We start from the raw sequence: 55690 nt of genomic DNA, 5'->3' as shown, positions 1-55690 counted from the left end.
GGACGCTGATCCGCGGGGCGTAGCCGATGATCCGCTCGTCCACGGTGTTGCCGAGCGCCCGGATCTTCCGGAGCCCGCTGCGTGCCTGATCCGACATGGAGCTCTCGCTCCACACGCTGCCGGCGAGGTTGAGCAGGGCGATCTCCGCCGCCGTGAACCGGATGTCGGCGGGCAGCGCGTACTCGGCCGTCGGCACCCGGTAGCGCGCCTCGCGCAGATCATCCGGGTCGGCATAGTCGCCGAGGGTCTCGATGGGAACGCCGAGACCGCGCAGGTTCTCCTTGTCGCGCTCGAACATCTTCTCCAGCGCGTCCTTGGAGGCGCCGGATTCGGACTGTTCCCGGTAGCCCGAGACCGACGACAGGATGGTCTCCTTGGTGAGTCCCTGTTCGGTGGCCATGAGGGCCACGACCAGGTTCACCAGACGCTCCTCGGGTGCGCTGCGCACGGCGTCGTTCTTGGGCACCTGCCCATCCTAGGCCGCGGTGCGCGAGGCGGTATCAGCCCGCGGGAGAGTCGACGCCGAGGATGTCGATCACGTAGACATCGGCGCCGGCATCGGCCCCTTCGCCGTTGGGGACGATGATCATCAGCTGGGACCCGACCGGCTGACCGATCAGCGCGTTGACGATGACGTCGTCGCCCTCGGTGATCGGCAGCGGCTGCGGCGAGTCGTCCCAGGTGGTCTGCGAGACCCGCTCCGTCACCCAGTCGACCGAGAGGTAGTTCAGCCGCGCGACGTCGCCGGGAGCGAGGACGGGACCCTCACCCTTCTTGAGCACCTGCACGACCGGCTCGGTGGGAGCGGCCGCATCCGGGATGGTGATGCCGGGGCGTCCCGCGGGATCCCGCACCACCGACGGGAGCCCGTGGCTCTCGTTGAACTGGTCCGCGCCGTTCGCTGCGGACAGGTACACCTTCTGGAGATCCACGACGGCCACGACGGATCCGCCGCCGGCCTTGGCGACCGGCACGGCATCGGCGAGCTGCTCCGGGGAGAAGGACACCGCGATGCGGGAGCCCTCACCCGCGCACAGGAGCGCATCCGCCAGACCGGGGACCGACGAGTCCCACAGCGCCACCGTGCCGACGGCGGCCTCGCCGTCGTACCCCTGGGTGACGAGGGTGCGACCGGTCTCACCGTCCACGAGGGTGATGCCGATGTCGACGAGCTGGTTCGCATCGACCACCTGGGTCCCCTCGCCCGTGACGATGTCCGCGTAGCGGAGCCCGGCCGAGGTGAAGGGGGTCGGCACGGACACGTCCGGGACGCTCTCCCCCTCTCCGCTGACCGAGATCAGGTTCGCGAGGTTGCCGGGAACGGTCTGCCGGTCGCACGTGGGGGTCTGGACCGAGGAGCAGCCCACGAGGGCGACCGAGACGAGTCCGAGGGCAGCGACGGCGGCGGGGAGTCTACGCACCGGATCAGTCTATGCGCTCGGCTCGGGCTGCCCGATCTCTCCGGCGGTCCCCGCTGCGGCCTTCGCCGCCTCCGCCGCCCGCTGTGCTTCGCGCACCCGCTTGCGGAGGTTCTTGTCCGTGATCTGCCGGTCCCCGACCGCCCCGGGTGTCCAGAGCTCGACGTCCTCGTCGCCGTAACTCGTCTTCGAGGCGCGTCGCTTCTGCTCCGGCGCGACCGCTCCCGGGGCCAGGCGCCGTGCGGTGAGCAGGAAACCCGTGTGGGCGACCATCCGGTGATCCGGTCGCACCGCGAGCCCCTCCACGTGCCAGCCGCGGACCATCGTCTCGTTGGCCTCGGGCTCGGTGAACAGACCCGTCGCCCGCAGGTACTCGGCGACCCGGCTCAGCTGCGTCGCGGTCGCGATGTAGCAGATCACGACACCACCGGGCGCGAGCGCCTCGGCGACCACGTCGATGCACTCCCACGGGGCGAGCATGTCCAGGACGACGCGATCGACGCTGCCGGGAGCCATCGTCTCGGGCAGTGCCGAGACGAGGTCCCCGACGATGAGGTCCCAGTTCTCCGGACGCTCGCCCAGGAAGGTCTCCACGTTCGCGCGCGCCACCTCCGCGAAGTCCTCGCGCCGCTCGAACGAGACGAGGCGGCCGGTGCCGCCGATCCCTCGGAGGAGCCATAGCGCGAGGGCGCCGGAGCCGACACCCGCCTCCACGACCACGGCCCCCGGGAAGACGTCCGCCTGCGCGAGGATCTGCGCGGCGTCCTTGGGGTAGACGATCGCCGCACCACGCGGCATCGACATCACGAAGTCGCGGAGGAGCGGACGCAGCGCGAGGTACTCGTGCCCTCCGCTGTTGGCGACGACCGAACCGTCCGGCAGACCCACCAGGTCGGCGTGGCGCAGCACCCCGTGGTGCGTGTGGAGTTCGCCGTCCTCACGCAACGTGACGGTGTGCAGCCGGCCCTTGGGGCCGGTCAGCTGCACCCGGTCGCCGATTCGGAAGGGGCCGCGCGGCGCGGCGATGGTTCCGCTCACTGGGCGGGGTCCTCTCTCGGATGCCGGGTGTGCCCGGCGTGGAATTCCGCGATGTCCGCGGCGCTGCGACCGCTGAGGGTGGGCCAGAGGCCCGCCGCTCCCGATCCGGTCAGCGAGACCATGTGCGGGACGCCGAGGGCGACGGTCCCGGCCGCGACGGCCGAGCGCAGGCCGTTCGGGGAGTCCTCGATGGCGACCGTGTCCGCGGGTGCGACGCCGAGCGCCGCACAGGCCTGCAGGTAGGGGTCGGGGAAGGGCTTCGGCCGGGCGACGTCGTCGCCCGCGATGATGAGGTCGAACGCGTCGAAATCGATCAAGTCGACCACCGTGCGGGCCATCCGGCGCATCGACATCGTCACGATCGCGGTCTTGACCCCCGCGGCACGCAACTGCGCGAGCAGTTCCCGGGCGCCGGGGCGGAAGGGGACGCCCTGTTCGCGGAGTGAGGTCATCACGCGTTCGGTGAGCAGATCGACGATCTCCGCCACCGGGAGTCGCACCCCCGCCTCCTGCAGGATCCTCGCCGCGTCCTCCAGACCGAGCCCGACCAGTCCGAGCGCCTGCTCGTGGGACCAGGTGCCGCCGTAGGACTCCACCAGCGGGCGCTCCGCTGCCATCCAGTACGGTTCCGTGTCGACGAGGGTGCCGTCCATGTCCCAGAGGACGGCGGCGGGAAGGGGGGCTGTCACTGTCCCATGCTAACGAGGCGCGGATCGGAGCCCGTGCACCGGCGCCGCGGGACCGCCCCTCGCCTATCCTGGAGTGGACCGCTTCGCGGGCAGGAGGAGGATCACGTGGAAGGACTGGGGCGCCGGGTACTGGTGGCCGCCTTCGACGGCTGGAACGACGCCGGCGAAGCCGCGTCCTCCGCCCTCGCACTCCTGCGCGAGCAGGGCGAGTACGAGACCGTCTTCTCCGTCGACCCCGAGCTGTACTTCGACTACCAGTACACCCGGCCGCACGTCGCGCTCGACGCGGACGGCCAGCGGTTCATGAAGTGGCCGGAGACGACGCTGATGCGGCCGGTGACGCCCACCCGCGGCACCCAGTTGTGGCTGCTGAGCGGTGTCGAGCCCGCACGCGCCTGGCAGGCTTTCGCCGCCGAGATCGTCGACGTCGCCCTGCGTGAGGACATCACCGGGATCGTCGCGCTCGGCTCGATGATGTCGGATGTGCCGCACACCCGCCCGATCTCGGTGTTCGCCGGCAGTGACAGCGAGGTACTGCGCACGTCGCTGGACCTCGAGCGCAGCACCTATGAGGGTCCGGTCGGCATCATGAGCGTGCTCGCGCACGTCGCGGACGCCGCCGGCATCCCCTCCGCGAGCCTCTGGGCGAGCGTGCCGCACTACGTGGCCGGGCACACGCCGTCGCCCAAGGCAACGCTCGCGCTCCTGGACCGGCTGGAGGACATCACCGGCGCCAAGGTGCCCCGCGCCGACCTCGCGGCCGAATCCACCGCGTGGGAGGAATCCATCAACGCGGCGGCCGCCGACGACGAGGAGATGACGGAGTACATCCGTCAGCTCGAGCGCACCCGCGACACCTGGGACTCCCCGGAGGCGTCCGGCGACGCGATCGCCCGCGAGTTCGAGCAGTACCTGAAGCGTCGCGGCGACGGACCGTCCAAGCCCGGGCGGGACGACCCGCGCCGCTGATCCGCCGCGGTCGCGGACCGTGGATCAGGCCGGGATCACGCCGGTCGCGAGCATCACCATGACGAACGCGCCGAGGGCGACGCGGTAGATCACGAAGGGCAGGAAGCTGCGCTTGGAGATCCACGCCATGAAGAACTTGATGACCACGAGTGCGACGAAGAACGCGACGACGGTCGCGGCGCCGGTCTCCCAGAGCGAGAACGGCGGGTCGATCTCGGGCTCCCTGACGACCTTGAACAGCTGATACAGCCCGCTGCCGAAGACGGCGGGGATGGCCAGGAGGAACGCGTAACGGGCGGCGGCGGCCCGCTCGTAGCCGAGGAACAGACCCGCCGTGATGGTCCCGCCCGAGCGGGAGACGCCCGGGATCAGGGCCAGGGATTGCGCCAGGCCGTAGACCACCCCGTCGCCGACCGTGATGTCCTTCAGCTTGCGTCGGCGCGCACCGACCGCATCCGCGATCCCGAGCAGCACGCCGAAGAAGATCAGCATTCCGGCCACCAGCCAGAGCGAGCGGAACACACCCTCGATCTGGTCCTGGAACAGCAGTCCGAGCACCACGATCGGGATCGATCCGATGATGATGAGCCACCCCATCCGCGCATCCGGGTCGTTGCGCGGGATGCGGCCGGACAGTGACTGGAACCAGTGCGAGACGATCCGCACGATGTCGCGCCAGAAGAAGATCACCACGGCCGCCTCCGTGCCGATCTGGGTGATGGCGGTGAAGGCTGCACCCGGATCCTCGGCGCTGGGCAAGAAGGCTCCCAGGATGCGCAGATGCGCACTGGAGGACACCGGGAGGAACTCGGTGAGCCCCTGGACGAAACCGAGCAGGAGCGCCTCGAGGAAGTGCAGCATCAACGGCCCTTCGGGAGATGGTGGGAGGTTCGGGAGGTCAGCAGGTGCGGAGCAGGTCCGTGAGCACCCGCTGACCGAAGACGAGGGAGTCCAGGGGAACGCGTTCGTCGACCCCATGGAACATACCCGTGAAGTCGAGCCCCCGCGGGAGGCGCAGCGGCGCGAAACCGTACCCGGTGATGCCCAGCCGGGACAGCGACTTGTTGTCCGTCCCCGCGCCGAGCAGGTAGGGGATGACCGGCGCGTCCGGATCGTGCCTGCCCAGGGACGCCACCATGGCGTCGACGAGATCCCCGGAGAACGCCGTCTCCAATCCGACGTCGCGCACGACGGTCTCGATCTCGATGTCCTCCCCGACGATCCGGCGGATGTCGGCCAACGCGGCGTCCTCGGTTCCCGGCAGCACCCGCACGTCGATGAGCGCTTCGGCTCGGTCCGGGATCACGTTGTGCTTGTATCCGGCGGTCAGCCCGGTGGGGTTCGTCGTGGTGCGCAGCGTCGCCTTCAGGAAGCCCGCGGCGGGGCCGACCGCGTCAGCCAGGGCGTCGGGGTCCCCGGGGTCCCCATCGGTGAGCGCCGCCAGCGCATCCAGGAACCGCGCAGTCGTCGGGGTGAGCCGGATCGGCCATTCGGTGCGCCCCAGCGCGGCGACCGCCTCGGCGAGCCGGGTGACCGCGTTGTCGGGGTGCACACGGCTGCCGTGCCCGGCGGCGCCGCGGGCGACCAGGCGAAGCCACAGCAGGGCCTTCTCCCCCACCTGGAGCAGGTACGCCCTGCGCTCGCCCACGTCGATGGAGAACCCGCCGACCTCGCTGATCGCCTCCGTCGCCCCGGCGAACCATTCCGGACGGTCGCGCACGACCAGCGCGGATCCCTCCACGCCCCCGTTCTCCTCGTCGGCGAAGAACGTCACGATCAGATCCCGGGGCGGCTGCTCACCACTGCGGAGGATGTCGGCGACCGAGGTGAGGATCATGGCGTCCATGTCCTTCATGTCCACCGCACCGCGGCCCCACAGCATCCCGTCGCGGATCTCACCACCGAAGGGGTCGACGCTCCAGTCCTCTGCGACGGCGGGCACGACGTCGAGGTGCCCGTGCACCACCAGCGCAGGTCGATCGCGGTCACGTCCGGGGATCCGCACGTGCACGTTCGTACGGCGCGCGACGGGTTCGTAATACTCCGGCTCCAGACCCAGCTGTTCCAGGTACGCCCCGACGTACTCCGCCGCCTCCCGCTCCCCCGCGGCGCGGCCCCCGCCGTAGTTCGTGGTGTCCATCCGGATGAGGTCTCGCGCGATGCGGGCGACTTCGGGAAGCGTCTCCGCCCGGTTCGCGGTGCTGTCGGCCATGCGATTCAGGCTACCGGCCGGCAGCGCGCGCCCGCGTTTCCAGAGCCGTCGACACACGCGAGATCCCGCGACGATTCACCGCGTCGTCCGGGACGTGATATCGTCATTTCTCGGTTGCGAAACCAAAAAATACACCCAGATGCGCGGGTGGCGGAATAGGTAGACGCGCTAGCTTGAGGTGCTAGTGCCCGTATAGGGCGTGGGGGTTCAAGTCCCCCCTCGCGCACAGATGAAGAAGGCCCCGGAGACGGGGCCTTCTTCTTTTGGTCGTTGTCCGCGGGCGGCGAAGGGCGGGCTATACCGTCGCGCCGGGTGTCGCCCGGCGGTAGGCATCGGGTGTCAGGCCCGTCGCGGTGCGGAAGTCGCGGGTGAGGTGTGACTGATCCGCGTAGCCCAGGTCGGCGGCGACGGCGGCCAGATCGTCGTGGGGGCGGGTCGCCAGGGCGAGGGCAACCTCCTGGAGACGGATGCGGCGGCTCAGCCACTTCGGGCCGTGCCCCAGGGTCTCCATGCAGGCACGCTGAATCGTCCGCTCACTGCGTCCCAACCGTTCCGCGAGCGGACGGCCGGTTCTGTGATGCACCCGCTCACGCAACGCATCCAGCACGTCATTGGCCAGCAATGCAGACGGGGAAGGCGGGCGCTCATCGAGAGCCTGCATGACCATCAGGTCGGCGAAGCACGCTCGCTCGGCCGGATCTGCACCGGCCGCGATGGCGAGCATCGACGTGTGCAGGCGCGCGTCGAGATCGGGGGTGACCGGGTCGGTCGCGTCGGCGACCCGTGTGGGGGTGAGGTCGCTGAGTACCGCCAGCCCCGCCGGTCGCAGGCGGATGGCGAACACATGACCGCTGCCGTGGAGGGTGCGCCGCCATGCCCGCCCGTGCACTCCGGTGACCATGAGCGGACCAGGAACGTCCCCTTCCTCCACGGTCGCGGTCACTGCAGGCAGGTCGATGATCGGCTGGTCCAACCGCTCATCCTCACCCAGAGCCCAGGAGACATGCCAGTAGTGATCGACGACCGCCGACACGGTGGAGTCCGGCCTGATCCAGCCCGCCGCATACTTCGCGAGTCGATCCGGGTACAGCACCCCGGTCCGTTCCCCCGCGGCGATCGGTCGCTCCCCCGCCCCTGGGACGCTCACGGCATCACCTTCTCCCCCACCGCGCGGCAGACCTGTCGTCTTTTTTCTATCGCGCGCCGCACAGCGCGACAAGACTGGCGCCATGGGAAGCACCAATTACCGGGGCACGTTCATCCAGGTCGCCGAGGACTGCCCGGTCGAGGCCGCGGAGCCGCCGCCGTCGACCGGGAAGGCACCGACCGTGGCCGCACTGCAGTACGCGCTCGTCTCGGAGCACCCCTACGAGTACACGAGCGACGATGTGCTCTTCGAGGTGCACGCGACGAGGCAGTCCATCGACGCGGAGGAACGCGCCGAGGCACGCGAGGCCTTCTTCGCCAAGGACCAGGCGTGCCTGCGCTCATCCCCGCTCGGCAAGCGGTACGGGTGGGGCATCCATCACGACGCGGAGGGTCGCGTCGCCGTCGTGCCCCTCGGCTCCGACGAGTACCGCGCCCTCGCCGCCGACCCCTCGGTGACCCAGGTCAAAGCGATGCGCTCGAAGCGCGCCTGACCGGCTCCCCGGCCGCCCGCGTCGCGGACTCACGCCACGCTGACGCCGAACACCAGTCCGAGGGCGTAGGTGACCGCGGCCGCACCGAACCCGATGAACAACTGGCGCAGAGCGCGTCGCCACGGCGGTCCACCGGAGAGCAGTCCCACCGTCGCCCCGGTCGCGAGCAGCGCGATCCCGACGAGCCCCAGCGCCAGGATGACGGCCGACAGTCCGGCCATCCCGAACATCCAGGGCAGCACCGGGATGACGGCTCCCGACGCGAAGAACAGGAAGCTGGACAGCGCGGCCTGCCATGCGCTGCCGACCGTCTCGTGCACGTCGATCGCCGCTGTCGGCAGGCGGTACGGCACGCCCCGTTCGGCGGCCTGTGCGACCTCGACGACCCTGCGGGCCCTGGCGAGCGCCGCCTCTTCATCCAGTCCCCGTGCACGGTAGACCAGAGCCAGCTCGTTCGCGCCCAGGTCCAGATCGGGCAGGACGCTGTCCGCGTCGTTGCTGGGTTCGGTGGCGACGAGGAGTTCGCGCTGGGAACGCACCGAGACGAACTCTCCCGCCCCCATCGACAGCGCCCCGGCCAGGAGGCCCGCGATGCCGCTGAACAGGACGAACTGCGAGCCCACACCCGTCGCGCCCACCCCCATCACCAGTGCCAGGTTCGACACGAGGCCGTCGTTGGCGCCGAACACGGCAGCCCGGAAGGACCCGGACAGTCGACGTCTGCCGCGAGCCGCGAGCCCTCGCACCACCTCGGCGTGGATCTTCTCATCGGCACGCATGGCGGCGCTGGCGTGTGGGTCGTCATCGTACGGCGACCGGTTCTCGGCGTTCTGAGCGAGGGCGAGCACGAAGATCGATCCGAAACGCTCCGCCAGCCAGCCCAGGAACCGGGTGCGGGTGTTCGGCCGCGGCAGGCGCACCGGCTCGGAACCGAGCAGCGTCAGCCAATGCGCCTCGTGCCGTCCCTCCGCGGCGGCGAGGGCGAGCAGGATGTCCCGCTCCTCCCCCGTGCGCCGCGCGGCCAGACGCCGGTAGACCGTCGCTTCCGCGCGCTCGTTCACGAGGTACTGCGCCCAGCGTTTGCGCTCGCGGGGCGTGGGCGCGGGACTGTTCGTCACGGCTTCCTCTCCGACGTCCGGGCAGGACCGTCCCCTCGAGGCTAACCACCGGCGCTGCTCAGCGGGGTTCGGGGCACCGAACCGGCAGCCGGGTCAGGACCGCACGCGCGAGCGCAGCAGCTCGATGCGCGACTGCAGCTGCGCGACCGTGGCGTGCGAGACGGCGGGTCCGCCGCACAGCCGCCGCAGCTCGGCGTGGACCTGGCCGTGCGGCTCGCCCGATTGCCGGGCGTAGAGCCCGACGAGGCTGTTCAGGAGCTGCCGCTGTTCCTTCAGTGTGCGGTGGAGGGGCGCCGGCAGCGTCGATTCGGGGGCGGTGCCTTCGCCGGCGCTCTCCCGTGCCTCCCGCACCTGACGGTGGCGTCCCTGCCGGGCCTGCCGCTGCATCAGCAGCTCGTGCACGTGCTCGGGTTCGAGCAGTCCCGGGAGCCCGAGGAACTCCTCCTCCTCCGGCGTTCCGGGCACAGCCAGCTGGCCGAACTCCTTGCCGTCGTAGAGCACGCGGTCGAAGTGGGCGTTGGCGTTGAGCGCCTGGTACGACCCCTCCTCGAGCAGGGCGTCGGATGCCTTGTCCTCCCGCTCCGCCGCGTTCATGGCGTCTTCCTCGGCGTCCCACATGTCCTCGGCGTCGCTCTCCCGATCGAGGGCGTGGTCGCGCTCGCGTTCCATGGTGTTGGCGAGCTCGAGCAGCTGGGGGACGTTCGGGAGGAAGACGCTCGCCGTCTCGCCCCGGCGCCGCGCCCGGACGAAGCGGCCGATCGCCTGCGCGAAGAAGAGCGGGGTCGATGCGGACGTCGCGTACACACCGACGGCCAGCCTGGGCACGTCGACGCCCTCCGACACCATGCGCACCGCCACCATCCAGCGCTTGTCGGATGCGGAGAACTGCTCGATGCGCGAGGATGCCTCGGCCTCGTCGGAGAGGACCACCGTGGGGGTCTCGCCGGAGATCTGTTCCAGGAGCGCCGCGTACGCGCGCGCGGCCGTCTGGTCGGTGGCGATCACCAGACCGCCCGCGTCCGGCACCGTGGTGCGCACCTCCGACAACCGGCGGTCGGCCGAACGGAGCACCGCCGACATCCATTCACCGTCCGGGCTCAGCGCGGTGCGCCACGCCTGCGAGGTGATGTCCTTGGTGTTGTCCTGCCCGAGCTGCGCCTCCATCTCGTCGCCGGTCTTGGTGCGCCACCGCATGTGACCGGCGTAGACCATGAACAGGACGGGACGCACGACGCCGTCCTCGAGGGCGCGCCGGTAGCCGTAGGCGTAGTCCGTCCGCGACACCCGGACACCGTGACGGTCGGGGTGGTACTCCACGAACGGGATGGGCGCGGTGTCGGAACGGAACGGCGTCCCCGACAGCAGCAGCCGTCGTGTCGCACGGGAGTACGCCTCCCGCAGCGCGTCACCCCAGCTGAGCGCATCGCCGCCGTGGTGGACCTCGTCCAGGATGACCAGGGTGCGCTTGTCCATGATCAGGTTCTGGTGCACCGAGGCCTTGACCGCCACCTGCGCGTACGTGACCGCGACGCCGTGGTACTGCCGGGAGGGCATCGCGTGCCGGTTGCTGAAGTTCGGATCCAGTCGGATGCCGACGCGTGCCGCGGCGTCCGCCCACTGCGTCTTCAGGTGCTCCGTCGGGGCGACCACGACGATCCGGTCGACCACCCCGCGTCGGATCTGCTCCGTCGCCAAGCGCAGCGCGAACGTCGTCTTACCGGCACCCGGTGTGGCCGCCGCGAGGAAGTCCCGCGGCCCCTTTCCCGCGCCGTCCGGCCCGTCCAGCGAGAAGTAGAGATCCAGCGCCTCGGCCTGCCAGGCACGCAGACGCTGCGCGGTGCCCCAGGGGGCGCGCTGCGGGTACGTGGGCGACAGGTGCTCTGCGGCGAAACTGCCGATCTGGCCGCGCTCCTGCGCGGGGTCGGCGGGGTCGGCGATGACGATCTGGTCGTCCTCGCTCAACGACATCACCTCCGCTTTCGCTCTCGTTCGCGAGAATCCACGATAGGCGACGTGGCCGGGCCCCCGGACCCTGGCGCACCCAGGAGCGGACGTTAGGCTGACCGGGAGGTGAAGCCATGACGACGAGTGATCCGACCGACCGTTCCGACGCACAGGGACCGGCGTCCTCCCTCGAGGATGCGGCCTCATCCGAGAACGGGAGTCTGCGGGTCCAGAACGCGCTTCCGCACCCGTGGCGGCGTTTCGTCGCCATCGGCGACTCCTTCACCGAGGGCATCGGCGATCCCTCGCCCGACTCACCCGGCGGCAACCGCGGGTGGGCGGATCGTGTCGCCGAGGTGCTCGCCGAATCGGTGGACGACTTCGCCTACGCGAACCTCGCCGTCCGCGGCAAACTCATCGCGCAGATCGTCGCGGAACAGGTCGAGCCCGCGCTCGACCTGCATCCCGACCTCATCAGCATCTGCGCCGGCGGCAACGATGTGATCCGCCCGGGGACGGATCCGGACGAGATCTCGCAGCAGTTCGAAGACGCCATCATCCGGCTCAGCGCGAGCGACGCCACGATCCTGATCTTCACCGGCATCGACATGAACTTCTCGCCGGTGTTCCGCGGCTTCCGCGGGAAGATCGCGATCTACAACGAGAACCTCCGCGCGATCGCCGAGAAGTACGAGTGCGTCGTGGCCGATCAGTGGGCGCTCAAGGAGATCCAGGACATGCGGTTCTTCGCCGACGACCGGCTGCACCTGAACACCCTGGGGCACCACGAGGTCGCGCGGATGGCGCTGCGCGCCCTGAACGTCCCGAACGACCTCGCCCCGATGCAACCGGAGCCTCTCCCCCAGGCGAGCTGGCGCGCCGCACGCCGGAGCGATCTGGTCTGGGCGCGCACGCACCTCGCCCCGTGGGTGCTGCGCCGCCTGCGCCACCAGTCATCGGGCGACACGGTGACCGCGAAGCGGCCCGAGCCCGCCCCGATGGCGGTCCGGCGCGCGGCCACGCCGCCCGCCGAAGGCTGAGCTCAGCGCGGCGGGTGGGTCAGCGCCCAGAGCGCCACGGCGCTTGCGGAGGCCACGTTCAGCGAATCGACGCCCCCGGACATCGGGATGGTGACGATCGTGTCCGCCGCCGCCAGCGCGCCGCGGGACAGTCCGTCCCCCTCGGACCCCATCATGAGCGCCACCCGGTCCGGCCGCGCGGCCGCGAATGCGTCCAGGGCGACGGCATCGTCCGCGAGAGCGAGGGCTGCGACATGGATCCCCGCCTCGCGCAGCAGGACGGATGCCTCGGGCCACGCCGGAAGCCTCGTCCAGGGCACCTGGAACACCGTCCCCATGCTCACCCGCACGCTGCGCCGGTAGAGCGGGTCCGCGCATCGCTCGGTCACCAGGACCGCGTCCGCGCCGAGGCCGGCCGCCGCGCGGAAGGCGGCTCCGACGTTGGTGTGATCCACGATGTCCTCGAGCACGACCACGAGACGCGCGTGGCGCAGGACATCGGCGGGATCCGGCAGAGCCGGCCGGTGCATCGCGGCGAGGGCCCCCCGGTGCACGACGTAACCGGTGAGCTGCGCGGCGATCTCGGAGGTGGTCACGTAGACCGGTACGTCCGCATCCACGTCCGCCAGCAGCGCCGAGACCTCGTCGAGCCACTTGTCCTGCACGAGCACAGAACGCGGCACGTGCCCCGCACGCAGCGCGCGCGCGATGACCTTCGCGGACTCGGCGATGTAGAGACCGCCGGCCGGCTCACTCACCCGCCGCAGTGCGACGTCGGTGAGATCGCGGTAGTCGGCCAGCCGCGGGTCGTCCGCATCCGGAACCCGTTCGATGTGCATCGTTCCTCCCGGGTATCCAGCTAACCAGCCCGCGCACCCGGCGATCGCCGGCATCCGCGGAACATCCCGGAAAAGCCCCGGGCGTTAGGCTCGGAGCAGGAGGTAGTGTGCCAGTCCTGATGGATACCGATGCGGCCACGTCCGCCCTGATCGAACGCGCGATCGCCGCGCTCGCCGGGCGCCGTGTCGCCGTGCTGACCGGGGCGGGGGTGTCCACCGACTCCGGGATCCCGGATTACCGGGGCAAGGGCGCGCCCACGCGCACGCCGATGACCGCGCAGGACTTCATCGCGAGCGAGAGGGCCCGACGCCGCTACTGGGTGGGCAGTCATCTCGGCTGGCGCCGCTTCGCGGCAGCGGAGCCCAACGCCGGGCACCGCGCGCTCGCCGACCTGGAACTCGCGGGGGTGACCACCGGCGTGATCACCCAGAACGTCGACGGCCTGCACGTGCGGGCGGGCAGCCGTCGCGTCGTCGAGCTGCACGGCACGATGCGCCGGGTGGGCTGCCTCCAGTGCGGCCAGGTGTTCGACCGGCGGGATCTCGCCGCCCGCGTCGAAGCGGACAACCCCTGGCTGTCGGCCGCCGACGGGGACCTGCCACTGGGGCCGGACGGCGACGTCGCAGCCGAGGTCGCGGACGAGTTCCGTATCCCCGCCTGCAGCGTGTGCGGCGGCGTACTCAAGCCGGACGTCGTGTTCTTCGGCGAGTTCATCCCGGCCGAGAAGTTCCGCGAGGCGGAGCAGCTGGTGCGCGCCAGCGACGCCCTCCTCGTGGCCGGTTCCTCGCTCGTCGTGAACTCCGGGATCAGATTGGTCGAGCGCGCTCGACGTCGTAGGCTTCCCGTCGTCATCGTCAACCGCGGCGAGACCCGTGTGGATGCGCGCGCGACCGTCAAGGTCGATGCGGGGACGAGCGAAGTGCTCGCGGCCCTCGCGACCGCGCTCCCCGCGCTGCGCTGACCCTTCAGACCCGACAACGGGAGAACTGTGTGACCAGACTCATCCTCATCCGGCATGGCCAGACCGACTGGAACCTCACCCGGCGGATCCAAGGCTCCACCGACATCCCGCTCAACGACACGGGACGCGCTCAGGCCGCCGCCGCGGCCGCCCTCCTGCAGGACGGCATCGACCCTGCCACCGCTCGCCTGGCCGCGAGCGATCTGTCCCGCGCCCGCGAGACCGCCGAGATCATCGGGACCCGGCTCGGCCTCGGTGTGCCGCGGCTGTACCCGGAACTGCGGGAGCGAGCGTACGGAGATGCCGAGGGGCTGGACACGACCGAGTTCGCCCGCCGCTGGGGCGACTGGTGGAGCGCCGCGGTACCGAATGCGGAGTCCCGTGCGGACCTGCGTGAACGCGCCGTAGGAGGGCTGTCCCTCGCACTCGCCGACGCATCGCGAGAGGCGGACTTCGCCGACGGCACCCTGGTCGTGGTCTCCCACGGCGCGCTCATCCGCGAGGTGATCGGGCACGCCAGCGCGGACGAGTTCCCCGCTCCGGGGGAACGGCTGGCCAACGGCTCCGCCCACCATCTGCTGTGGGAGGACGGTCGGCTGAGCCTTCTGTCCTACGCCGCGGCCTGAGCAGCGCCGCTCAGCCGCCCAGCCCCATGGCGCGGGAGATGACCAGCAACTGGACCTCCGTCGTCCCCTCACCGATCTCGAGGATCTTCGAATCCCGGTAGTGGCGGGCCACGGGCTGCTCGTTCATGAACCCGTTGCCCCCGAAGATCTGCGTGGCGTCGCGGGCGTTGTCCATGGCCGCCTCACCGGAGACCAGCTTGGCGATCGCCGCCTCGGTCGCGAAGGGCCGGCCCGCGTCCCGCAGCCGGGCCGCGTGGTACCAGGCCAGACGCGCCGTGTGCACGCGCGTCTGCATGCGGGCGAGGGTGAACTGGGCGTTCTGTCGGGTCGAGAGCGCCGCACCGAAGACAGTGCGCGAACGTGCGTAGTCCACCGCCGCCTCGAGGCAGCCCTCCGCGGCTCCGGTCGCCAACGCGGCGATCGCCACACGGCCCTCGTCGAGGATCTGCAGGAACTGCGCGAACCCGCGGCCGCGCTGCCCCAGGACGTTCGCCTCGGGGACGCGCGCTCCGTCGAAGCTCAGCGGATGCGTGTCCGAGGCATGCCAGCCCACCTTGTCGTACGCGGGTCCGACCTCGAAGCCGGGAGTGCCGCGCGGCACGATGATGGTGGAGATCTCCTTGCGGTCCCCGGTCGTTCCGGTGACTGCGGTGACCGTGACGAACCGGGTGATGGGGGTGCCTGAGTTCGTGATGAACTGTTTCGTCCCGTCGATGACCCATTCGCCGCCGTCCAGGCGGGCGGTGGTCCGCGTCGCCCCGGCGTCCGAACCGGCCTCCGACTCGGTCAGACCGAAGCCGGCCAGTGCCCGGCCGCTGAGCAGATCAGGCAGGTACTCCTGCTGCTGCGCCGGCGTGCCGAAGCGGTGGATCGGCATCGCGCCGAGGCCGACGCCGGCTTCCAGCGTGATCGCGATCGACTGGTCGACGCGGGCGAGCGCCTCGATGGCGAGCCCGAGGGCGAAGAGGTCCCCGCCCTGTCCGCCGACGTCCTCGGGGAACGGCAGCCCGAACAGACCGAGGTCCCCCATCTGCGCCACCACGTCCATGGAGAGGGTCTTCGTGCGGTCCGCCTCATAGGCCTGCGGCGCGACGACCTCCTCGGCGAACTCGCGGACCAGCGTCGCCAGCTGTCGTTCCTCGTCGGAGAGTTGCGCGTTCATGGGACTCCGCCTCTGCCTCGTGGCATCGATTCCGGTTACTGCGTCGTAACCCAAATCGACCGTAGTCCTCCCGATCCGCCCCGGCAAGGGCCCCGTGCCGGGATGCCGTAGCCTGTGACGCGATGAGCCCGCGCGACGATCCCGCCCCCGGCGCCGCGGAACGGCCGTCTCCGTCCCGCCGCGACTTCCTCCGCGTCGGCGGATGGGCGCTGGGCGGACTCGCACTCGCCGGCGGGGCAGGGATGGCGGCCACGGCCGTCTCCGACCGCAGTCGTCGCGCCCCGCGCCCCGGGTTCGAGCACATCGTGGTGCTGATGGGCGAGAACCGGTCCTTCGACAATCTCCTGGGCCACCTCTACACGCCGGCCACCCTGTCCGACGGGGAGACGTTCGAGGGTCTCGCGTTCGGCGAGTACCGCAACCTCACGCCGGACGGACGCGCGGTGCCCGCGCACGTGTACTCGGGCTCCACCGACGACATCATGTGCTCCCCGGAGCCCGACCCCGGCGAGACGTACCCGCACGTGAACACGCAGCTGTTCGGCACCGTCGCCCCGGCGTCGAACGAGACGGACTGGCGGGCGCCGGTGCGCGCCCCGTTCAACGCCCCGTCCGGAGACGTCCCGCCCACCATGAGCGGCTTCGTCCGCGACTACATCGCGAACTACCGCCGCACCACGGAAGGCCGGGAGCCCACGGACGCGGAGACGGACGTCATCATGGGGGGCTTCTCCCCCGCCATGCTGCCGGTGCTCTCGACGCTTGCCCGCGAGTTCGCGGTCTTCGACCACTGGCACTGCGCGGTGCCCAGCCAGACCTACTGCAACAGGTCGTTCTTCCACGCCTCCACATCCCACGGCTTCGTCACGAACCGCGGCGACGGCGGGTATGGGAAGTGGCTGGACGCCCCCGCCCACCCCACGATCTTCAACCGCCTGGAAGACGCGGGAATCAGCTGGCGGATCTACTTCGACGAGCAGCAGCTCGTGTCGCTCACCGGCGTGCTGCACGCGCCCATGCTCGAGGAGTACTGGCGCACGGGTCGCTTCGCCTACATGGCGGACTTCTTCCGGGACGCCGCGGACGGAACCCTGCCCGCCTACGCGTTCATCGAGCCCCGGATGGTGTACAACCACAACGACTTCCACCCGCCGTTCGGAGTCCTCCGCGGCGAGGACGTGGACGGGTCGGCCGTCTTCGACTCGGCGGTCTCCGACGTACGCGCGGGTGAGGCGCTCGTGGCGAGCGTCTACGACGCGATCCGCACCGCGGACGCCACGGACGGGTCGAACGCGCTGAACACCCTGCTGCTGATCACCTTCGACGAGCACGGCGGGACGTACGACCACGTCCCCCCGCCGCGGGCGACCACACCCGATGCGGCGCAGCAGCCCGGCGAGATGGGTTTCCGGTTCGACCGCCTCGGCGTCCGCGTCCCCACCATCGCCGTCTCCGCGTACACCAGGGCGGGGACCGTGATCCACGACGAGATGCACCATGCCGCGGTGATCGCGACGCTGAGCGAGCTGCACGGGCTGGAACCCCTGACCGACCGGGACCGCGGCGCGCGCACTCTCTTCTCCGTGACCAACCTCGACGCGCCGCGGGAGCCGTCCACCTGGCCGACCGTGGCGCCCGCCTACGTCCCTCCGCTCCTCGACGAGGACCAGCTCGAAGAACTCGTCTCCTCGACCAAGCCCCTCACCTCACCCGCGAAGGGACTGCTCGGTCTCCTGCTCGCCAGGTACGGTCATCGTGACCACCCGGAGCCGCAGACCTACCAGGACGCCTACGAGATCCTCGCGAAGCACGGGAAGGGCCTGTTCACGGAGCACACCGCGACTCCCCCACCGCCGACGACCTCCGGCTGAGTCCGGCTACCCGGCCAGCAGCGCCCGTCCCGGCTCGCTCAGCACCCCGCCCACGTCCCGGAGGAAGCGTGCGGCCTCGGCTCCGTCCACGATGCGGTGGTCGAAGGACAGGCTCAGCGTGAGAACGTGCCGGAGGGCGATGCGCCCCTCCGATTCCCACGGGATGCGACGCGCGGCTCCCACGGCGAGGATGCCGGACTCCCCGGGATTGAGCAGCGGCGTACCGCCGTCCAGACCCAGCGCGCCCACGTTCGACAGCGAGAAGGTGCTGCCGCTCAGATCCCGCGGCGCCGATCGCCCCGCCCGTGCGGTGTCGGCGAGGTCCCGCAGCGCCGCGGCGAGCTCACCCGTACCCATCAGGTCCGCATCCCGGATGACGGGCACGACCAGTCCCCGCTCGGTCGCAGCCGCGACCCCGAGGTGCACCGCTCCGTGCTCGACGATCTCCTCGGCGTCCGCATCCCAGGAGGCGTTCAGCCCCGGCGTGCGACGCAGCGCGAGGACGCTGGCGCGGGCGACGACAGCGAGCAGCCCGATGCGTGCGGCTCCGAGCTCCGGGTCCTCCCGCCACCGCGCGAGCATCTCCACGGTGGGCGTCGCGTCCACGGTGAGGAAGGCGGTGGCGTGGGGCGCGGTGAAGGCGCTGCGCACCATCGCCTCCGCCGTATGGCGACGCACCCCGCGGATGGGGATCCGACGATCCGTCCGCGGCGCGGCGCTCGGGGCGACCGGTGCCGCCGCCTCGGGCTCCTGCGAGACCACGCCTCCCGAGAGCGACGGCGGAGCGGGGGCTCCGGCTTCCGCCGCCCATACGCGGGGACGGCGGCGGGGTGCCGTCCGTCCCGCCGCAGCGGCGCCGTACCCGACGAGGTTGGGGACGGCGGCGTCGTCGGCGGGTTCCGCCGGCGGGCTCTCGACGGCTTCCTCCTCCCCTGTCTCGATGGATACGAGACGTGCCCCGACGAGGACGACGTCACCGGCCTGCGCATGGAGTCCGCGGATCACGCCGGCATACGGGGAAGGCAACTCGACGACGGCCTTGGCCGTCTCGACCTCGGCGAGGGTCTGGTTCAGGGTGACCGTGTCGCCCTCGGCCACGTGCCACTCCCTGATCTCCGCGTCCCGCAGCCCCTCGCCCAGGTCCGGGAGTGCGAAGTCGCGGGTCACCGGGTCACCGCCGAGAAGCTGCTCGGACGCCCGAGGACGTGGTCGACCCCGTCCAGGATGCGGTCGAGGTCGGGCACGTGGTGTGCTTCCAACCGCGCCGGCGGATACGGGATGTCGTACCCGGTCACGCGGACCGGTCCTGCCCGGAGCGCGTCGAAGCAGGTCTCCACGACCCGCGCGACGATCTCCGCGCCGAGCCCTGCCTCCCCGGCCGCCTCATGCGCGACGACGAGCCGGCCGGTGCGGCGCACGGAGGCCGCGACCGTGTCCAGGTCGAAGGGCGACAGGCTCCGTAGATCGATGACCTCGAGGGATACCCCCTCCGCGTCCGCCGCGGCAGCGGTGTCGAGCGCGACGGGGACGAGTCCGCCGTAGGTGACGACCGTCACGTCGGTGCCCGGCCGGACGACGCGCGCGACGCCGAGCGGCGCCGCATCCGCGAGCGGGGCATCGAGATCCACCTCGCCGGCCACGTGGTAGAGGCGTTTGGGTTCGAAGAACACCACCGGGTCGTCGCTGGCGACGGCCTGACGCATCATCGTGTAGGCGTCCTGGGGTGTGGAGGGGACCACGACGCGCAGACCGGCGGTGTGCGCGAAGTACGCCTCGGGAGACTCGGAGTGGTGCTCCGCGGCGCCGACGCCTCCCGCCCACGGCATCCGGATGGTGAGCGGCATCCGCACCCTCCCGTTCGAGCGGTAGTGCAGCTTGGCGACCTGACACACGATCTGATCGAAGGCGGGGTAGACGAATCCGTCGAACTGGATCTCGACCACCGGCCGGTAGCCGCGGTAGGCGAGTCCGACCGCGGTGCCGACGATGCCCGCCTCGGCGAGCGGAGTGTCCACCACCCGGTCCGCCCCGTACCGCGCCTGCAGACCGTCCGTGATGCGGAAGACGCCGCCGAGACGGCCGATGTCCTCACCCATGAGCAGCGTCTTCGGGTCATCGGCGAGTGCGCGGTCCAAGGCCGCGTTGAGCGCCTTGCCCATCGTCAGGGTGGTCATGCCCTCGCCTCCCCATCATCGGCGAACGACGCCAGGTAGGCGCCGAGTCGCTCGCGCTGCAGATCCAGCGCGGGGTGCGGCTCGGCGTAGACGTCGTCGAGCATCGTCAGCGGCTCCGGCGTGCGGGCGTCCAGGCACGCCGTCCGCACTGCCCCGCACAACTCGTCGGCTGCGGCGGCGACCTCGTCCCGGAAGACGTCGTCGAACTCTCCGATGGCGCGCAGGTGCGCCTCCACGCGTGCCAACGGGTCCCGCTGCTCCCAGAACGCGAGCTCCGCGGCGTCCCGGTAGCGGGTGGGGTCGTCCGAGGTCGTGTGCGGTCCCATCCGGTAGGTCACAGCCTCGATGAAGGCGGGGCCTGCGCCGGTACGGGCACGGTCCAGCGCCCAGCGGGTGGCGGCGAGACATGCCAGCACGTCATTGCCGTCGACCCTGATGCTCGGGATGCCGTACCCGGGCGCACGCCGCGACAGCGGGATCCTCGACTGCAGGGAGACGGGCTCGGAGATCGCCCACTGATTGTTCGTGCAGAGGAAGACCACCGGTGCTGCGAACGTGGCGGCGAACACCATCGCCTCACCCACGTCGCCCTCGCTCATCGCGCCGTCGCCGAAGTACGCCATGGAGGCGGCCTCCGCCCCGTCGCGCTGGATTCCCATGGCATACCCGACGGCGTGCACCGTCTGCGCTCCGATGATGATCTGCGGGATGGCGACCCCCACCTGCGCCGGGTCCATCGAAGAGTGGGTCTCCCCGCGCCAGGTGAGCACCACATCCGCAGGCGTCGCCCCACGGGTGAGGAAGACCCCGAGTTCGCGATAGCTCGTGAAGGCGAAGTCCTCGCGCCGCATGGCCCGCGCGGAGCCGATCTGGGTCGCCTCCTGTCCCCGGCACGGGGGCCACAGACCGAGCTGGCCCTGCCGCTGCAGGGCGACGCCTTCCGCATCCACTCGGCGCAGCACGGCCATATCGCGGTAGAGCCCGCGCAGCGCGGGCGGATCGACGTCGGCGACCCAGGCGTCGAGATGCCGGTCGGGCAGGCGGGTACCGTCCGGCGAGAGGAGCCGGGCGACGTCCTCGACGGAGTCGACCGGGGCGGTCACGGGGGCCAGGGTGTACACCATCGTCGTCCCTTCGCATCGGACCCGCCTCGTGAGCAGCATCCGTTCCGATACCGGCGTCATCGCCGATGCGGCCGACACTAGGCCCGCTGAACAGGTAGCTCAACCGTCCCGCGGATCATTGAGCAAGATGTAGAAGCATGGCCGGGTATATGGTGCTACAGTTGAGCATCGTGTCACGTCTTGATCGCATCGACCTCGAGTTGCTGGGCGCGCTCGCCGAGGACCACCGTGCCACGGTGGTCGCCCTCTCCGACCGGCTGGGACTCTCCCGCAACACCGTGCAGGCGCGGATGGCGCGCTTGGACAAGGCGGGGGCGTTCCTCAGCTATCAGCGGGCGTTGTCCTCGCGCGCTCTCGGGTTCCCCATCGAGGCATATATCAGCGTCATGGTCCGCCAGCACGAGCTTCCCCGGATCCGCGAGCACCTCGCGCTCGTCCCGGAGGTCCTGCAGGCCCACGGACTGAGCGGCGCGGTCGACCTCCTGGTCCGGGTGGCGTGCCGCGACACACAGCATCTGTTCGACACGGACGCCCGCATCCTCGCGATCGACGGCGTGGAGCGGACCGAGACGTCGCTCGTGATGGACGAGGTGATCCCCTACCGGGTGACCCCGCTCATGGACCTGGCACGACCGGAACGCTGACGGCCTCGCCGCGGGGCTCCGCCGCGGAGCGGCCGTCCAGTCGCACCAGTACGACACCGGTCACGATCAGGACCCCGCCCAGGATCTGAGCCGCGCCGGGCGCCTCGCCGAGCAGGAGCCAGGCGAAGCCCAGGGCGAACAGCACCTCGGACAGGCCGACGAACGAGGCCACGCGCGATCCCAGAAGGGGTACGGCCCGCACGCCCAGGGCGTAGCCCAGCGTCGTGGCGACCCCGCCGACCCACACGATCGGGATCCAGGCCGGCACCTGGACGCCCAGCATCTCCACCGCACCCAGCGTCACGGCGAACGGGAGGATCCCGACGCCGCAGAGGACGATCATCGACACCGCACCGACCGCCAGTCCGCCGGCGGCGAGGGCCAGCGGCGGCAGTTCGGTTCCGGAGCGCTCGGCGAGCAGGAAGTACGCCCCCACGCAGCACGCGGCGAGCAGGGCGAAGAACGTCCCGAGAGGATCGAAGCGCGCACCGGAGACGTCGACCACGAGGACGAGCCCCGCGATCGCGATCACCGAACCCGCGAGCACCAGCCCCGACGGCCGGCGGCGGGTACGGATCCAGGCCAGCAGGACGAGCAGCACGGGTGCCAGGTACTGGATGAGCAGGGCCACCGCCACCGGCATCCGCTGCATCGCGGCGAAGTAGAAGATCTGGCATCCGGCGACCGCCGTCAACCCGAATCCGACGATCAGCCGCCAGCGTCGGCGGAGGACACCGGGGTGACGGCGCGCGGCGAGCACGAGCGCCGGGGAGAGCAGGAGCGCCGCGAGCGACATCCGGATGAGCAGCGCCGCCCCCAGGCTCCAGCCTGCTTCCAGCAGCGGCTTGACGAGCGGACCGCTCGATGAGAACGCCAGCGCGGAAGCGAGCCCGACGAGCAGACCCGGGGCCAGCGGCGCACCGGAGGTCTTCGGAGCCCGCACGATCGGCACGGGCGCGGTCTGGTGCGCCATGGGACACCTTCGGATGTCAGGGGTGAATGCGGGTTACGCTCGTGACTGTATCGACGACGACGGTCAGGAGTCAACGTGGTTTTCACTCATGACACTCGGGCGGCGCTGGAGATGGCGGCGGACCTCGTGAACACGCTGCCGCGCACGGGCCCCGACCCGGCGGATCGGTTGGTGACACACGAGGACATGACCCGGCTGCTCACCGCGCATCCGTACTCCGGCGTGATCCGTCGCGACGACCGGGAGCTCGCTGAGGTGCGCGCCATCCGTCCTCGGTTGCGTGAGCTGTGGGAGACCCCGCGCGACGACGCCGCGCCGCTGGTGAACGGGATGCTCCAGGATGGACGGGCCCTCCCCCGGCTCGTCCGGCACGATGGCCTGGACTGGCACATCCACGCCACGGACGACGCCGCTCCCTTGGCCACGCGCATGCTGGTCGAGGCCGCGTTCGCCTTCGTCGACGTCATCCGCTCCGGGGAGAATGACCGCATGCGCGTCTGCGAAGCGGACGACTGTGCGGCGGTGTACGTCGACCACTCCCGCAATCGCTCCAAGCGCTACTGCGACTCCGGCAACTGCGGGAACCGTATGAACGTCAACGCATATCGGCGCCGGAGGGCGCGAGGAACCTCTTGATGGCATCGGCGGCGATGGCCGGCGTCTCGTAGTGGATGAGATGCCCCACATCCGGGATCTCCACGAGAGACGCGTCCGGGAACATCGTCGCGAGCCGGCGCTCGGCCTCGATGGGCGTGATGTCGTCGCGCTGCGCGGCGATCAGGAGCGTCGGGACCGATATCCGCGCAGCGGAGGCCCGGACGTCGTTCGACACGGAAGCGAGGAAGGCCTGCAGCAGCACGTCGCGATCCGCGAAACGGGAGAAGTAGGTGTCGTGCTGGTCGTGGATGAAGCGGCGGAGCTCCCGGTCGCGGGTCTTGGCCATCGACATACTCATGACCCGGACGATGACCCCGTTGCGCAGGAGCGCGTCCCCCGCGCGCGCCGGAAGCCGCGCGGCCGCCCGGTAGTACAGGACGGCGAGCCTGGTCAGCACACCGCGCGGTCCTTCCAGGGCGGGGGCGCCGATGGGGTTGACGAGGATCAGGCGCGGGGTGGCGAGACCGTCGGCGACGGCCGCGGCGGCCACGATCGAGCCGAACGAATGGCCGAGGACGATCGCCCCGGGCGCTGCCGCCGCGGCGAACGCCGTGAGCCAGGCGGCGTAGTCCTCGATGGTGTGCTCGCGCCCGGGCAGGGCGGCGGTCTCCCCGAATCCGGGCAGGTCCGGCGAGACGATCCGGACGCCGGGCAGGTGCGCCACGACGGGCTCGAGGCCGTGATGGTCCCCGCGGAACCCATGCACGAGGAGCAGCGTGGTCTCCGCATCCGCCTGGCCGTACACCCAGTAGACGGTCTCCGCACCCAGCACCTGCACGGTGCGCCGCTCGACGGGGATCTCGGCGAGCAGCTCGGCGTAGGGGTGCGGTGCGTTCACCTCTCGAGTCTACGAGCGAACCTCGGCGTGGCCCGGCAGGCATGTCCGTCCCCTCGCGTACCGTGAACGGCATGGGACCGGGGCCGATGGACACTCTCGAACTCTTCGATCGGCCGGAGTGGGCGGAGACGATCGGCGTCTTCGATCTCGAGACGACCGGGATCGACGTCCGCACCGACCGGATCGTGACCGCGCACGTCGGGCTGCTCGACCGGGAGGGGAACGTGCTCGAGTCCCGCGCATGGATGGCCGACCCCGGCATCGACATCCCCGCGGGCGCGACCGCCGTCCACGGGATCACGACCGAACGGGCTCGCGCCGAGGGCCGTCCCGCCCCGGTGGTCGTCGCCGAGATCGTCGACGCTCTGCGCGCGCTCTTCGAGCGCGGAATCGCGGTGGTCGCCTACAACGCTCCGTTCGACTTCTCCCTGCTCAAGTACGAAGCCGAGCGTCACGGCACGGAGCCGATCCACGCTCCCGCCCCCGTCATCGACCCCCTCGTCCTCGATCGCGCGGTCGATCGGTACCGGCGCGGCAAGCGCACCCTGGATCTCGTGGCCGCGCACTACTCCGTCGAACTCATCGGAGCGCACGAGGCCGCCGCCGACGCCGTCGCGGCAGGACGCGTGGCGCTCGCCCTGGCGGAGCGCTACGGTGGCCGGCTCCCCGCCGCCGGGGCGGAGCTGCACACCCGTCAGATCGGCTGGGCGCGGGAGCAGGCGGAGAGCCTCACCGCCTACTTCGTCAAGATCGGGCGGATCGACGCGGCGGATCCCGTCGACGGGCGCTGGCCGATCCGCTGACGGCGCGCTCCGGGGTGTCCGGGAACGACGAAAGCCCCGCCGGAGCGGGGCTTTCGAGGCGGCGGGATTACTTGCCGAAGTTCTTGAAGCGCTGGTTGAACTTCTCGACGCGACCGGCCGAGTCCATGATGCGCTGCTTGCCCGTGTAGAACGGGTGCGACGCGGAGGAGATCTCGACGTCGATGACGGGGTACTCGACGCCGTCGAGCTCGACCGTCTTGTCGCTGGTCACGGTGGAACGCGTGAGGAAGGTCTCACCGGAGCCCAGGTCGCGGAAAACGACGGCGTGGTAGCCGGGGTGGATGTCAGTCTTCATGGGGATTCCTTGCAGGAGTGTGCGTCAGAAATAAATCTTCGGTGCGTGACGCACCAAGGGTCGAGTCTATCAGGTCGGAGGCGGATCACCCGCATCCGGTCAGCGCGCGGCGCGTGCCGCGTACCGGCCGCCGTCCTCGCTCACCGTGATGGGCATTCCGAACGCCTCGGAGAGGTTCTCCGCGGTGAGGGTCTCCGGGATCGGTCCGGCCGCCACGACGGCGCCTGCTCGGAGCAGGAGCAGATGGGTGAATCCCACCGGGATCTCCTCGACGTGGTGCGTGACCATGACCATCGCCGGAGTGGTCGGGGCCTGTGCGTATCCGCCGAGGAGCTCCAGCAGCTCCTCCCGGGCGCCGAGGTCGAGACTCGCGGTCGGCTCGTCCAGCAGGAGCAGTTCGGGGTCGGTCATCACCGCACGGGCGATCTGCACCCGCTTCTGCTCCCCGTCGGAAAGCGTCCCGAAGGTGCGGTCCGCCAGGTGCTCGAGCTTCCACTCGGCCAGAACGCGCAGCGCACGGCGCTCGTCGATACGGTCGTACTCCTCGTTCCAGCGCCCCATCACGGAGTACGCCGCGGTGAGCACGACGTTGAGGACGGTCTCCTCCGCCGGGATCCGCTTCGCCATCGCGGACGAGGCGAACCCGATCCGCGGACGGAGCTCGAACACGTCTGTGCGCCCCAGCCGCTCGCCGAGGATGGTGACCACGCCGGAGGTGGGGTGATCGAGGCTCGCCGCCAGCTGGAGGATGGTCGTCTTGCCCGCGCCGTTCGCGCCGAGCACCACCCACCGCTGATCATCGTCCACCCGCCAGTCGAGGTGCGAAACGATGTCCTTGGCGTTGCGGCGGACGACGACGTCGGAGAAATCCAGCACCTGCGGCATGCGACCCAGCCTACCGGGCCGCCGCACGCGGATGCCGCGCGGCGCGGGTCACCGCGCGTCGGCCACCGAGCGGTAGAGACGCTCGGTCTGCTCCGCGATCCGCGCCCAGCTGAACTCCTCCGCCGCCCGGCGGCGGCCGGCCTCGCCGTACGCGCGGGCACGTGCCGGATCCGCCACCACCTCGGTGAGGACCCGGGCGAGATCCGCGACGAACACGTCCGGGTCGACGGGGGTGCCCGTGCCGTCCTGCACCTGGTCGATCGGGACGAGGCGTCCCGTGACGCCGTCCGCGACCACTTCCGGGATACCCCCGGTCGCCGTCCCCACCACCGCGGCGCCGCAGGCCATGGCCTCCAGGTTGACGATGCCGAGCGGCTCGTACACCGAGGGGCAGACGAACGTGGTGGCCGCGGTGAGCACGGCGCACAGCTCGTGCCGCGGCAGGTGGCGGTCGATCCACACCACTCCCTCGCGGGTCTGCTGCAGCTCGCGCACCAGCGTCTCGACCTCGGCCATGATCTCGGGAGTGTCCGGCGCGCCCGCACACAGCACGAGCTGTACGTCCGGCGGCAGCATCCGCGCGGCGCGCAGGAGGTAGGGCAGGCCCTTCTGCCGGGTGATGCGCCCGACGAAGACGACCGACGGACGGGCCGGATCGATCCCGAGGGCGGTCAGCACCTCGGGGTCCTCGACCGGATGCCACGCTTCGACGTCGATCCCGTTGTAGATCACATGGACCTTCGCGGGGTCCACCTGCGGATAGCTGCGGAGGATGTCCGCCCGCATGCCTCCGCTCACCGCGATGACGGCGGCCGCCGATTCGTACGCCGTCTTCTCCACGAAGCTCGACACGGCGTAGCCGCCGCCCAGCTGCTCGGCCTTCCATGGCCGCAGCGGCTCCAGGCTGTGGGCCGAGACGATGTGCGGGATGCCGTGCAGGAGCGAGGCGAGGTGGCTCGCGAAGTTCGCGTACCAGGTGTGGCTGTGCACGACATCCGCTCCGGCGACGTCGCCGACCATCTCGAGGTCGGTGCCGAGCGTCTGGACTGCGGGGTTCGCGTCGCGAAGCTCCACGGGCACGCCGTACGCGGTGGTGCCCGGTTCGTCCCGTGGCGCGCCGAAGGCCCGCACGCGAACGTCGATGCGTTCGCGCAGTGCTTTGACGAGCTCCGCGACGTGCACACCTGCGCCGCCGTAGACCTCGGGCGGATACTCTTTCGTCATGATGTCCACACGCATGTCAAGGACGCTAGTACACCCCCTGGGTGGGCAATAGTCTGGGGCAATGCCGGCCACACCAAAGGTTTTCGGGATCATCCTCGCCGGCGGCGAGGGCAAGCGTCTCATGCCCCTCACCGCCGATCGGGCCAAGCCCGCCGTCCCCTTCGGGGGGCAGTACCGATTGATAGATTTCGCGATCTCGAACCTCATCAACTCGGGCCTGCAGCAGATCGTCGTCCTGACGCAGTACAAGTCGCACAGCCTGGACCGGCACATCTCCCAGACGTGGCGGATGTCGCCGATGCTCGACGCCTACGTGGCCTCGGTGCCGGCGCAGCAGCGCCTCGGCAAGCGCTGGTTCTCCGGTTCCGCCGACGCCATCCTGCAGAGCCTCAACCTGATCAACGACGAGAAGCCGGACATCGTGGTGGTGGTGGGGGCCGATCACGTGTACCGGATGGACTTCCGCCAGATGCTGGACGCCCACATCGAGTCGTCCGCCCGCGCCACCGTCGCCGGCATCCGTCAGCCCATCGGTCTGGCGGATCAGTTCGGCGTCATCGACGTGCAGCCCGACGATCCGACCCGCATCCGCGAGTTCCTGGAGAAGCCGCAGAACCCGACGGGGCTGGCCGACAGCCCGCACGAGGTGCTGGCCTCCATGGGCAACTACATCTTCGACACGGATGCGCTCATCGAGGCCGTGATGGCCGACGGGGAGCTCCCCACCTCGAACCACGACATGGGCGGCGACATCGTCCCCTACTTCGTCGACCGAGGTGAAGCGGGCGTGTACGACTTCATCCGCAACGACGTCCCCGGATCCACGGACCGCGACCGGGCGTACTGGCGCGACGTCGGCACGATCGAGTCGTTCTACGACGCCCACCTCGATCTGATCTCGACGCTGCCCGTCTTCAACCTCTACAACATGCAGTGGCCCATCCACTCGCAGTTGGTGAACTCCCCGCCGGCGAAGTTCGTACGGGATGCGGTCGGCCGCATCGGCAACTCGATCGACTCGATCGTCTCGCTCGGCTCCGTCCTGTCCGGAACCCATCTGGAGCGCAGCGTGGTCGGCCCCTGGACCCTCGCGGGCGGCGGATCGACCATCACCGACTCCGTGCTCTTCGAACGCGTGCGGGTCGGCGCTGGCGCCCGCATCCATCGGGCGATCCTCGACAAGAACGTGGTGCTGGCGGACGGCGCGACCGTGGGCGTGGACCGGGAACGGGACCTCTCCCGGGGGTTCACCGTGACCGACTCGGGCATCACCGTGGTCGGGAAGGGCATACGGATCGAGGCCTGATGCCGCTCCGCGACACGGTGGGCGAACAGGCGTGCCGGGCTTCGCTACGGTGGAGGTGTGCAGCGCTCCCCCGTCCGGTCCCTCGTCGTCCTGGACGCCGATTCCACCCTCATCCGGAACGAGGTGATCGAGCTCCTCGCTGATGAAGCAGGGCGTGGAGCGGAGGTCGCCGCAGCCACCGAGGCCGCGATGCGCGGCGAGGTCGATTTCGCGGAGAGTCTCCGCAGCCGCGTGGCCGAGCTGCGCGGCGTACCGACCTCATCCTTCGCACGGGTCAGGGATCGCGTCGAACCGACCCCCGGTGTCCGGGAACTGATCGCCGCCGTCCACGAGCGCGGCGGGATCGTGGCCGTCGTCTCGGGCGGGTTCCACGAGATCCTCGACGGCCTGGCACCGGAGCTCGGCGTCGACGTATGGCGGGCGAACCGGCTGCAGGCCGCGGACGGGCTGCTCACCGGTGAGGTCCTCGGAGAGATCGTCGACGCGGAGGGCAAGGCTCGGGCGCTGCGTGAGTGGACGACGCAGTACGGCATCGACCCGCGCTGCACGATCGCCGTGGGCGACGGGGCGAACGATCTGCGGATGATGGCAGCGGCGGGCCTGGGGGTCGCGTTCAACGCCAAGCCCGCAGTCCGGGCGCAGGCCGACCTCGTCATCGGGCGCGCCGACCTGCGCGACGTGATCCCGCTCCTCCCCTGACAACGGGGGAGCGCGCGGACGGACCGTCCCCGGGTGATGTCGGACCCCCTTCGTAGAGTGAGGGCATGACCTCACACGGCAGGATCGGGTTCGGCGATGCGGATGCCGCGACGCTGGCCGGGATCCTGCACGAGGTCCAGTCGGCGCAGGCTGAGATCGAGGCCGCGCAGGCACGGGTGACGCGCGGTCTCGCTCGGGCGCTGACGCTCGCCCAGGCACAGTCCCGGGGCGCGTCCGCACAGGTGAAGAGCCGGGACATGGCACTGCGGGCGATCGCGGCGGAGATCGCCGCGGTCACGCGCAGCACCGACAGGTCCGTACAGCGCCGCATCGGCGCGACGCTGCGGTCGTCGTGGACGGATTCCCCGCCACCATGGACGCGTGGGAGGACGGTCGGATCACGCGCGCACATGTGCTGCTGATCACCGACCTCGGCGGGCCACTGCCGCCCGACGCGCGTGCCGCGTTCGAGGAGATCGCACTGCCGCGGTGTGAAGACGAGGTCGCCGGCCGACTGCGCGGCGAGCTCGGCATCGTCGCGGAACGCCTGCACCCACGCAGTCTCACCGAGCGGCATGCCGAGGCGCGCGAGGACCGCTGCGTGACCACGTTCCCCCTACGGGACGGCCTGTCCGGACTGAACATCATCGGCCCGACCGTGCTGATCGAGGCCGTCTACGATCGCGTCACCACCCAGGGCGGCGAGGTGATCGATGCTCGCGCTGCGGCGCAGGCGCGAGTCCGGGGCCGCGCTGCAGCCGGAGCATCCGACGTGTCTCCCGTTTCGCCCACGCAGGACGACATCCTGGCCTCCGACAGTCGATCCCTCGACCATATCCGTGCGGACCTCCTGCTCGACATGCTGCTCACCGCACAGCCCGGAGCCGACCCCACCCGTACCGACGACGGACCCGGCACCCTCGGCGCCATCCGCGCCAAAGTCCAGGTCGTCGTCCCCGCACTCACCCTTCTCGGTGCCGACCAACACCCGGCCGACCTGGTCGGACGGGCACCCATCGACGCCGAAACGGCACGCACGCTCGCCGGTGCCACCCCGGAACCATGGACGCGCGTGCTCACGCACCCGGTCTCGGGTGCCGTGCTCGCCACCGACACGAGGTTCGCGGAGGCTCCGCTGCGGAACTTCCTCCAGGCCCGCGACAGGCACTGCCGATTCCCGGGCTGCCGGGTACCCGCCATCCGCTGCGAAACCGATCACACCCTCGATCACGCCCAGGGTGGGAAGACCTGCGTGGACAACAGCGCGGAGCTCTGCCAGCGCCACCACTCCATGAAGCAATTCACCGCCTGGCAAGTCCGGCAACTGGGCGACGGGCTCCTCGAATGGACCTCGCCCCTCGGGCACAGCTACATCGACCAACCGCCCGCACCGACGGTGCACTTCGTGCCGGATCTCGACGACCCGGGTGCGAGGGAGCAGTCCGCCCGCCTCCGAAGCCCACCCCGCCACGGACGCGCTTCGCCGATCCGCCACCGTTCTGAGCACAGCTCGATCCCGTCCGGCGTGGCGCGTGGGCCTGAGCGCACCGCCACCCCGCCCCGCTCCCCTCCGGCACGGCGCACTGACCGAGCCACCAGGTACGCGCCGTTCCGACTGAGGCGGATGTCGGCGCCACGGCGTAGCGTTCGCCCATGGACATCCTGCTGATCCCCGGACTCTGGTTGGACGCCTCCTCCTGGAACGACGTCCTCCCCACGCTGCAAGACGCCGGTCACAGACCGGTCCCGCTCACGATGCCGGGGCTCGGCCTCCCGGCCCCCGAGTCGGCCGACATCGGCATCACCGACTGGGTGGATGCCGTGACCTCGGAGATCGACCGCCGCGCCGACCCCGTGGTGCTCGTCGCGCACAGCGGCGGCGGCAACGTCGCCTGGGGCGCCGTCGACGCACGACCGGATCGTGTCGCCCGCGTCGTGCTCGTGGACACGGTCCTGCCCGCAGACGGCGGGAGCATCTCGGAGTTCCCGCTCGTCGACGGCGTCGTGCCGTTCCCGGATTGGGAGACGTTCGACGCCCCGGACACCGCCGACCTGGATACGCCGACCCGGGAACGGATCGTCGCGATGACGGCGTCGGTCCCCGGCCGGGTACCGACCGATCCCCTCCCGCTCACCGACGAGCGACGTCACCGGGTTCCGGTCACGATCCTTTCCGGGGCGCTCGACGACGCGCAGCTACGCACCATGCTGCGCGAGTGGCCACGGTATGCCGCCGAGCTGGACGCGGTCGTCGAGGTGGACGTCATCCCACTCGGATCGGGCCATTGGCCGCAGTACTCCATGCCGACGCGTCTCGGCGAGGCGATCGTCACCGCCGTGGACGGAGGCACGTGAACGGCCGACAGCCGGCGCCATGTCGCCGCTACGGGGCTGAGCGGGTCAGTGCCCCATCCCGAGTCCACCATCCACGGGGATGACGGCACCGGAGATGTAAGCGGCGTCGTCGGATGCGAGCCAGGCGACCACACCCGCGACCTCGGCCGGCGTGGCGAAGCGTCCGGCCGGGATGTTGCGCTTGTACTCGGCCTGGGTCTCCTCGGGGAGGGCCGCAGTCATGTCGGTCTCGATGAATCCCGGCGCCACGACGTTCGCCGTGATCCCGCGGGAGCCGAGCTCGCGGGTGAGGGATCGGGCGAAACCGACCAGCCCGCTCTTCGAGCTCGCGTAGTTGATCTGACCGGCCGAACCATAGAGGCCGACGACGCTCGAGATGAGGATGACCCGGCCCCAGCGGGCGCGGAGCAGCCCCTTCGCGGCGCGTTTGACGACGCGGAAGGTACCGCCCAGGTTCGTCGAGACCACGTCGTCGAAGTCCTCTTCACTCATCCGCAGAAGCAGGGTGTCGCGGGTGATCCCCGCGTTCGCCACGACGATCTGCACCGGTCCGAGCTTCTCCTCGACCTCGGTGTACGCAGCATCCAGCGACGCGGCGTCGGTCACGTCCGCACGTACCGTGAGCGCGCCCTCCGGTCCCTCCCCCGAGCGTGCGGTCACGGCCACACGGTACCCGTCCGCGACGAACCGCTCGGCGATCGCACGGCCGATACCGCGGTTGCCTCCGGTGACCAGCACGACGCGTTCGGTGGACATGGTGGTACTCCTCGGTTCGGGGACGACGCGGTCTCCCAGCCTATCCAGGTGTGCGGTGCGCGCCGCCGCGTTTGACAGCGCCAGATGGTAACGGGACCCTGGGAACAGTCAACGAAAGGTATCCCCGTGAGCGACCCGACCCCCGAGAACCCCGTTCCGCCGGCAACGCCCCCGGCCAACCCGTCCACGCCGCCGACCCCGCCGCCCACGGCTCCGCCGACTGCTCCGCCCGCCGCCCCGCAGCAGCCCCAGCAGCCCCAGCAGCAGACCGCCGCCTATCCCCCGCCGCCGTCCTACGGCGAGCAGAACGCCGCTCCCCAGGGCTACCCGGGCCAGACCGGATACGCGCCCCCGACGTACCCCGGCTCGGGCTACACGCCTTACCCGGCCGCGCCCAAGACGAACGTCCTGGCCATCGTCTCGCTGATCGCGTCCATCGCGAACTTCGTCATCCTGCCCTTCGTTGGGGCGCTGGCGGGTGTCATCACCGGACACATCTCCCTCAAGCAGCTCAAGACGAGCGGCGAGAACGGCCGCGGGATGGCCCTCGCCGGCACCATCGTCGGATGGGTGGGCCTGGCGCTCAGCATCCTCGGGATCATCGCCGTCATCCTCTACTTCACCTGGTTCTTCACGATGATCGAGAGCACCGGCGGGTACTACGACTACAGCTGACAGCCGGGGCTTCTTCACGGGGTACCGGCGTAGGCTGGATGCACCGTGAAGAAGCCCTCCCCGCCGCAGTCGGCCACATCGTTGCCGCGCGCTCCGCGCGACGATTCCGGCGCGCGGTTGGCCAAGTACATGACGATGATGGGCATCCGCATCGCCTGCTTCGTCGCCATGGTCCTGATCACCCCGTACGGCTGGTACACCTGGATCTTCGCCTCCGGTGCGGTCTTCCTCCCGTATCTCGCCGTCGTCGTTGCCAACGTCGGACAGGACGGGCGCAGCTCGCGCGCCCAGCGCCCCGAACGGATGCTGGAGACCGGGCCACCCGCTCCGGCCGAGCCGCGACCCGCGCCCCCAGAACAGCCTCGTGTGATCCGGCTCGAGGAATCTCCTCCCCGGGAGCCGGAGGCGTGAGCGACGCGACGTGCTCACGTGCCGGCTGCCGCGACGGGGCGGCGTGGCGGATCGAATGGCGCAACCCCCGCATCCATACCCCGGAGCGCCGGAAGACCTGGGTCGCCTGTGACGCCCACGTCGACTACCTGCGGGGTTTCCTCACGTCCCGGTCGTTCCCGATCGATGTCTCGCCCCTGTCCGATCCGGAGCCCCACCGATGAACCTCAAGACCGCCACGCCTGCCGTCCGCTGGAGCGTGTACGGGCTCGTCGGCGTACTGTTCGCCGTCGTCTGCGTCTTCCTGGCCGATTGGCAGTTCTCCCGCAACGATGAACGCAGCGCACAGCTGGCGCTCGTCGAACGGAACTACGACGCCGCCCCGGTCGCCCTCGACGTCGCGGTCTCGGCCGACGGGTCCTTCGATCCCGAGCGGGAGTGGCAGCCCGTCGCGCTGACCGGGACGTACCTCACGGAGGACGAGCTGGTCGTCCGGAACCGGCCGCACGGCGGCACCTCCGCGTTCGAGGTCCTCACGCCCTTCCGCACCGACGACGGCCGCATCGTCATCGTCGACCGAGGCTGGGTTCCGCCGGCCGAGTCCGGGGAAGGAACCGCCGACATCCCGGCTCCCCCGGAGGGGGAGATCACCGTCGTGGTCCGGCTGCGACCGAGCGAGCCGCTGCCCCCGTCCGGCCGCAGCGCGCCGGCCGGACAGGTCCCGACGATCCACCTCCCGCTCATCGCGGGTAGCACCGGGTCCGCCACCGTGACCTCCGCCTACGGCATCCTCGCGGCCGAGGATGCCGTGTCCGAGACGCCCGTCCCCCTGACGCCGCCGTCCGAGGACCCGGGCCCACATCTGTCCTACGCGGTCCAGTGGATCCTCTTCGCGATCATGGGGTTCGTGTTCATCGGCTACATCATCCGCACCGAACTGCGCCATCGCGCGGAGGACGCGCAGGGCACGCAAGACGACGCACCGCACCCGGATGCACCCGCGGAGACCGTCGCCCGAGCATCCCGGGATGAGGCGCGGCCGTCACGACGAGGGCGCGCCGCCCGCCGTCCCGATCAGGACATGGCGGACGAGGACGAACTCCTCGATCGCGTCGACTACTGACGCCCGATCGCGCCGACTCCTGACGTTCGACCGCGTCGGCTGCCGACCGGCGGAACGCTCAGGCGAGCGTGATCAGGTCGATGTAGTCACGACCCCAGATGTCTTCGACACCATCGGGCAGGATGAGGACGCGCTCCGGGTTGAGCGCCTGTACGGCGCCCTCGTCGTGCGAGACGAGGACCACGGCGCCCTCGTAGTGCGCGAGCGCATCCAGGATCTCCTCGCGCGAGGCGGGATCAAGGTTGTTGGTCGGCTCGTCCAGCAGCAGCATGTTGGCGCTCGAGACGACGAGGGTCGCGAGCGACAGACGGGTCTTCTCCCCGCCGGAGAGCACACCGGCGGGCTTGAGCACATCATCGCCCGTGAACAGGAACGAGCCGAGCACCTTGCGGGCCTCCGTCGCCGTGATGTTCGGGGCGGCGGACATCATGTTCTCCAGCACGGAGCGGTCCACGTCGAGGTTCTCGTGCTCCTGGGCGTAGTACCCGACCTTGAGCCCGTGGCCCGGCTCGATCACACCGGTGTCCGGCTCGTCCACGCCGGCGAGCATGCGCAGCAGGGTCGTCTTGCCGGCACCGTTGAGCCCCAGGACCACGACCTTCGAGCCGCGGTCGATCGCGAGGTCCACATCGGTGAAGATCTCGAGCGAACCGTACGACTTCGACAGCCCCCGCGCCATGAGCGGCGTCTTGCCGCACGGCGCCGGCTTCGGGAACCGGAGCTTGGCGACCCTGTCCTCCTGGCGCACGTCGTCGAGACCGGAGAGCATCTTCTCCGCACGCGCGACCATCTGGTGGGCGGCGGCGGCCTTCGAGGCCTTCGCACCGAACCGTGCTGCCTGCAGCTGGAGGGCGGTGGCCTTCTTCTCGACGTTCACGCGCTCCTTCTTGCGGCGCTCCTCGTCGGCCACCCGCTGACGCAGGTAGTTCTTCCAGTTCATGTTGTAGATGTCGATGACCTGGCGGTTGGCGTCCAAGTAGAAGACGCGGTTGACCGTCTCGCCGACGAGTTCGACATCGTGACTGATCACGATGAGCCCGCCCTTGTAGTTCTTGAGGAACTCACGCAGCCACACGACGCTGTCCGCGTCCAGGTGGTTGGTCGGTTCGTCGAGGATCATCGTGTCCGCATCCGAGAACAGGATGCGCGCCAGCTCGATACGGCGGCGCTGGCCGCCCGAGAGGGTCTTCAACGGCTGCTCGAGGATGCGGTCCGGGAGCGAGAGGTTGTGCGCGATGGACGCGGCCTCCGCCTCCGCGGCATAACCGCCCAGTCCTTCGAAGCGCTCGGTGAGGGTGCCGTATCGGCGCATAGCCTGCTCGGCCACCGCGGGATCGTCGTCCCCCATCGCCAGAGACGCCTCGTGCATGCCCAGCGCCAGCGTCCCGAGTCCGCGCGCATCGAGGATGCGGGTGCGCGCCAGCATCTCCGGGTCGCCCGTGCGGGGGTCCTGCGGCAGGTAGCCGAGCTCGCCGCTGCGGTCGATCGAACCGTCGGAGGGCAACAGGTCGCCGGCGAGGACCTTGGTCAGGGTCGTCTTTCCCGCACCGTTGCGTCCCACGAGACCGATCTTGTCGCCCCTTCCCACTCGGAAGGACACGTCGGACATGAGCACGCGGGCGCCCACGCGAATCTCGAGGTCGTGCACGGCGAGCACAGCGTTGGTCCGATCGTTCAGGGAGGGGAGGTGGCCGAAGGGCCTCGTCGATTCTACCGGGGGCGCAGCTGGGAGAGCGGACGGAGCCGGCGCATGCACGATCCGGACAAAGAACGACCGTGACCTCCGGCGTCGCCCCACTCGGGGAGGCGCCGATCCGCGCCCTAGGATGAGTCGCGACGCCCAGCGCTCCATGCACCGGGCCCGACGCCTAGGAGATCCATGTCCGTCGCCGTACCTGCATCCGACCGCCGTGTGCTCGCCGACCTGGTGGCGCGCCCCTCGACCCGCGTCCGCGCCCTGGCCGTCGATGCTGCGCTGGTGCTCACCGGCGTCGCCGTCGTGGCGCTGTTGGCCAAGGTGTCCTTCTTCGTGGGCCCGGTCCCCATCACCGGCCAGACGGCGGGCGTCATCCTCGTCGGCGCCGCTCTCGGTGCGCGCCGCGGCGCGGCCGCACTCACGACCTATCTTCTGGCCGGTCTCGCCGGCCTGCCGGTCTTCGCCGGTGTGGCGGCCGGACCCGCCTACGTGCTCTCCCCCTCCTTCGGCTTCATCCTCGGCTTCATCCCCGCCGCCTTCGTCGCGGGATGGTTCGCGCAGCGCGCCTGGGACCGCAAGCCCGTCCTCGCCTTCCTCGGCTTCGTCGCGGCGAGCATCGTCCCGTTCCTGATCGGCGTCCCGTACATGGCGGCGATCCTCGGACTGGTCCTCGGCGAGCAGGTGAGCGTGGCCGGCGTGATGGCTGCCGGCGTCCTGCCGTTCATCGTGCCGGGCCTGATCAAGGCAGCGGCGGTGGCGCTCCTCGTCCCGGCCGCATGGGGACTCGTGCGTGCCGTGGACCGCTCGCGCTGATCACCCCCCGCTGACGACGAAGCCCCGACCTCACCGGTCGGGGCTTCGTCGTGAACGGGACCGCTCAGTCGCCGACGACCTGCGCGAGGGCGTCGACGTAGGCGTCGAGACCCCAGGCGACGGAGAGCGCGGTGGGGGGCGACATCGAGGCGACCTCCGCCTCGCCCACGATCTGCACGACCTTCCCGGCGGCGACCTGCGGAAGCAGCGCGGCCTGGTCGGAGGCCAGGAAGGCGTCCATCTGCTCCTGGCTGTCCGCGTAGGCGATCAGCACGTCGCTCGTGAGCCGATCGAGGTTCTCGTACCCGAGCGTGTAGTAGAACGTGGCCTCACCCGTGTCGAGCTCGGAGACGCTCGGAGCCGTCGTGAACCCGAGGTCCTCGATGAACTCGACCCGCGGGTCGGCCGGCAGGTACACGTAGAAGGTTCCGGCCGTGTCCCACACCTGGGCGACGGTGTTCTCCGCGAACGCCGGGTTCTCCGCCGCCTTCGCGGCGATGTCCTCCTCGATGCCGGCGATGACCTCGTCCGCGGCCGCCTCCGCGCCCAGCGCCTGGCCGGTGATCGTGATCACGTCGCGCCAGGGCGTCGACCACGCGGTCTCGGGATAGGCCACCACCGGGATCCCCAGACCCGTCAGCTGCTGGTACTCGTCCTCGGTGAGGCCGGAGTAAGGGGCGAGGAACAGGTCAGGGTCGGCGGCGGCGACCGCTTCGATCGGGACCTCGTTCGTCGACGAATCGAGCACGATGGGGGTCTGCGCGTCCAAGGACTCGAGCTCGTCCGCGATCCAGGGCAGCACCCCGTCCTCGTCGCCGCCGTACGGCTGCGCCGGGATCGCGACCGGCACCTCGCCGAGTGCCAGTACGGCGTCCGCCGCGCCCCAGCCCCACGTCACGATGCGCTCGGGTTTCGACTCGATGACGGTCTCGCCGAAGGCGTGCGCGATCGTGACCGGGAAGCCGTCGGCGCCGGCCTCCCCCGGCGAAGTTGCGGCCGGGCTCGAGGCGCCGCCGGAGCAGCCGGCGAGGGCGAGGACGGCGGCGGCTGCCACGGTCGCCGCGAAGCCGGCGCGGATGCGGGTCAGGGACATGAGCATTCCTTTCGATGGGGTCGTGTGGGTCAGGCCGGATCGCCGGCGGCATGGGCGCCGTCGGGGATCGGGATGACGAGGGGGGTTCCGGTGAGGGGATCCGGCATCACGAGCGCTTCGAGGCCGAACGCCACCCGGAGCACCTCGGCGGTCAGGACGTCGGCGGGCCGCCCCTGGGCGAGGATCCCCCCTTCGGCCATCACCACGAGGTCGTCGGCGTACCGCGCTGCGAGGTTGAGGTCGTGCAGGACGGCGACGACCGTTGTGCCGCGGACCCGGTTGAGCCGGCGCACGAGGTCCAGGACCTCGAGCTGATGGCTGAGGTCGAGGAAGGTGGTCGGCTCGTCCAGGAGCAGGATGCGTGGGTCCTGCGCGAGCGCCATCGCCACCCAGGCACGCTGCCTCTGCCCGCCGGACAGTTCGCCCACGGCCCGGTCGGCCAGATCGGTGAGCCCGGTCGCGAGCATCGCGGCATCCACCGCTTCCTGGTCGGCGTCGGTCCAGCGCCCGAGCAACCCTCGGTGCGGATACCGGCCGCGCGAGACGAGGTCGCCCACGCGCAGCCCGTCCGGCGCGGTCGGCTGTTGCGGCAGGATGCCGAGCCGGCGGGCGAGCGCGCGGCGCGGGACCGTGCGGATGTCGACCTCGTCGATGGTGACGGCACCGCCGAGGGGCGGCAGCAATCGGGCGAGCGTGCTCAGCAGGGTCGACTTACCGCTCGCGTTCGCGCCGATGATGATGGTCACCCGGCCGGGTGCCACATCGAGGTCCAGCTGCTCGATCACCCGGCGATCGGGGTACCCGGCGGCCAGACCCCGCGCCCGCAACACGGGGAGGTCCGCATGCTCGCTGGTCATACGCGTGTTCCTTTCGAGGTGGCCAGCAGCCACAGCAGATAGGGGGCGCCGATCGCCCCGGTCACGACGCCCACGGGCACGGACACCCCGGGCAGCGCGTGCTGGGCGATCAGGTCCGCCGCGACGAGGATGGCGGCGCCCAGGACGGCGCTGGTCCCGAGCGCCGGGGAGCCGCGCCCGACGAGGCTCCGGGCCATGGCGGGCGCGCCGAGCGCGATGAACGCGACCGGCCCGATGAAGGCCGTGCTGGCGGCGGCGAGGAGGACGGCGATCGCGACGACACCGGTCCGCACGAGCGCCGGGCGTAGTCCGAGGCCCATGGCCGAGGGGTCGCCGAGTTCGATGACGGGGAGCACCCGCCCGGCCGCGACGGCCGCGGGTACGCACAGCGCCAGCACCACGGCCAGGATGAACACGTCCCGCCACAGCGTCGCCCCGAAGCTGCCGGTGATCCAGACGAACGCCGACTGCGCATCGTTCACCTGCGCGCGCTTGATCAGGTAGCCGATGACCGCGGCGCAGAGGAACGAGATCCCGACACCGGCCAGGACGATCCGGTAGCCGCCGTCCGCGAGGCGTCGTGCGGCGCCGAGCAGGATCGCGGCCACGACGAGTCCGCCGAGGAAGGCGAAGCCGGTGACGCCCCACGCAGGCAGGCCGAGCACGAGGGTCGCGAACACCGCGGCCACGCTCGCCCCGCCGCTGATCCCGAGCAGATCGGGGCTCGCCAGAGGATTACGAAGCAGGGTCTGCAGGAGGGCACCCGCGAGGCCGAGCATGGCGCCGCACACGAGCGCCATCGTGAGCCGGGGCAGGCGGACCTGGGTCACCACGTACTGCTCGATCGGCGTCCCCGCGCCGAGCAGCGCCCTGGCCACCCCACCGGGGGTCAGGGCGTAGTCCCCTACCATCAGGGCGGCCACGGCGACGAGCAGGGCGACCCCCGCGACGACGCCCGTGATGCGCAGCGTGCGGCGCCGCCCGCGCGCGCGCACCGCGGCGATGCCGCTCACAGCGTCACCATCCGGCGGCGCAGCACCAGCGTCATGAGCACGGGTGCGCCCAGGAACGCGACGACGAGCCCCGCCTCCAACTCGGCCGGGGCGACGATGGTGCGTCCGATCACATCCGCGACCAGGAGCAGTGTCGCGCCCAGCGGGATCGCGGTGGCGATGATCCACCGGTAGTCGGTACCGACCACGGCCCGAGTCAGGTGCGGCACGACGAGGCCCACGAACACGAGCGGTCCGGCGATGGCGGTCGCGGCACCGCAGAGCAGCACGACGACGCTGATGGCCAGCATCCGGGTGCGCGTGGTGCTGTGGCCGAGCCCACGTGCGGTGGCGTCGCCGAGCGCGAGCAGGTCGAGACTGGATGCGCACAGGAAAGCGACGAGGATCCCGACCAGGATGGGGACGGCCAGCAACTGGGCGACGTCCATGCCCCGACCGGTGAGGGAACCGACGGACCAGAACCGATACACGTTCAGGGCGGTCGTATCCGTGGTGAGGATCAGCATCGAGACGGAGGTGAGACCCGCCGTGATCGCCGCCCCCGTCAGTGCCAGCTTCGCCGGGTCCGCGCCGTCCCGGCCTGTTCCCCCGATCACGTACACGCCGAACGCCGCGACCGCCGCGCCGAGGAACGCGAACCAGACGAAACCGCCCGGCTGCGTGATCCCCGCGAAGGTGATGGCGGCGAGGACCGCGACGGACGCGCCCGCGTTGACGCCGAGCAGGCCGGGGTCGGCCAGCGGGTTGCGGGTGATCCCCTGCATCAGCCCGCCCGCGACCGCAAGCGCCGCGCCCGCGAGGGCGCCGATCACGGTGCGGGGCACACGCTGGGTGAGCACGACGATGTGGTCGGGGTCATCGGCCACGGGATGCAGGAGGGCATCCAGCACCACGCCGGGTGGGATCTCCCGCGCCCCCACGAGCAGGCTCCCGAGGACGGCGACGACGAGGAGTACCGAGCCGCCGGCGAGCAGGGCCGCCCGCCGCATCCGCGGAGTCATTCCTGCCGTTCGGACTGGCCGAGCCGCCAGTAGCCCATGAAGGCGACCCGCTTGCGGTCGACGCCGTGCGTGCTGACCAGCATCCGGCGCAGGAGCTTGACGGTCGCGGACTCCCCCGCCATCCACGCGTAGAACTCCCCCTCCCCTTCTTCGGGGCTGTCCCACAGCAGATCCCGGTCGACGTCGATGTCGGCGAGCTCCTGAGGGCGGGGCGCCGCGGCCGCGGCCAGCACGTCGGCGGATGCGGCGCACCAGGTCTGCAGGGACTCGATGAGCCGGTGTCCGTGCGGCGCTCCCTCACGCGGGACCCACGTGAGGCGGACTCCCGGCCGCGTGTCGAGCGTCAGGACATCCGCCGCGGTGGGCACTTCGACGAATGCGTCGACGTCGGCGGAAGCGTCCAACGACTCCAGGATCGAGCAGATGGCCGGCGCCGCCGTCTCGTCGCCGGCGAGGAGGAGCCGGCGCGCCGTACCCGGATGCCAGTCCAGTCCCGTGTGCGAGTGGGGGCTGTTCTCGTCCGGGCCGATGATGAGGAGCTCGTCGCCCGGGGTGGCCGAGGCTGCCCACGCGCCGGCGGGGCCGGGATCGTGGTGCAGCACGAAGTCGACGTCCAGCCGCTGCCGGGCGGGGTCGAACCGCCGCACGGTGTACGTCCGGAACGGATTGCGCCGGGCCGCGGGCAGGTCCCGCCACCGCGTGTACCAGCTGCCCTCGGCGATCGCGACGGGATCGTTCTGGCCGAGGTCCGCGATGGTGCCGTCCGCGAACGGGATGACGACCTTGATGCGCTGATCCAGTCCCGAGCGACCGAAGTCCGCGAACTCCGGGCCGGAGAAGGTCACCCGAACGAAGCTCGGCGACAGCGTCCGGACCTCCTCGACGCGGGCGGCGTAGGGGCGGTAGGCAGGTCGGACGGCGGTGATCGCGGGGGGCACCCGATAAGGTTAGCCTTGCCTGCCTATCCGCTCAAACCCGTTCTTCCTCGCCACCGGTCACCAGAGCACCGATCCGTTCCACGGCTTCGGTCAGGACCTCCGGCGAACAGGCGAGGTTGAAGCGGACGTGTCCGGCACCCCCCTCACCGAATGCCGGACCGTAATGGAGCGCGACGCGTGCGTCCCGGAGGATACGCGCCGACGGGTTGGGGCCCCATCCGAGCGCGGACAGATCCACCCACGCCAGGTATCCGACCGGCGGGATGCGGTACCGGGCGCCTGGGACGTGCCGGGCGAGGAGGTCCGCGAGCAGACGCGCGTTCTCATCGATCGCCGCGATCAGGCTGTCCAGCCACGCGTCACTCTCCGGGGCGAACGCCGCCACCGCGGCCATCGCGCCGAAGCTCCCGGTCCGCCATTCGACCTCCTCCGGCATCCCCCGGAGCAGGTCCGAGGTCGGGCCGTCGGCCGCAACCATCACGGCGCACTTCAGACCGGCGAGGTTGAAGGCCTTGCTCGCCGATGTCACCGTGAAACCCACCCGGGCGGCCACGTCGGAGGCCGCCAGGAACGGCGTGAACCCGGCGTCCTTCCTGGCGAGCGGGGCGTGGATCTCATCGCTGACGACGGTCGCGCCGAACCCGGCCGCGATGTCGGCCAGGGCCGCGAGGCTCTCGCGGGAGTGCGCGGTGCCCGTGGGATTGTGCGGATTGCACAGCAGGATGGCGCGCGCTCCCCCGGCGAACGCCGCCTCGATGCCGAGGAGGTCCAGCTCCCAGCCGTCCCCACGTTCGCGCAGCGGGACCCGCTCGACCTCCGCGCCGGCCTCCGCCACACAGTCGTAGAACGGCGGATAGACCGGCGGCGTGACCACGACGCGGTCGCCGGGCGAGACCACCCGGCGGAGGATCTCGACGTTCCCCATGGACACGTCCGCCGTCGTCCGCATCCGTGCCGGGTCCGGGGACCAGCCGAACCGCCGTTCGGCGAACGCGGCGTAGGCCTCGCGCACGCCGGAGTCCCCGGAGGTGTACCCGGTGTCCCCGAGCGCCACCGCACGTTCGAGCGTGCGGATGATCGCCGGTGCGAGCGGGAAATCGGTCTCCGCGACGAAGAGCGGGAGGACGTCGTCCGGATACGTGCGCCACTTCGCACTCGTGCGCTGGCGCAGCTGATCCAGGGGCAGGGCTCGGAGCGGTTCGGTGGTCATCCGTCGAGGTTAGCGTCCGTCCGGGAAGACAGGAGCGCCGCCGCCCGGGAGGGGGCGGCGGCGGTCCGGAAGGTCTAGATCTAGATCGCGAAGCCGAGTGCGCGCATCATGTCGCGCCCGTCGTCCGTGATCCGCTCGGGGCCCCACGGCGGCATCCAGACCCAGTTGATCCGGAAGCGGTCGACGACGGCATCGAGCGCCTGTGCGGTCTGCTCCTCGAGCACGTCCGTCAGCGGGCAGCCTGCAGAGGTGAGGGTCATGTGGATGACGAGCGCGTCGTTCTCGTCGTCCCACGCGAGGTCGTAGATGAGTCCCAGGTCGACGACATTGATCCCGAGCTCCGGGTCCATGACGTCCTTGAGAGCCTCGGTGACCTCGTCGTACTTCTCGGGTGTGAGCGTCGCGGTCATGACGCGAGTCTACGCGTCCGCGTCGGCGACGGGCTCGAGGAAACGATCGTAGCCCTCGCTCTCGAGCCGGTCGGCGAGCTCGGGCCCGCCTTCCTCCGCGACCCGTCCGTTCACGAGCACGTGCACGTGGTCCGGCTTGATGTACTTGAGGATGCGCGTGTAGTGCGTGATCAGCAGGACGCCGAGACCGGTCTCCTCCTTGGCGCGGTTCACGCCTTCGGACACGATCTTGAGCGCATCGACGTCGAGTCCGGAGTCCGTCTCGTCGAGTACCGCGATGCGGGGCTTCAGCAGCTCGAGCTGGAGGATCTCATGACGCTTCTTCTCTCCGCCGGAGAAGCCCTCGTTGACGTTGCGCGCGGCGAACTTGGAGTCCATCCGGAGGTTCTTCATCGCCGACTTGACGTCCTTCGTCCACGTGCGGATGGGGGGCGCCTCGCCGTCGATCGCGGTCTTCGCGGTACGGAGGAAGTTGGTGACCGTCACGCCGGGGATCTCGACCGGGTACTGCATCGCGAGGAACAGGCCCGCGCGGGCCCGCTCGTCGACCGTCATGGCGAGCACGTCCTCGCCGTCGAAGGTGATCGACCCCTGGGTGACGGTGTACTTCGGGTGGCCGGCGATCGTGTAGGCCAGGGTCGACTTGCCGGAGCCGTTGGGCCCCATGATGGCGTGGGTCTCACCGGTACGGATCGTGAGGGTCACGCCGTTGAGGATGGGGGTGGTTCCCTCATCCGTCTCCACCGTCACGTGCAGGTCACGGATCTCGAGAACAGACATTGAGACTTCCTTCTTCAATTGACGGCTTTGGTCACGGACGGGTCGATGAGCACATCGTCGCCCTCGATCGTGACCTCGAAAACGGGAACCGGCTCATAGGCCGGCAGGTTCAGGGGCTGCCCGGTGCGCAACGAGAAGGCGGAGCCGTGGGCCCAGCACTCCAGCGTCTCCCCTTCGACGAAACCGTCGGAGAGGGAGATGTCACCGTGTGTGCAGACGTCGCCGATCGCGTGGACCTCGCCGTTTCCGTCGAGCACGACGGCGATGGCGACGCCGTCCACCTCGACGCGACGGGCGGTGTCCTGCTCGAGCTCACTGAGAGCACAGACGCGGGTCGCGGTCATCGCGCGGCCACCTCCGCCAGCTCGGCGTGGATGCGCTCGACGAGCGACGCCTCGAGCTCCGGGAAACCGATCTTCTGGACGATCTCCATGAGGAAACCGAGCACGACCATCCGGCGTGCTTCCTCCTCCTCGATCCCGCGCGCCTGCAGGTAGAACAGCTGCTCATCGTCGAAGCGTCCGGTGGCGCTCGCGTGGCCTGCGCCCCGGATGTCGCCGGTCTCGATCTCGAGGTTCGGGATGGAGTCGGCGCGTGCGCCGTCCGTGAGGACGAGGTTCCGGTTGGCCTCGTACGAGTCCGTGCCGACCGCGTCGGGCCCGATGAGCACGTCACCGATCCACACGGAGCGGGCGGTGTCGCCCTGGAGCGCGCCCTTGTAGAGGACGTCCCCGACCGTGTGCTCGCCCTTGTGGAAGAGGTACACCTGGCTCTCGAGGTGCTGGCCCGCATCCGCGAAGGACAGTCCGTAGAGCTCACCGCGCGAACCCGCGCCGGCGAGTTCGACGCTCGGGTTGACCCGCACGAGACCCCCGCCGAAGCTGATGACGATGTGGCGCAGCGTGGCGTCGCGCTCCACGCGCGCCTGGTGCGCAGCGAGGTGGACCGCCTCGTCGTCCCATTCCTGGGCGCTGATGACGGTGAGCGACGCACCGTCGCGCACGATGATCTCGACGTTCTGCGCGAACTGCGCGGCCCCGGCGTGACGCAGGATCACGGTGGCGCGCGAGTTGGCACCCGCCTCGATCACCATCTGCGAATGCGCCCGTCCTCCGGCACCGCGGAGGTCGACGAAGGTCGGCTCGTCGAACTCGGCGCCGGCCGGCACGGCGAGGTACAGCGCTTCGACGGAACGGTTCCACGCGATCGCGGCGGTCACGTCCTCGGGGACGAACACCTCACCGCGGGGCGCCTCGCCGATCCGCAGGCCGGCTGCTGCGAGCGGGCCGGACACGGAGATGCCCACCGCGCCCTCGTCGCCTGCGACGTCCTCCAGGAGGGCACGCGCCCGGTCGAGGGGCGTGTGCTTCCAGTTGACCTCACGGCCGGTCGGGGCGCCGAAATCGGCGGGGTCGTACGAGCGCGGGCGCTCGGAACGGGTCTGCACCGGGACGAACGCCGCGGCAGGGTCAGTGTGGCCCTTCGCGGATTCCGCGGGGGCCTGTGTAGCCGAGCTCATCAGCCGACGGATCCTTCCATGCCCATCTCGATGAGCTTGTTCAATTCGAGTGCGTACTCCATGGGCAGCTCACGGGCGATCGGCTCGATGAAGCCGCGCACGATCATGGCCATGGCCTCGTCTTCGGCGAGCCCGCGGCTCATCAGGTAGAAGAGCTGCTCCTCGCTCACCTTGGAGACGGTGGCCTCGTGGCCGAGCTGCACATCGTCGACGCGGATGTCGATCGACGGGTAGGTGTCGGAGCGGGAGATGGTGTCGACCAGCAGCGCGTCGCAACGCACCGTGTTCGCCGAGTGGTGCGCGTTCGCGTCCACCCTGACCTCGCCCCGGTAACCGGCGCGACCACCGCCGCGCGCGATCGACTTCGAGACGATCGACGACTGCGTGTAGGGCGCCATGTGCACCATCTTCGCTCCGGCGTCCTGGTGCTGTCCGGGACCGGCGAAGGCGACCGAGAGCGTCTCGCCCTTGGCGTGCTCGCCCATGAGGTAGATCGACGGGTACTTCATCGTCACCTTGGAGCCGATGTTGCCGTCGACCCACTCCATCGTCGCGCCCTCGTGTGCCACCGCACGCTTGGTGACGAGGTTGTAGACGTTGTTCGACCAGTTCTGGATGGTCGTGTACCGCACGCGGGCGTTCTTCTTGACGATGATCTCGACGACCGCGGAGTGCAGGGAATCGCTCTTGTAGATCGGAGCGGTGCACCCTTCGATGTAGTGCACGTAGGAGCCCTCGTCCGCGATGATCAGCGTGCGCTCGAACTGGCCCATGTTCTCCGTGTTGATACGGAAGTAGGCCTGCAGGGGGATCTCGACGTGCACACCCTTGGGCACGTACACGAACGATCCGCCCGACCACACGGCGGTGTTCAGCGCCGCGAACTTGTTGTCGCCGGCGGGGATGACGGTGCCGAAGTACTCCTGGAAGAACTCGGGGTGCTCGCGCAGCGCGGTGTCGGTGTCCATGAAGATGACGCCCTGCTGCTCCAGATCCTCCTGGATCTGGTGGTAGACGACCTCGGACTCGTACTGTGCGGCGACGCCGGAGACGAGGCGCGAGCGCTCTGCCTCGGGGATGCCGAGCCTCTCGTACGTGTTCCGGATGTCCTCGGGGAGGTCCTCCCACGACTGGGCCTGCTTCTCCGTCGAGCGCACGAAGTACTTGATGTTCTCGAAATCGATGTCGCTCAGGTCCGCACCCCAGGTGGGCATGGGCTTGCGCCCGAAGAGCTGATAGCCCTTGAGCCGCGTCTTCAGCATCCATTCCGGTTCCGCCTTGAGGGCGGAGATGTCGCGGACGACCGCTTCCGAGATGCCGCGCGTGGCGCTGGCGCCCGCCGCATCCGGGTCGTGCCATCCGAATTCGTAGACACCGAGGCTCGCAAGCTCGGGCCGGTCAATCAGCACATCCGACATGGTGTGTCACTCTCCTCTTAGGACCCAACGGTGTCATCCGTCCCGGCATTCCTCATCCCCGTGGGAGTTCGCGAGGGGGAATGCCGCTTCCGGCCCGATTAGAAGGCGCAGGCGTGCACCTAAACTGTCAGGGGGACCACGTGCATGCGCATGCGGCTTCCCGACCCCTCGATTCTACAGGTTCCGCCTCCCCCGCGGGGGGCGTGCCGCGGGCCGCGCCACCCACACGCGGCCCTCTCCCAGGAGGCGCACCCATGGCTGCCGACACGCAGACCACCACCCGACCGCCCAGCACCGGAGGCTTGCGCGGATGGCTGCCGGACCGGGTCGACACCCGCATCCGGGTGTTCGCGTGGTTGTCCTTCGTCGCCGAGGTGCTGATCATCGCCACGGGCGGGGCGGTCCGTCTGACCGGTTCCGGCCTCGGCTGCCCCACCTGGCCGACGTGTACCCCCGAGTCGCTCGTGAACACCCCGGAGATGGGCATCCACGGGATCATCGAGTTCGGCAACCGAACCCTCACCGGCCTCGTCGGGATCCTCGCCCTCATCGTGCTCGTCCTGGTGTGGCGGCTGCGGCGCGAACGGCGCGACCTGTTCCGTCTCGCCCTCGTCGTCCTGATCGGGGTCGCGGCACAGGCGCTCGTCGGCGGCGTGACCGTGCTGACGGGGCTCAACCCCTTCATCGTCGGATTCCACTACGTCGCCTCGCTCGCCCTCGTCTGCGTCTGCGCCGCGTTCCTCGTCCGGATGAACTCCGCTCCCGGCGCCCGGGTGCGGGCCGTTCCGCGCTGGTACGCGCTCCTCACGCACATCACCACGCCGGTCCTGGCCCTGACCATCGCGTTCGGCGTGCTCACCACCGGCGCCGGCCCGCACTCAGGCGACGCCGACGCCGGACGCAACGGATTCAACGCCGAGGTGCTCGAGCACGTGCACGCATGGCCCGGATACGCCCTCTTCGCGCTCACCCTGGTGCTCACCTTCGCCGCGTGGGCGCAGCGCCTGCCGGTCCGCACCTGGGTGACGGCGCTCCTCGGCGTGGAGATCGTGCAGATCCTGGTCGGGCTCTACCAGGCTCGCAACGGACTCCCCGAGCTCGCGGTCGGCACGCACATGGTGCTCGCCGCGCTCACCGCCGCGGCCATGACGGTCGTCGTACTGAAGCTCAAGACCACGGCATCCACAGCAGACGCATAGGTTCCGCACGGGCGCTGTCGGGGTGCTCCGGGCAGGGTGGGCGGATGCTGCGGCAACCGTTGTCGCGCTCCCGAGGAGTCATCCCATGAATTCACGCCCCCGCTTGTTCGTCAGCATCCCGTACTGGGCTCTCGTCGTCGGGTCGGCTGCCAGCCTCGCCTTCGGCGTCTGGCTGACGGTCGACAAGATCGAGGTGATGTCGGCCGGGCTCCTGGACGGGACGGCGACCGGCGTCGAGGTGTACGGCGGTCAGTCGTGGGCCGTCTTCGCGGCGGCCTTCGTCGGCGCCGGCCTCGTCGGCTTCGTCGCCGCACTGGCCCTCGCGGCCGCGCGCTCGCTGGTCGCACCGGCACAGCCCGCCCCCGGCACCACGGCAGCCTCTTCGTCCTACGCCGCAGCGCCCACGTCCGTCGCCCCGCCGGCACAGTACGAGGCCGCCCCGGTCGCGCAGTACGAGGATGCCGACGTGGAGACGCCGTCCCACGCCGCACCGCCTGCTGCCGCCGCGTCGTCCGCCACCGCCTCGGCGGCCACGGACGATCGGGCCGGCGGAGCAGACCAGCGCCCCGACCTCACCCGCTGACCGGATGAGGGGATCCGCCGTGATCGGGACCGCGTACGCGCTGTCGTCCCGACCGCGGCGGATCCGCTGTTCTCAGGAACGGATCAGAACGGCAGGAGCGGGTCGACCGCGATCGCGACGAACAGCAGCGTCAGGTAGGTGATCGATGCGTGGAAGACGCGCATCGGCCGCGGCTCGGTGCCGCGCACGGCCCGGTTGTACAGCCGGTGCGACTCGTAGATGAACCAGCCGCCGAAGACCACGGCGGATGCGGTGTACACCAGGCCCATCGGGCCGACCGGGATCAGCAGCAGCGAGCACGCCACCGTCGCCCACGCGTAGAGGATGACCTGAAGACCCACCTGGGAACCCGAACGGGTCGCCCCGAGCATGGGCACGTCCACCTCGTCGTACTGGTTCTTGTACTTCATCGACAGCGGCCAGTAGTGCGGGGGCGTCCAGAGGAAGACGAGGACGAAGAGGATCGCGGCCGACCAGGACAGCGATCCGGTCACGGCGGACCAGCCGATGACGACCGGGAAGCAGCCGGCGATGCCGCCCCACACGATGTTCTGCTCGGTGCGGCGCTTGAGCAGCATCGTGTAGACCACGACGTAGAAGAAGATCGCGGCGACCGAGAGACCGGCCGTGAGCGGGTTGGTGGTGATCAGCAGCCAGACGGTGGATCCGACGGCCAGCACCCAGGCGAAGATGAGTGCGCCGCGGGGGGTGACCTCACCCGTGACGAGCGGCCGGTCCTCGGTGCGCTGCATGTGCGCATCCATGTCCCGGTCCAGGTACATGTTGAACGTCGCAGCCGAACCCGCGCTCATCGAGCCGCCGATGACGGTCGCCAACACCAGCCAGAGGTTCGGGAACCCACCCTGGGCGAGGATCATGACCGGAACGGTCGTGACCAGCAAGAGCTCGAGCACCCGCGGCTTGGTCAGCGTGATGTAGGCGCGGATCTTGCGCCCGAGGGTCGGACGTACGCCGGATGCCTCGAGTGCCGCACTCGTCGTGATGTCCATCTACCCCTCAATCGCCCCGCGGGAAGGTCCCTCCAGTCTATGCTGAAACCACACGCGCGCCTGCGCCCGCCCCCTCCGCGATGCCGTGGTGCAGGGGCTGGAGCATGAGCTGCGCATCCCCTCATTCTGGAAAGGCGGTCCCGTGGCGGATTTGCGTTGGGACGATATCGATGAGCGCGCCGTGGACACGGCCCGGATTCTCGCGGCGGACGCCGTGGAGAAGGTGGGCAACGGCCACCCCGGCACCGCGATGAGCCTCGCACCGGCTGCGTACCTGCTCTATCAGCACGTCATGCGTCATGACCCCGCTGATCCGCAGTGGCTGGGCCGCGACCGCTTCATCCTCTCCGCCGGACACTCCTCGCTCACGCAGTACGTGCAGCTGTACCTCGGTGGTTTCGGCCTCGAGCTCGAGGACCTGAAGGCCCTGCGCACCTGGGGCTCCCTCACGCCGGGTCACCCCGAGTACGGGCACACCAAGGGCGTGGAGATCACCACCGGCCCGCTGGGCCAGGGCCTCGCGTCCTCCGTGGGCTTCGCCTACGCCGCCCGCTACGAGCGCGGCCTGTTCGACCCCGAGGCGCCCGCCGGCACCTCTCCGTTCGACCACCACATCTACGTCATCGCCTCCGACGGCGACCTGGAGGAGGGCGTCACGAGCGAGGCGTCGTCGCTCGCCGGGCACCAGCAGCTCGGGAACCTCGTGGTGATCTACGACGCCAACCAGATCTCGATCGAGGACGACACCAACGTGGCGTTCACCGAGGACGTCGCCAAGCGTTACGACGCCTATGGATGGCACGTGCAGACGGTGGACTGGAAGAAGTCCGGCGAGTACGTCGAGGACGTCGCCGAGCTCTACGCCGCCATCGAGGCGGCCAAGGGCGAGACGGACAAGCCGTCCATCATCATCCTCAAGACGATCATCGGATGGCCCTCGCCCGGCAAGCAGAACACCGGCAAGATCCACGGATCCGCCCTCGGTGCGGACGAGCTGGCCGCGACGAAGAAGGTCCTCGGGTTCGACCCGGAGCAGACCTTCGAGGTCGCCGAGGACGTCATCGCGCACACCCGCTCGCTGGTCCAGCGCGGTGAGGCGGCCAAGGCGCAGTGGCAGAGCTCCTACGACGCATGGGCGGAGGCGAACCCGGAGCGCAAGGCACTCCTGGAGCGTCTGCTCGCCGGTGAGCTCCCCGCCGGCATCGAGAAGGCCCTCCCGGTCTTCGCCGGCGGCAAGGACGTCTCCACGCGCGCCGCATCCGGACTGGTCATCAACGCCCTCGCCGCCGAGCTCCCCGAGCTCTGGGGCGGATCGGCGGACCTCGCAGAGTCGAACCTGACGACCATCAAGGACGCCAAGTCCTTCATCCCCGAGGAGTGGTCGACCAACGAGTGGAGCGGTTCGCCCTACGGGCGGGTGCTGCACTTCGGCATCCGTGAGCACGCCATGGGCTCGATCCTCAACGGCATCAAGCTCCACGGGCCGACGCGCCCGTTCGGTGGCACCTTCCTCATCTTCAGCGACTACATGCGCCCGCCCGTGCGCCTGGCAGCCCTCATGAACATCCCGACGATCTTCGTCTGGACGCACGACTCGGTCGCGCTCGGTGAGGACGGCCCCACGCACCAGCCGATCGAGCAGATCGCGACGCTGCGCGCCATCCCGAACTTCGCGCTGGTACGCCCGGCGGACGCGAACGAGACCGCCGTCGTGTGGCTCGAGATGCTCCGTCGCAACGCGGGACCTGCCGGCATCGCGCTGACCCGTCAGAACATCCCCGTGTTCGAGCGCGGCCAGGGCGCCGCAGCCGAGGACGAGTTCGCCTCGGCCGACCTGGCCACACGCGGCGCCTACGTGCTCGCCGAGGCCAAGGGCGGCACGCCGGACGTGATCCTCATCGCCACCGGTTCCGAGGTGCAGCTTGCGGTCGCCGCACGCGAGACCCTGGCCGCCGAGGGCGTCAACGCCCGCGTGGTGTCCGCCCCGTCCCTGGAGTGGTTCGCCGAGCAGGACGAGGCCTACCGCGAGTCGGTGCTGCCGGCATCCGTCACGGCTCGCGTGTCCGTCGAGGCGGGCATCGCGCTCCCCTGGCGCGGCATCGTCGGCGACAAGGGCCGTTCCGTGTCGATCGAGCACTTCGGCGCCTCCGCCGACTACAAGACCCTCTTCCAGAAGTTCGGCATCACCGCCGAAGCCGTCGTCGCCGCGGCACGCGAGACGATCAAGGAGAACAACGCATGAGCACCCCCACCGAGCAGCTCTCCGCTGCGGGCGTCAGCATCTGGCTCGACGACCTCTCCCGCGAGCGCATCACGACCGGCAACCTCGCCGCACTGATCGCGGACCGGAACATCTCGGGCGTCACCACCAACCCCACGATCTTCGCGGGCGCCCTCTCGAAGGGCGAGGCCTACGCCGAGCAGGTCGCGAGCCTCGCCGCAGCCGGCGCGAGCGTCGACACCGCGATCTTCGAGATCACGACGGATGACGTCCAGGCAGCCTCCGACATCTTCCGCCCCGTGTTCGACGCCACCCACGGCGTCGACGGCCGCGTGTCGATCGAGGTCTCCCCCGATCTTGCGCACGACACCGCCGCGACGGTGGCGCAGGCCAAGGAGCTGTGGGCCAAGGTCGACCGCCCGAACGCGCTCATCAAGATCCCCGCGACCAAGGCCGGCCTGCCCGCCATCACCGAGGTCATCGCGGCGGGCATCTCGGTCAACGTGACGCTCATCTTCAGCCTCGAGCGCTACGCGGCGGTCATCGACGCGTACCTCAGCGGGATCGAACGGGCGCGCGCCGCGGGCCACGACATCTCCACGATCCAGTCGGTGGCGTCCTTCTTCGTCTCCCGCGTGGACACGGAGGTCGACAAGCGACTCAAGGCCATCGGGACGGATGCCGCGAAGGACCTGCTCTCGAAGGCCGGCATCGCCAACGCCCGGCTCGCCTACGAGCTCTTCGAGCGCGAGTTCGCGACCGACCGCGCCCGGACCCTCCTCGAGGCCGGTGCCAACGTGCAGCGTCCGCTCTGGGCCTCGACCGGTGTCAAGGACCCGGCGCTGCCGGACACGCTGTACGTGACCGAGCTGGTCGCCGCGGGCACGGTAAACACCATGCCGGAGAAGACGCTCGAGGCCACCTTCGACCACGGCGAGATCGCCGGGGACACCGTCACCGGCAACTACGGTTCGGCGCACGAGGTCTTCGACCGCCTCGCCGCCGCCGGCGTCGACTTCGACGACGTCACCCAGGTGCTGGAGGACGAGGGCGTCGAGAAGTTCATCGTCTCCTGGCATGAGCTGCAGGACACCGTCGCGGAGGCGCTGAAGGCCTCCCGATGAGTGTCGACATCCGACTCACCGGGCACGTCCGCGAGGTCGTCGAGGAGACCCTTCCCGGTCTCGTCGACAGCCTCGTGGCCTCCGGCATCACCGCGGGCGACGCGGACCTGTGGGGCCCCGCGGCCGCGCCCGAGGCCGGGCAGCGGCTCGGCTGGGTGCAGGCCGTCTCGGTCTCACGGCCCCTCGTGCCGGAGATCGAGACGCTGCGCGACGTTCTCCGTGCGGACGGCGTCACGCGGATCGTGCTCGCCGGGATGGGCGGTTCGTCGCTCGCCCCGGAGGTGATCGCCGGCACGTCGGGCGTTCCGCTCGTCATCCTCGATTCGACGGCGCCCGAGCAGGTGCTGGCCGCGATCGACGGCGACACCACGGACGCACTCGCCCGCACCGCACTCGTGGTGTCGTCGAAGTCCGGATCGACCATCGAGACGGACTCGGCCAAGCGTGCCTTCGAAGCGGCGTTCCGCGATATCGGCATCGATCCCGCCACCCGCATCGTCGTGGTGACCGATCCGGGGTCCCCGCTGGAGGAGTCCGCGCGCGCCGACGGCTACACCGTCTTCACGGCGGACCCGACCGTCGGAGGTCGCTATTCCGCGCTCACCGCCTTCGGGCTGGTTCCCACGGGCCTCGCCGGAGTGGATCTGAACGAGCTGCTCGACGAGGCGGAGGCCACCCTCCTCGAGGTGGCGATCGACGACGTGCGCAATCCCGCCCTCGTGCTGGCCGCGGCCATCGCCGGCGGGTCGCCGCGCCGGGACAAGCTGGGTCTCGTCTCGGACGGCACCCACATGGTGGGTCTGCCGGACTGGATCGAGCAGCTCGTCGCCGAGTCGACCGGCAAGGACGGCACCGGCATCCTCCCGGTCGTCCTGCTCCCTGTCTCGCCGGAGGTCGACACCGTCCCCGAGGACCTGCAGATCGTGCGATTCGTCGACGACGTGCACCACGACCACCTCTTCGAACAGCACCACGGCGAGGTGCTGGTCAGCGGCTCGCTCGGCGCGCAGTTCGTGGTCTGGGAGTACGCCACCGCGATCGCCGGACGGATGCTGGGGATCAACCCCTTCGACCAGCCGGACGTGGAGTCGGCGAAGACCGCGACCCGCGCCCTGCTGGACGCACGTCCGGAGCCCGCGCCCGCCGCGTTCGTCGAGGACGGGGTCGAGGTCCGGGTCTCGGATCCGGGACTCGCCGCCTCCGGGACCGTCGCCGGGGTGCTCGACGCCCTCTGGGCCCGGGTCCCCGCCGACGGCTACGTGTCCATCCAGGCGTACGTCGATCGCATCGGCCTGGAGCACCTGCAGGGTCTGCGCGAGCTCGTCGCCGCCGACTCCGGGCGCCCCACCACGTTCGGATGGGGCCCGCGGTTCCTGCATTCCACCGGCCAGTACCACAAGGGTGGTCCGGCCAACGGCGTCTTCCTGCAGATCCTGCAGCGCACCGACGTCGACGTGGAGATCCCCGGACGACCGTTCACGTTCGGCGAGCTGATCGAGGCGCAGGCCGCCGGCGACGCGAGCGTCCTCTCCCAGCACGGACGGCCCGTGGTGACGCTCACGCTCACCGACGCGCAGGCCGACGTGCTCCCCCTTTTCGAAGCCGCCCAATAGGAGATCTACCAACCGATGACTGCCGAGATCTCGCGAGAGCACAATCCGCTCCGCGATCCCGACGACCGGCGCCTCAACCGCATTGCGGGACCGAGCGCGCTGGTCATCTTCGGGGTGACGGGCGACCTGTCCCGCAAGAAACTCATGCCCGCCGTGTACGACCTGGCCAACCGAGGACTACTTCCCCCGGGCTTCGGCCTGGTCGGCTTCGCCCGACGGGAATGGGAGGACGAGGACTTCGCCCGCGTCGTGTACGACGCCGTGAAGGAGCACTCCCGCACGGAGTTCCGTGAGGAGACCTGGGAGCAACTGCTGCAGGGCATCCGATTCGTCCAGGGCGAGTTCGACGACCTCGAGGCGTTCCAGCGACTGCGCGAGACCGTGGAACTGCTGGATGTGGAACGCGGCACGATGGGCAACCACGCCTACTACCTGTCGATCCCGCCGAAGGACTTCCCGATCGTCGCCCAGCAGCTGAAGGCTTCCGGGCTGGTCGACGACACCGCCGATTCGCCGGACCGGTGGCGTCGCGTGGTGATCGAGAAGCCGTTCGGGCACGACCTCCAGTCGGCGCGCGAGCTCAACGACTCCCTCCGCGCCGCGTTCCCGGCGGACTCGATCTTCCGGATCGACCACTACCTGGGCAAGGAGACCGTCCAGAACATCCTGGCGCTGCGTTTCGCGAACGAGCTGTACGAGCCCATCTGGAACCGCAACTACGTCGACCACGTGCAGATCACGAT

Annotated in this window: 58 protein-coding genes and 1 tRNA gene (2 of these 59 running past the window's edge); 26 read left to right on the top strand and 33 right to left on the bottom strand. The window is 70.3% G+C overall.

The window, feature by feature from the left end:
• The 4 genes in view from F6J84_RS07560 to F6J84_RS07545 are tightly spaced (at most 34 nt apart) and all read right to left on the bottom strand, a layout consistent with a single transcriptional unit that may run on beyond the window.
• On the bottom strand, positions 1 to 466 hold the 5' portion of the coding sequence (locus F6J84_RS07560; RefSeq protein WP_420846187.1) for a helix-turn-helix transcriptional regulator. Its footprint begins 530 nt before the window's first position; the window shows 466 of its 996 coding nt (coding positions 1–466); the start codon lies at positions 464 to 466; its stop codon lies off the left edge, out of view.
• A 34-nt stretch (positions 467 to 500) separates the two neighbouring features.
• On the bottom strand, positions 501 to 1421 hold the full coding sequence (locus F6J84_RS07555; protein WP_150972685.1) for an FKBP-type peptidyl-prolyl cis-trans isomerase: 921 nt from the start codon (positions 1419 to 1421) through the stop codon (positions 501 to 503).
• A gap of 9 nt (positions 1422 to 1430) precedes the next feature.
• Positions 1431 to 2456 (bottom strand): tRNA (adenine-N1)-methyltransferase, encoded by a 1026-nt coding sequence (locus F6J84_RS07550; protein WP_150972683.1) that lies wholly within the window; start codon positions 2454 to 2456, stop codon positions 1431 to 1433.
• Complete coding sequence (locus tag F6J84_RS07545) at positions 2453 to 3145, bottom strand: HAD family hydrolase (RefSeq protein ID WP_150972681.1); 693 nt, start codon at positions 3143 to 3145, stop codon at positions 2453 to 2455. The genes F6J84_RS07550 and F6J84_RS07545 overlap by 4 nt, the downstream gene beginning before the upstream one ends.
• Positions 3146 to 3250: 105 nt before the next feature.
• Between F6J84_RS07545 and F6J84_RS07540 the strand changes: the two genes are divergently transcribed.
• Entirely contained in the window at positions 3251 to 4114 is an 864-nt protein-coding gene (locus F6J84_RS07540; RefSeq protein ID WP_150972679.1) for a PAC2 family protein, read from the top strand.
• Between the two features lie 24 nt (positions 4115 to 4138).
• Here the strand turns inward: F6J84_RS07540 and F6J84_RS07535 are convergent, their stop codons facing one another.
• A complete protein-coding gene (locus F6J84_RS07535) occupies positions 4139 to 4972 on the bottom strand; it encodes an undecaprenyl-diphosphate phosphatase (protein WP_150892632.1) in 834 nt (277 codons plus the stop codon).
• Between the two features lie 40 nt (positions 4973 to 5012).
• Positions 5013 to 6326 carry a M20/M25/M40 family metallo-hydrolase gene (locus F6J84_RS07530; RefSeq protein WP_150972677.1) on the bottom strand — a complete coding sequence of 438 codons (1314 nt, stop codon included), beginning with the start codon at positions 6324 to 6326 and terminating at the stop codon, positions 5013 to 5015.
• A gap of 141 nt (positions 6327 to 6467) precedes the next feature.
• Here F6J84_RS07530 and F6J84_RS07525 point away from each other — a divergent pair.
• A tRNA-Leu gene (locus tag F6J84_RS07525) sits at positions 6468 to 6552 on the top strand.
• Positions 6553 to 6621: 69 nt separating this feature from the next.
• On the opposite strand, the gene F6J84_RS07520 is transcribed toward F6J84_RS07525, so the two are convergent.
• On the bottom strand, positions 6622 to 7473 hold the full coding sequence (locus F6J84_RS07520; RefSeq protein WP_202980481.1) for an AraC family transcriptional regulator: 852 nt from the start codon (positions 7471 to 7473) through the stop codon (positions 6622 to 6624).
• Between the two features lie 82 nt (positions 7474 to 7555).
• On the opposite strand from F6J84_RS07520, the gene F6J84_RS07515 reads away from it, so the two are divergent.
• Positions 7556 to 7966, top strand: coding sequence for a DUF6157 family protein (locus F6J84_RS07515; protein ID WP_150972673.1), 411 nt, complete (start codon positions 7556 to 7558; stop codon positions 7964 to 7966).
• A gap of 29 nt (positions 7967 to 7995) precedes the next feature.
• Here the strand turns inward: F6J84_RS07515 and F6J84_RS07510 are convergent, their stop codons facing one another.
• Both F6J84_RS07510 and F6J84_RS07505 read right to left on the bottom strand, forming a co-directional pair.
• Entirely contained in the window at positions 7996 to 9084 is a 1089-nt protein-coding gene (locus tag F6J84_RS07510) for a VIT1/CCC1 transporter family protein (protein ID WP_150972670.1), read from the bottom strand.
• Positions 9085 to 9177: 93 nt separating this feature from the next.
• Positions 9178 to 11052: a DEAD/DEAH box helicase gene (locus F6J84_RS07505; protein ID WP_150972668.1), complete on the bottom strand. Its 1875-nt coding sequence runs from the start codon at positions 11050 to 11052 to the stop codon at positions 9178 to 9180.
• Between the two features lie 110 nt (positions 11053 to 11162).
• Here F6J84_RS07505 and F6J84_RS07500 point away from each other — a divergent pair, with 110 nt between their 5' ends.
• On the top strand, positions 11163 to 12068 hold the full coding sequence (locus F6J84_RS07500) for an SGNH/GDSL hydrolase family protein (RefSeq protein ID WP_150972666.1): 906 nt from the start codon (positions 11163 to 11165) through the stop codon (positions 12066 to 12068).
• A 2-nt stretch (positions 12069 to 12070) separates the two neighbouring features.
• Here F6J84_RS07500 and F6J84_RS07495 read toward each other — a convergent pair whose 3' ends face one another.
• A complete protein-coding gene (locus tag F6J84_RS07495) occupies positions 12071 to 12886 on the bottom strand; it encodes a TrmH family RNA methyltransferase (RefSeq protein WP_150972664.1) in 816 nt (271 codons plus the stop codon).
• 119 nt (positions 12887 to 13005) lie between these two features.
• Here F6J84_RS07495 and F6J84_RS07490 point away from each other — a divergent pair, with 119 nt between their 5' ends.
• Positions 13006 to 13848 (top strand): Sir2 family NAD-dependent protein deacetylase, encoded by an 843-nt coding sequence (locus tag F6J84_RS07490; protein ID WP_150972662.1) that lies wholly within the window; start codon positions 13006 to 13008, stop codon positions 13846 to 13848.
• A gap of 29 nt (positions 13849 to 13877) precedes the next feature.
• Complete coding sequence (locus F6J84_RS07485; protein WP_150972660.1) at positions 13878 to 14474, top strand: histidine phosphatase family protein; 597 nt, start codon at positions 13878 to 13880, stop codon at positions 14472 to 14474.
• Positions 14475 to 14484: 10 nt separating this feature from the next.
• Here the strand turns inward: F6J84_RS07485 and F6J84_RS07480 are convergent, their stop codons facing one another.
• The gene (locus tag F6J84_RS07480) at positions 14485 to 15636 is read right to left on the bottom strand and encodes an acyl-CoA dehydrogenase family protein (protein ID WP_150972658.1); all 1152 of its coding nucleotides are present in this window, start codon (positions 15634 to 15636) and stop codon (positions 14485 to 14487) included.
• 122 nt (positions 15637 to 15758) lie between these two features.
• Here F6J84_RS07480 and F6J84_RS07475 point away from each other — a divergent pair, with 122 nt between their 5' ends.
• Positions 15759 to 17507, top strand: a complete 1749-nt coding sequence (locus tag F6J84_RS07475; RefSeq protein ID WP_150972656.1) for an alkaline phosphatase family protein — start codon at positions 15759 to 15761, stop codon at positions 17505 to 17507.
• Between the two features lie 6 nt (positions 17508 to 17513).
• On the opposite strand, the gene F6J84_RS07470 is transcribed toward F6J84_RS07475, so the two are convergent.
• The 3 genes from F6J84_RS07470 to F6J84_RS07460 are packed head-to-tail and all read right to left on the bottom strand — an operon-like array spanning position 17514 to position 20805.
• Complete coding sequence (locus F6J84_RS07470; RefSeq protein WP_150972654.1) at positions 17514 to 18674, bottom strand: dihydrolipoamide acetyltransferase family protein; 1161 nt, start codon at positions 18672 to 18674, stop codon at positions 17514 to 17516.
• Positions 18671 to 19681, bottom strand: a complete 1011-nt coding sequence (locus tag F6J84_RS07465; protein ID WP_150972652.1) for an alpha-ketoacid dehydrogenase subunit beta — start codon at positions 19679 to 19681, stop codon at positions 18671 to 18673. Before F6J84_RS07465 ends, F6J84_RS07470 begins: the two co-directional genes overlap by 4 nt.
• A complete protein-coding gene (locus F6J84_RS07460) occupies positions 19678 to 20805 on the bottom strand; it encodes a thiamine pyrophosphate-dependent enzyme (protein WP_150972650.1) in 1128 nt (375 codons plus the stop codon). The genes F6J84_RS07465 and F6J84_RS07460 overlap by 4 nt, the downstream gene beginning before the upstream one ends.
• Before the next feature lie 170 nt (positions 20806 to 20975).
• Here F6J84_RS07460 and F6J84_RS07455 point away from each other — a divergent pair, with 170 nt between their 5' ends.
• Positions 20976 to 21449: an Lrp/AsnC family transcriptional regulator gene (locus F6J84_RS07455; protein WP_150892461.1), complete on the top strand. Its 474-nt coding sequence runs from the start codon at positions 20976 to 20978 to the stop codon at positions 21447 to 21449.
• Here the strand turns inward: F6J84_RS07455 and F6J84_RS07450 are convergent.
• On the bottom strand, positions 21421 to 22422 hold the full coding sequence (locus F6J84_RS07450; RefSeq protein ID WP_150972648.1) for a DMT family transporter: 1002 nt from the start codon (positions 22420 to 22422) through the stop codon (positions 21421 to 21423). The two genes, F6J84_RS07455 and F6J84_RS07450, sit on opposite strands and share 29 nt — an antisense overlap.
• A gap of 75 nt (positions 22423 to 22497) precedes the next feature.
• Between F6J84_RS07450 and F6J84_RS07445 the strand changes: the two genes are divergently transcribed.
• Positions 22498 to 23058 carry a CGNR zinc finger domain-containing protein gene (locus F6J84_RS07445; RefSeq protein ID WP_191905779.1) on the top strand — a complete coding sequence of 187 codons (561 nt, stop codon included), beginning with the start codon at positions 22498 to 22500 and terminating at the stop codon, positions 23056 to 23058.
• Here F6J84_RS07445 and F6J84_RS07440 read toward each other — a convergent pair.
• On the bottom strand, positions 23018 to 23917 hold the full coding sequence (locus F6J84_RS07440) for an alpha/beta fold hydrolase (protein ID WP_150972646.1): 900 nt from the start codon (positions 23915 to 23917) through the stop codon (positions 23018 to 23020). The two genes, F6J84_RS07445 and F6J84_RS07440, sit on opposite strands and share 41 nt — an antisense overlap.
• Positions 23918 to 24003: 86 nt before the next feature.
• On the opposite strand from F6J84_RS07440, the gene F6J84_RS07435 reads away from it, so the two are divergent.
• Complete coding sequence (locus F6J84_RS07435) at positions 24004 to 24720, top strand: exonuclease domain-containing protein (protein WP_238702639.1); 717 nt, start codon at positions 24004 to 24006, stop codon at positions 24718 to 24720.
• Positions 24721 to 24787: 67 nt separating this feature from the next.
• Here the strand turns inward: F6J84_RS07435 and F6J84_RS07430 are convergent, their stop codons facing one another.
• The 3 genes from F6J84_RS07430 to glgA form a co-directional block, all read right to left on the bottom strand.
• Positions 24788 to 25036 carry a type B 50S ribosomal protein L31 gene (locus F6J84_RS07430; protein WP_150892456.1) on the bottom strand — a complete coding sequence of 83 codons (249 nt, stop codon included), beginning with the start codon at positions 25034 to 25036 and terminating at the stop codon, positions 24788 to 24790.
• A gap of 99 nt (positions 25037 to 25135) precedes the next feature.
• Entirely contained in the window at positions 25136 to 25921 is a 786-nt protein-coding gene (locus F6J84_RS07425) for an ABC transporter ATP-binding protein (RefSeq protein WP_150972641.1), read from the bottom strand.
• 48 nt (positions 25922 to 25969) lie between these two features.
• Positions 25970 to 27160, bottom strand: a complete 1191-nt coding sequence (glgA, locus tag F6J84_RS07420; protein WP_150972639.1) for a glycogen synthase — start codon at positions 27158 to 27160, stop codon at positions 25970 to 25972.
• 46 nt (positions 27161 to 27206) lie between these two features.
• Here glgA and glgC point away from each other — a divergent pair, with 46 nt between their 5' ends.
• The 5 genes from glgC to F6J84_RS07395 all read left to right on the top strand — a co-directional run bounded on the left by glgC (position 27207) and on the right by F6J84_RS07395 (position 31505).
• Entirely contained in the window at positions 27207 to 28451 is a 1245-nt protein-coding gene (gene glgC / locus F6J84_RS07415) for a glucose-1-phosphate adenylyltransferase (RefSeq protein ID WP_150892453.1), read from the top strand.
• A gap of 57 nt (positions 28452 to 28508) precedes the next feature.
• Entirely contained in the window at positions 28509 to 29150 is a 642-nt protein-coding gene (gene serB / locus F6J84_RS07410; RefSeq protein ID WP_150972637.1) for a phosphoserine phosphatase SerB, read from the top strand.
• A gap of 65 nt (positions 29151 to 29215) precedes the next feature.
• Positions 29216 to 29572, top strand: coding sequence for a hypothetical protein (locus tag F6J84_RS07405; RefSeq protein WP_150972635.1), 357 nt, complete (start codon positions 29216 to 29218; stop codon positions 29570 to 29572).
• Complete coding sequence (locus tag F6J84_RS07400; RefSeq protein ID WP_191905778.1) at positions 29503 to 30819, top strand: HNH endonuclease signature motif containing protein; 1317 nt, start codon at positions 29503 to 29505, stop codon at positions 30817 to 30819. The genes F6J84_RS07405 and F6J84_RS07400 overlap by 70 nt, the downstream gene beginning before the upstream one ends.
• Complete coding sequence (locus F6J84_RS07395; RefSeq protein WP_150972631.1) at positions 30804 to 31505, top strand: alpha/beta fold hydrolase; 702 nt, start codon at positions 30804 to 30806, stop codon at positions 31503 to 31505. The genes F6J84_RS07400 and F6J84_RS07395 overlap by 16 nt, the downstream gene beginning before the upstream one ends.
• A gap of 45 nt (positions 31506 to 31550) precedes the next feature.
• On the opposite strand, the gene F6J84_RS07390 is transcribed toward F6J84_RS07395, so the two are convergent.
• Positions 31551 to 32261, bottom strand: coding sequence for a beta-ketoacyl-ACP reductase (locus tag F6J84_RS07390; RefSeq protein ID WP_150972629.1), 711 nt, complete (start codon positions 32259 to 32261; stop codon positions 31551 to 31553).
• A gap of 126 nt (positions 32262 to 32387) precedes the next feature.
• On the opposite strand from F6J84_RS07390, the gene F6J84_RS07385 reads away from it, so the two are divergent.
• Genes F6J84_RS07385 through F6J84_RS07370 form a run of 4 tightly spaced genes read left to right on the top strand, consistent with a single transcriptional unit; the run spans position 32388 to position 34449 of the window.
• Complete coding sequence (locus F6J84_RS07385; RefSeq protein ID WP_150972628.1) at positions 32388 to 32936, top strand: DUF4190 domain-containing protein; 549 nt, start codon at positions 32388 to 32390, stop codon at positions 32934 to 32936.
• Positions 32937 to 32981: 45 nt separating this feature from the next.
• Positions 32982 to 33347, top strand: coding sequence for a DUF3099 domain-containing protein (locus F6J84_RS07380; protein WP_150972627.1), 366 nt, complete (start codon positions 32982 to 32984; stop codon positions 33345 to 33347).
• Entirely contained in the window at positions 33344 to 33550 is a 207-nt protein-coding gene (locus tag F6J84_RS07375) for a hypothetical protein (RefSeq protein WP_150892446.1), read from the top strand. The genes F6J84_RS07380 and F6J84_RS07375 overlap by 4 nt, the downstream gene beginning before the upstream one ends.
• A complete protein-coding gene (locus F6J84_RS07370) occupies positions 33547 to 34449 on the top strand; it encodes an SURF1 family cytochrome oxidase biogenesis protein (RefSeq protein WP_150972626.1) in 903 nt (300 codons plus the stop codon). The genes F6J84_RS07375 and F6J84_RS07370 overlap by 4 nt, the downstream gene beginning before the upstream one ends.
• Positions 34450 to 34507: 58 nt before the next feature.
• Here F6J84_RS07370 and F6J84_RS07365 read toward each other — a convergent pair whose 3' ends face one another.
• Positions 34508 to 36106 (bottom strand): ABC-F family ATP-binding cassette domain-containing protein, encoded by a 1599-nt coding sequence (locus F6J84_RS07365; RefSeq protein WP_150972625.1) that lies wholly within the window; start codon positions 36104 to 36106, stop codon positions 34508 to 34510.
• A 222-nt stretch (positions 36107 to 36328) separates the two neighbouring features.
• Between F6J84_RS07365 and F6J84_RS07360 the strand changes: the two genes are divergently transcribed.
• Positions 36329 to 36958 carry a biotin transporter BioY gene (locus F6J84_RS07360; protein ID WP_150972624.1) on the top strand — a complete coding sequence of 210 codons (630 nt, stop codon included), beginning with the start codon at positions 36329 to 36331 and terminating at the stop codon, positions 36956 to 36958.
• Between the two features lie 64 nt (positions 36959 to 37022).
• Here F6J84_RS07360 and F6J84_RS07355 read toward each other — a convergent pair whose 3' ends face one another.
• The 11 genes from F6J84_RS07355 to sufB all read right to left on the bottom strand — a co-directional run bounded on the left by F6J84_RS07355 (position 37023) and on the right by sufB (position 47197).
• On the bottom strand, positions 37023 to 38051 hold the full coding sequence (locus F6J84_RS07355) for an ABC transporter substrate-binding protein (protein ID WP_150972623.1): 1029 nt from the start codon (positions 38049 to 38051) through the stop codon (positions 37023 to 37025).
• A gap of 29 nt (positions 38052 to 38080) precedes the next feature.
• Positions 38081 to 38908 carry an ABC transporter ATP-binding protein gene (locus F6J84_RS07350; RefSeq protein WP_150972622.1) on the bottom strand — a complete coding sequence of 276 codons (828 nt, stop codon included), beginning with the start codon at positions 38906 to 38908 and terminating at the stop codon, positions 38081 to 38083.
• Positions 38905 to 39921: a FecCD family ABC transporter permease gene (locus F6J84_RS07345; protein ID WP_150972621.1), complete on the bottom strand. Its 1017-nt coding sequence runs from the start codon at positions 39919 to 39921 to the stop codon at positions 38905 to 38907. Before F6J84_RS07345 ends, F6J84_RS07350 begins: the two co-directional genes overlap by 4 nt.
• Positions 39918 to 40910 carry a FecCD family ABC transporter permease gene (locus tag F6J84_RS07340; protein WP_202980480.1) on the bottom strand — a complete coding sequence of 331 codons (993 nt, stop codon included), beginning with the start codon at positions 40908 to 40910 and terminating at the stop codon, positions 39918 to 39920. Before F6J84_RS07340 ends, F6J84_RS07345 begins: the two co-directional genes overlap by 4 nt.
• An 8-nt stretch (positions 40911 to 40918) precedes the next feature.
• Entirely contained in the window at positions 40919 to 41860 is a 942-nt protein-coding gene (locus F6J84_RS07335; protein ID WP_150972618.1) for a siderophore-interacting protein, read from the bottom strand.
• 31 nt (positions 41861 to 41891) lie between these two features.
• Positions 41892 to 43070 carry a MalY/PatB family protein gene (locus tag F6J84_RS07330; RefSeq protein ID WP_150972616.1) on the bottom strand — a complete coding sequence of 393 codons (1179 nt, stop codon included), beginning with the start codon at positions 43068 to 43070 and terminating at the stop codon, positions 41892 to 41894.
• Positions 43071 to 43150: 80 nt separating this feature from the next.
• Positions 43151 to 43480 carry a metal-sulfur cluster assembly factor gene (locus F6J84_RS07325; RefSeq protein WP_150972614.1) on the bottom strand — a complete coding sequence of 110 codons (330 nt, stop codon included), beginning with the start codon at positions 43478 to 43480 and terminating at the stop codon, positions 43151 to 43153.
• Positions 43481 to 43489: 9 nt separating this feature from the next.
• The gene (gene sufC / locus F6J84_RS07320; protein ID WP_150972612.1) at positions 43490 to 44260 is read right to left on the bottom strand and encodes a Fe-S cluster assembly ATPase SufC; all 771 of its coding nucleotides are present in this window, start codon (positions 44258 to 44260) and stop codon (positions 43490 to 43492) included.
• A 14-nt stretch (positions 44261 to 44274) separates the two neighbouring features.
• Positions 44275 to 44604 (bottom strand): non-heme iron oxygenase ferredoxin subunit, encoded by a 330-nt coding sequence (locus tag F6J84_RS07315; protein ID WP_150972610.1) that lies wholly within the window; start codon positions 44602 to 44604, stop codon positions 44275 to 44277.
• Positions 44601 to 45779 (bottom strand): Fe-S cluster assembly protein SufD, encoded by a 1179-nt coding sequence (sufD, locus tag F6J84_RS07310; RefSeq protein ID WP_150972607.1) that lies wholly within the window; start codon positions 45777 to 45779, stop codon positions 44601 to 44603. The genes F6J84_RS07315 and sufD overlap by 4 nt, the downstream gene beginning before the upstream one ends.
• Positions 45779 to 47197 carry a Fe-S cluster assembly protein SufB gene (gene sufB / locus F6J84_RS07305; RefSeq protein ID WP_150972605.1) on the bottom strand — a complete coding sequence of 473 codons (1419 nt, stop codon included), beginning with the start codon at positions 47195 to 47197 and terminating at the stop codon, positions 45779 to 45781. The genes sufD and sufB overlap by 1 nt, the downstream gene beginning before the upstream one ends.
• A gap of 254 nt (positions 47198 to 47451) precedes the next feature.
• Between sufB and F6J84_RS07300 the strand changes: the two genes are divergently transcribed.
• Together F6J84_RS07300 and F6J84_RS07295 are read left to right on the top strand one after the other, a co-directional pair.
• The gene (locus tag F6J84_RS07300; RefSeq protein ID WP_150972603.1) at positions 47452 to 48396 is read left to right on the top strand and encodes a COX15/CtaA family protein; all 945 of its coding nucleotides are present in this window, start codon (positions 47452 to 47454) and stop codon (positions 48394 to 48396) included.
• Between the two features lie 85 nt (positions 48397 to 48481).
• Complete coding sequence (locus F6J84_RS07295) at positions 48482 to 48979, top strand: hypothetical protein (RefSeq protein ID WP_150972602.1); 498 nt, start codon at positions 48482 to 48484, stop codon at positions 48977 to 48979.
• An 83-nt stretch (positions 48980 to 49062) separates the two neighbouring features.
• Here F6J84_RS07295 and F6J84_RS07290 read toward each other — a convergent pair whose 3' ends face one another.
• On the bottom strand, positions 49063 to 49989 hold the full coding sequence (locus F6J84_RS07290) for a heme o synthase (RefSeq protein ID WP_150972600.1): 927 nt from the start codon (positions 49987 to 49989) through the stop codon (positions 49063 to 49065).
• A gap of 142 nt (positions 49990 to 50131) precedes the next feature.
• Here F6J84_RS07290 and tkt point away from each other — a divergent pair, with 142 nt between their 5' ends.
• The 4 genes in view from tkt to zwf are tightly spaced (at most 15 nt apart) and all read left to right on the top strand, a layout consistent with a single transcriptional unit that may run on beyond the window.
• Positions 50132 to 52231: a transketolase gene (gene tkt, locus F6J84_RS07285; protein WP_150972598.1), complete on the top strand. Its 2100-nt coding sequence runs from the start codon at positions 50132 to 50134 to the stop codon at positions 52229 to 52231.
• The gene (gene tal, locus F6J84_RS07280; RefSeq protein ID WP_150972596.1) at positions 52228 to 53334 is read left to right on the top strand and encodes a transaldolase; all 1107 of its coding nucleotides are present in this window, start codon (positions 52228 to 52230) and stop codon (positions 53332 to 53334) included. Before tkt ends, tal begins: the two co-directional genes overlap by 4 nt.
• Positions 53331 to 54947, top strand: coding sequence for a glucose-6-phosphate isomerase (locus tag F6J84_RS07275; protein WP_150972595.1), 1617 nt, complete (start codon positions 53331 to 53333; stop codon positions 54945 to 54947). The genes tal and F6J84_RS07275 overlap by 4 nt, the downstream gene beginning before the upstream one ends.
• Before the next feature lie 15 nt (positions 54948 to 54962).
• Positions 54963 to 55690: the 5' portion of a glucose-6-phosphate dehydrogenase gene (gene zwf, locus F6J84_RS07270; RefSeq protein WP_150892425.1), read on the top strand. 823 nt of this gene lie beyond the right edge of the window; 728 of the gene's 1551 nt are visible here — the first part of the coding sequence; its start codon is at positions 54963 to 54965; its stop codon lies off the right edge, out of view.

This window comes from Microbacterium caowuchunii (genome assembly GCF_008727755.1).
Lineage (GTDB): Bacteria > Actinomycetota > Actinomycetes > Actinomycetales > Microbacteriaceae > Microbacterium > Microbacterium caowuchunii.
The sequence above is the reverse complement of the archived record's forward strand: the minus strand, read 5'-3'. Positions and strand labels throughout refer to the sequence as shown.

Excerpts from the sequence above, each read along its gene's own strand:
- F6J84_RS07370 (WP_150972626.1), top strand. The coding sequence starts at position 33,547 with ATGAACCTCAAGACCGCCACGCCTGCCGTCCGCTGGAGCGTGTACGGG.
- F6J84_RS07350 (WP_150972622.1), bottom strand. The coding sequence starts at position 38,908 with ATGACCAGCGAGCATGCGGACCTCCCCGTGTTGCGGGCGCGGGGTCTG.
- F6J84_RS07480 (WP_150972658.1), bottom strand. The coding sequence starts at position 15,636 with ATGAACGCGCAACTCTCCGACGAGGAACGACAGCTGGCGACGCTGGTC.
- F6J84_RS07460 (WP_150972650.1), bottom strand. The coding sequence starts at position 20,805 with ATGGTGTACACCCTGGCCCCCGTGACCGCCCCGGTCGACTCCGTCGAG.
- F6J84_RS07340 (WP_202980480.1), bottom strand. The coding sequence starts at position 40,910 with ATGCGGCGGGCGGCCCTGCTCGCCGGCGGCTCGGTACTCCTCGTCGTC.
- glgC (WP_150892453.1), top strand. The coding sequence starts at position 27,207 with ATGCCGGCCACACCAAAGGTTTTCGGGATCATCCTCGCCGGCGGCGAG.
- sufC (WP_150972612.1), bottom strand. The coding sequence starts at position 44,260 with ATGTCTGTTCTCGAGATCCGTGACCTGCACGTGACGGTGGAGACGGAT.
- F6J84_RS07530 (WP_150972677.1), bottom strand. The coding sequence starts at position 6,326 with ATGGCCGACAGCACCGCGAACCGGGCGGAGACGCTTCCCGAAGTCGCC.
- tal (WP_150972596.1), top strand. The coding sequence starts at position 52,228 with ATGAGCACCCCCACCGAGCAGCTCTCCGCTGCGGGCGTCAGCATCTGG.
- F6J84_RS07405 (WP_150972635.1), top strand. The coding sequence starts at position 29,216 with ATGACCTCACACGGCAGGATCGGGTTCGGCGATGCGGATGCCGCGACG.
- F6J84_RS07505 (WP_150972668.1), bottom strand. The coding sequence starts at position 11,052 with ATGTCGTTGAGCGAGGACGACCAGATCGTCATCGCCGACCCCGCCGAC.
- F6J84_RS07430 (WP_150892456.1), bottom strand. The coding sequence starts at position 25,036 with ATGAAGACTGACATCCACCCCGGCTACCACGCCGTCGTTTTCCGCGAC.
- F6J84_RS07490 (WP_150972662.1), top strand. The coding sequence starts at position 13,006 with ATGGATACCGATGCGGCCACGTCCGCCCTGATCGAACGCGCGATCGCC.
- sufD (WP_150972607.1), bottom strand. The coding sequence starts at position 45,779 with ATGAGCTCGGCTACACAGGCCCCCGCGGAATCCGCGAAGGGCCACACT.
- sufB (WP_150972605.1), bottom strand. The coding sequence starts at position 47,197 with ATGTCGGATGTGCTGATTGACCGGCCCGAGCTTGCGAGCCTCGGTGTC.
- F6J84_RS07495 (WP_150972664.1), bottom strand. The coding sequence starts at position 12,886 with ATGCACATCGAACGGGTTCCGGATGCGGACGACCCGCGGCTGGCCGAC.
- F6J84_RS07515 (WP_150972673.1), top strand. The coding sequence starts at position 7,556 with ATGGGAAGCACCAATTACCGGGGCACGTTCATCCAGGTCGCCGAGGAC.
- F6J84_RS07500 (WP_150972666.1), top strand. The coding sequence starts at position 11,163 with ATGACGACGAGTGATCCGACCGACCGTTCCGACGCACAGGGACCGGCG.
- F6J84_RS07360 (WP_150972624.1), top strand. The coding sequence starts at position 36,329 with ATGTCCGTCGCCGTACCTGCATCCGACCGCCGTGTGCTCGCCGACCTG.
- F6J84_RS07435 (WP_238702639.1), top strand. The coding sequence starts at position 24,004 with ATGGACACTCTCGAACTCTTCGATCGGCCGGAGTGGGCGGAGACGATC.
- F6J84_RS07425 (WP_150972641.1), bottom strand. The coding sequence starts at position 25,921 with ATGCCGCAGGTGCTGGATTTCTCCGACGTCGTCGTCCGCCGCAACGCC.
- F6J84_RS07290 (WP_150972600.1), bottom strand. The coding sequence starts at position 49,989 with ATGGACATCACGACGAGTGCGGCACTCGAGGCATCCGGCGTACGTCCG.
- F6J84_RS07315 (WP_150972610.1), bottom strand. The coding sequence starts at position 44,604 with ATGACCGCGACCCGCGTCTGTGCTCTCAGTGAGCTCGAGCAGGACACC.
- F6J84_RS07275 (WP_150972595.1), top strand. The coding sequence starts at position 53,331 with ATGAGTGTCGACATCCGACTCACCGGGCACGTCCGCGAGGTCGTCGAG.
- glgA (WP_150972639.1), bottom strand. The coding sequence starts at position 27,160 with ATGCGTGTGGACATCATGACGAAAGAGTATCCGCCCGAGGTCTACGGC.
- F6J84_RS07330 (WP_150972616.1), bottom strand. The coding sequence starts at position 43,070 with ATGACCACCGAACCGCTCCGAGCCCTGCCCCTGGATCAGCTGCGCCAG.
- F6J84_RS07295 (WP_150972602.1), top strand. The coding sequence starts at position 48,482 with ATGAATTCACGCCCCCGCTTGTTCGTCAGCATCCCGTACTGGGCTCTC.
- F6J84_RS07395 (WP_150972631.1), top strand. The coding sequence starts at position 30,804 with ATGGACATCCTGCTGATCCCCGGACTCTGGTTGGACGCCTCCTCCTGG.
- F6J84_RS07450 (WP_150972648.1), bottom strand. The coding sequence starts at position 22,422 with ATGGCGCACCAGACCGCGCCCGTGCCGATCGTGCGGGCTCCGAAGACC.
- F6J84_RS07325 (WP_150972614.1), bottom strand. The coding sequence starts at position 43,480 with ATGACCGCGACGCTCACACCCGAGAAGTACGACGAGGTCACCGAGGCT.
- F6J84_RS07355 (WP_150972623.1), bottom strand. The coding sequence starts at position 38,051 with ATGTCCCTGACCCGCATCCGCGCCGGCTTCGCGGCGACCGTGGCAGCC.
- F6J84_RS07390 (WP_150972629.1), bottom strand. The coding sequence starts at position 32,261 with ATGTCCACCGAACGCGTCGTGCTGGTCACCGGAGGCAACCGCGGTATC.
- F6J84_RS07300 (WP_150972603.1), top strand. The coding sequence starts at position 47,452 with ATGGCTGCCGACACGCAGACCACCACCCGACCGCCCAGCACCGGAGGC.
- F6J84_RS07475 (WP_150972656.1), top strand. The coding sequence starts at position 15,759 with ATGAGCCCGCGCGACGATCCCGCCCCCGGCGCCGCGGAACGGCCGTCT.
- F6J84_RS07465 (WP_150972652.1), bottom strand. The coding sequence starts at position 19,681 with ATGACCACCCTGACGATGGGCAAGGCGCTCAACGCGGCCTTGGACCGC.